This window comes from Photorhabdus australis DSM 17609 (assembly GCF_000711895.1).
Classification (GTDB): domain Bacteria; phylum Pseudomonadota; class Gammaproteobacteria; order Enterobacterales; family Enterobacteriaceae; genus Photorhabdus; species Photorhabdus australis.
The window spans coordinates 57,672-108,241 of sequence record NZ_JONO01000012.1; the positions used below are offsets into that span (position 1 = coordinate 57,672).

The 50,570-nt window shown below is 39.9% G+C and carries 50 protein-coding genes and 2 pseudogenes (1 of these 52 only partly in view); 20 read left to right on the forward strand and 32 right to left on the reverse strand.

Annotated features, from left to right (window positions below; genetic code table 11):
- Positions 1-227: the final stretch of a TPM domain-containing protein gene (locus BO26_RS06265; protein WP_036770019.1), read on the forward strand. It extends 760 nt beyond the left edge of the window; 227 of the gene's 987 nt are visible here — the last part of the coding sequence; its start codon lies off the left edge, out of view; it ends in the stop codon at positions 225-227.
- A gap of 202 nt (positions 228-429) precedes the next feature.
- Here BO26_RS06265 and BO26_RS06270 read toward each other — a convergent pair.
- From BO26_RS06270 to BO26_RS06280, 3 genes and pseudogenes are all read right to left on the reverse strand, one after another.
- Positions 430-803 (reverse strand): annotated as a pseudogene (locus BO26_RS06270) (type II toxin-antitoxin system death-on-curing family toxin).
- Positions 800-1,021 (reverse strand): type II toxin-antitoxin system Phd/YefM family antitoxin, encoded by a 222-nt coding sequence (locus tag BO26_RS06275; protein ID WP_036770021.1) that lies wholly within the window; start codon positions 1,019-1,021, stop codon positions 800-802. Before BO26_RS06275 ends, BO26_RS06270 begins: the two are co-directional and overlap by 4 nt.
- A gap of 372 nt (positions 1,022-1,393) precedes the next feature.
- Positions 1,394-2,257, reverse strand: a complete 864-nt coding sequence (locus BO26_RS06280; protein WP_036770022.1) for a YicC/YloC family endoribonuclease — start codon at positions 2,255-2,257, stop codon at positions 1,394-1,396.
- A gap of 124 nt (positions 2,258-2,381) precedes the next feature.
- Here BO26_RS06280 and rph point away from each other — a divergent pair, with 124 nt between their 5' ends.
- Together rph and pyrE are read left to right on the forward strand one after the other, a co-directional pair.
- Positions 2,382-3,095 carry a ribonuclease PH gene (gene rph, locus BO26_RS06285; protein ID WP_036770025.1) on the forward strand — a complete coding sequence of 238 codons (714 nt, stop codon included), beginning with the start codon at positions 2,382-2,384 and terminating at the stop codon, positions 3,093-3,095.
- An 87-nt stretch (positions 3,096-3,182) separates the two neighbouring features.
- Positions 3,183-3,824 (forward strand): orotate phosphoribosyltransferase, encoded by a 642-nt coding sequence (pyrE, locus tag BO26_RS06290; RefSeq protein WP_036770027.1) that lies wholly within the window; start codon positions 3,183-3,185, stop codon positions 3,822-3,824.
- 59 nt (positions 3,825-3,883) lie between these two features.
- Here pyrE and slmA read toward each other — a convergent pair whose 3' ends face one another.
- The 3 genes from slmA to coaBC all read right to left on the reverse strand — a co-directional run bounded on the left by slmA (position 3,884) and on the right by coaBC (position 6,373).
- A complete protein-coding gene (gene slmA, locus BO26_RS06295) occupies positions 3,884-4,483 on the reverse strand; it encodes a nucleoid occlusion factor SlmA (RefSeq protein ID WP_036770030.1) in 600 nt (199 codons plus the stop codon).
- Between the two features lie 236 nt (positions 4,484-4,719).
- Complete coding sequence (dut, locus tag BO26_RS06300; RefSeq protein ID WP_036770031.1) at positions 4,720-5,178, reverse strand: dUTP diphosphatase; 459 nt, start codon at positions 5,176-5,178, stop codon at positions 4,720-4,722.
- Positions 5,156-6,373 carry a bifunctional phosphopantothenoylcysteine decarboxylase/phosphopantothenate--cysteine ligase CoaBC gene (coaBC, locus tag BO26_RS06305; protein WP_036770033.1) on the reverse strand — a complete coding sequence of 406 codons (1,218 nt, stop codon included), beginning with the start codon at positions 6,371-6,373 and terminating at the stop codon, positions 5,156-5,158. The genes dut and coaBC overlap by 23 nt, the downstream gene beginning before the upstream one ends.
- Before the next feature lie 195 nt (positions 6,374-6,568).
- Between coaBC and radC the strand changes: the two genes are divergently transcribed.
- From radC to BO26_RS06340, 7 genes are all read left to right on the forward strand, one after another.
- A complete protein-coding gene (radC, locus tag BO26_RS06310; RefSeq protein ID WP_036770036.1) occupies positions 6,569-7,261 on the forward strand; it encodes a RadC family protein in 693 nt (230 codons plus the stop codon).
- A gap of 240 nt (positions 7,262-7,501) precedes the next feature.
- On the forward strand, positions 7,502-7,738 hold the full coding sequence (gene rpmB, locus BO26_RS06315; protein ID WP_004265123.1) for a 50S ribosomal protein L28: 237 nt from the start codon (positions 7,502-7,504) through the stop codon (positions 7,736-7,738).
- Positions 7,739-7,749: 11 nt separating this feature from the next.
- Positions 7,750-7,917: a 50S ribosomal protein L33 gene (gene rpmG / locus BO26_RS06320; RefSeq protein WP_010847629.1), complete on the forward strand. Its 168-nt coding sequence runs from the start codon at positions 7,750-7,752 to the stop codon at positions 7,915-7,917.
- A gap of 174 nt (positions 7,918-8,091) precedes the next feature.
- The gene (locus BO26_RS06325; protein ID WP_036770038.1) at positions 8,092-9,213 is read left to right on the forward strand and encodes a glycosyltransferase family 4 protein; all 1,122 of its coding nucleotides are present in this window, start codon (positions 8,092-8,094) and stop codon (positions 9,211-9,213) included.
- Between the two features lie 187 nt (positions 9,214-9,400).
- The gene (locus tag BO26_RS06330) at positions 9,401-10,411 is read left to right on the forward strand and encodes a glycosyltransferase family 9 protein (RefSeq protein ID WP_036770041.1); all 1,011 of its coding nucleotides are present in this window, start codon (positions 9,401-9,403) and stop codon (positions 10,409-10,411) included.
- Positions 10,408-11,511, forward strand: coding sequence for a glycosyltransferase family 4 protein (locus BO26_RS06335; protein ID WP_036770042.1), 1,104 nt, complete (start codon positions 10,408-10,410; stop codon positions 11,509-11,511). Before BO26_RS06330 ends, BO26_RS06335 begins: the two co-directional genes overlap by 4 nt.
- Positions 11,511-12,686: a glycosyltransferase family 4 protein gene (locus tag BO26_RS06340; protein WP_036770044.1), complete on the forward strand. Its 1,176-nt coding sequence runs from the start codon at positions 11,511-11,513 to the stop codon at positions 12,684-12,686. The genes BO26_RS06335 and BO26_RS06340 overlap by 1 nt, the downstream gene beginning before the upstream one ends.
- Before the next feature lie 56 nt (positions 12,687-12,742).
- On the opposite strand, the gene rfaL is transcribed toward BO26_RS06340, so the two are convergent.
- Positions 12,743-13,966 (reverse strand): O-antigen ligase RfaL, encoded by a 1,224-nt coding sequence (rfaL, locus tag BO26_RS06345; RefSeq protein ID WP_236637354.1) that lies wholly within the window; start codon positions 13,964-13,966, stop codon positions 12,743-12,745.
- 113 nt (positions 13,967-14,079) lie between these two features.
- Here rfaL and mutM point away from each other — a divergent pair, with 113 nt between their 5' ends.
- Positions 14,080-14,889 carry a bifunctional DNA-formamidopyrimidine glycosylase/DNA-(apurinic or apyrimidinic site) lyase gene (gene mutM / locus BO26_RS06350; RefSeq protein WP_036770045.1) on the forward strand — a complete coding sequence of 270 codons (810 nt, stop codon included), beginning with the start codon at positions 14,080-14,082 and terminating at the stop codon, positions 14,887-14,889.
- Between the two features lie 62 nt (positions 14,890-14,951).
- On the opposite strand, the gene coaD is transcribed toward mutM, so the two are convergent.
- The 6 genes from coaD to rfaQ form a co-directional block, all read right to left on the reverse strand.
- A complete protein-coding gene (coaD, locus tag BO26_RS06355; protein ID WP_036770048.1) occupies positions 14,952-15,443 on the reverse strand; it encodes a pantetheine-phosphate adenylyltransferase in 492 nt (163 codons plus the stop codon).
- A 6-nt stretch (positions 15,444-15,449) separates the two neighbouring features.
- Positions 15,450-16,217: a glycosyltransferase family 2 protein gene (locus BO26_RS06360; protein ID WP_036770050.1), complete on the reverse strand. Its 768-nt coding sequence runs from the start codon at positions 16,215-16,217 to the stop codon at positions 15,450-15,452.
- Positions 16,218-17,495: a lipid IV(A) 3-deoxy-D-manno-octulosonic acid transferase gene (gene waaA, locus BO26_RS06365; RefSeq protein ID WP_036770052.1), complete on the reverse strand. Its 1,278-nt coding sequence runs from the start codon at positions 17,493-17,495 to the stop codon at positions 16,218-16,220.
- A 109-nt stretch (positions 17,496-17,604) separates the two neighbouring features.
- Entirely contained in the window at positions 17,605-18,717 is a 1,113-nt protein-coding gene (locus tag BO26_RS06370; RefSeq protein ID WP_036770053.1) for a glycosyltransferase, read from the reverse strand.
- A complete protein-coding gene (locus BO26_RS06375; RefSeq protein WP_036770054.1) occupies positions 18,717-19,844 on the reverse strand; it encodes a glycosyltransferase family 4 protein in 1,128 nt (375 codons plus the stop codon). The genes BO26_RS06370 and BO26_RS06375 overlap by 1 nt, the downstream gene beginning before the upstream one ends.
- Positions 19,841-20,905, reverse strand: coding sequence for a putative lipopolysaccharide heptosyltransferase III (rfaQ, locus tag BO26_RS06380; protein ID WP_036770055.1), 1,065 nt, complete (start codon positions 20,903-20,905; stop codon positions 19,841-19,843). Before rfaQ ends, BO26_RS06375 begins: the two co-directional genes overlap by 4 nt.
- Positions 20,906-21,122: 217 nt before the next feature.
- Here rfaQ and BO26_RS06385 point away from each other — a divergent pair, with 217 nt between their 5' ends.
- Positions 21,123-22,091, forward strand: coding sequence for a polysaccharide deacetylase family protein (locus BO26_RS06385; RefSeq protein WP_036770056.1), 969 nt, complete (start codon positions 21,123-21,125; stop codon positions 22,089-22,091).
- A 633-nt stretch (positions 22,092-22,724) separates the two neighbouring features.
- On the opposite strand, the gene rfaC is transcribed toward BO26_RS06385, so the two are convergent.
- From rfaC to rfaD, 3 genes are read right to left on the reverse strand one after another with little or no spacing between them, the layout of a single operon-like run.
- Positions 22,725-23,690: a lipopolysaccharide heptosyltransferase RfaC gene (rfaC, locus tag BO26_RS06395; RefSeq protein WP_036770062.1), complete on the reverse strand. Its 966-nt coding sequence runs from the start codon at positions 23,688-23,690 to the stop codon at positions 22,725-22,727.
- Positions 23,690-24,742 carry an ADP-heptose--LPS heptosyltransferase RfaF gene (gene rfaF, locus BO26_RS06400; RefSeq protein ID WP_036770066.1) on the reverse strand — a complete coding sequence of 351 codons (1,053 nt, stop codon included), beginning with the start codon at positions 24,740-24,742 and terminating at the stop codon, positions 23,690-23,692. Before rfaF ends, rfaC begins: the two co-directional genes overlap by 1 nt.
- 10 nt (positions 24,743-24,752) lie before the next feature.
- On the reverse strand, positions 24,753-25,691 hold the full coding sequence (gene rfaD, locus BO26_RS06405; RefSeq protein ID WP_036770068.1) for an ADP-glyceromanno-heptose 6-epimerase: 939 nt from the start codon (positions 25,689-25,691) through the stop codon (positions 24,753-24,755).
- 233 nt (positions 25,692-25,924) lie between these two features.
- Between rfaD and kbl the strand changes: the two genes are divergently transcribed.
- A complete protein-coding gene (gene kbl, locus BO26_RS06410; protein ID WP_036770070.1) occupies positions 25,925-27,121 on the forward strand; it encodes a glycine C-acetyltransferase in 1,197 nt (398 codons plus the stop codon).
- 9 nt (positions 27,122-27,130) lie between these two features.
- On the forward strand, positions 27,131-28,156 hold the full coding sequence (gene tdh, locus BO26_RS06415) for an L-threonine 3-dehydrogenase (RefSeq protein ID WP_036770073.1): 1,026 nt from the start codon (positions 27,131-27,133) through the stop codon (positions 28,154-28,156).
- 70 nt (positions 28,157-28,226) lie between these two features.
- On the opposite strand, the gene BO26_RS06420 is transcribed toward tdh, so the two are convergent.
- Both BO26_RS06420 and envC read right to left on the reverse strand, forming a co-directional pair.
- Positions 28,227-29,135, reverse strand: coding sequence for a divergent polysaccharide deacetylase family protein (locus BO26_RS06420; RefSeq protein WP_036770137.1), 909 nt, complete (start codon positions 29,133-29,135; stop codon positions 28,227-28,229).
- 5 nt (positions 29,136-29,140) lie between these two features.
- Entirely contained in the window at positions 29,141-30,448 is a 1,308-nt protein-coding gene (gene envC / locus BO26_RS06425) for a murein hydrolase activator EnvC (protein WP_036770075.1), read from the reverse strand.
- A gap of 363 nt (positions 30,449-30,811) precedes the next feature.
- Here envC and BO26_RS06435 point away from each other — a divergent pair, with 363 nt between their 5' ends.
- From BO26_RS06435 to cysE, 4 genes are all read left to right on the forward strand, one after another.
- Positions 30,812-31,249 carry a rhodanese-like domain-containing protein gene (locus BO26_RS06435; protein WP_036770081.1) on the forward strand — a complete coding sequence of 146 codons (438 nt, stop codon included), beginning with the start codon at positions 30,812-30,814 and terminating at the stop codon, positions 31,247-31,249.
- A gap of 72 nt (positions 31,250-31,321) precedes the next feature.
- Positions 31,322-31,798 (forward strand): protein-export chaperone SecB, encoded by a 477-nt coding sequence (gene secB, locus BO26_RS06440; protein WP_036770084.1) that lies wholly within the window; start codon positions 31,322-31,324, stop codon positions 31,796-31,798.
- Positions 31,798-32,820: an NAD(P)H-dependent glycerol-3-phosphate dehydrogenase gene (gene gpsA, locus BO26_RS06445; RefSeq protein ID WP_036770085.1), complete on the forward strand. Its 1,023-nt coding sequence runs from the start codon at positions 31,798-31,800 to the stop codon at positions 32,818-32,820. Before secB ends, gpsA begins: the two co-directional genes overlap by 1 nt.
- Before the next feature lie 50 nt (positions 32,821-32,870).
- Positions 32,871-33,692, forward strand: a complete 822-nt coding sequence (gene cysE / locus BO26_RS06450; RefSeq protein WP_036770086.1) for a serine O-acetyltransferase — start codon at positions 32,871-32,873, stop codon at positions 33,690-33,692.
- Positions 33,693-33,802: 110 nt separating this feature from the next.
- Here cysE and trmL read toward each other — a convergent pair whose 3' ends face one another.
- Positions 33,803-34,291 carry a tRNA (uridine(34)/cytosine(34)/5-carboxymethylaminomethyluridine(34)-2'-O)-methyltransferase TrmL gene (trmL, locus tag BO26_RS06455; RefSeq protein ID WP_036770087.1) on the reverse strand — a complete coding sequence of 163 codons (489 nt, stop codon included), beginning with the start codon at positions 34,289-34,291 and terminating at the stop codon, positions 33,803-33,805.
- A 178-nt stretch (positions 34,292-34,469) separates the two neighbouring features.
- Between trmL and BO26_RS06460 the strand changes: the two genes are divergently transcribed.
- Both BO26_RS06460 and BO26_RS06465 read left to right on the forward strand, forming a co-directional pair.
- On the forward strand, positions 34,470-34,727 hold the full coding sequence (locus BO26_RS06460; protein ID WP_036770088.1) for a type II toxin-antitoxin system RelB/DinJ family antitoxin: 258 nt from the start codon (positions 34,470-34,472) through the stop codon (positions 34,725-34,727).
- A gap of 3 nt (positions 34,728-34,730) precedes the next feature.
- Positions 34,731-34,904 carry a type II toxin-antitoxin system YafQ family toxin gene (locus BO26_RS06465; RefSeq protein WP_236637355.1) on the forward strand — a complete coding sequence of 58 codons (174 nt, stop codon included), beginning with the start codon at positions 34,731-34,733 and terminating at the stop codon, positions 34,902-34,904.
- Between the two features lie 146 nt (positions 34,905-35,050).
- Here BO26_RS06465 and galE read toward each other — a convergent pair whose 3' ends face one another.
- From galE to BO26_RS06530, 13 genes and pseudogenes are all read right to left on the reverse strand, one after another.
- Positions 35,051-36,070: a UDP-glucose 4-epimerase GalE gene (gene galE, locus BO26_RS06470; protein ID WP_036770090.1), complete on the reverse strand. Its 1,020-nt coding sequence runs from the start codon at positions 36,068-36,070 to the stop codon at positions 35,051-35,053.
- A gap of 71 nt (positions 36,071-36,141) precedes the next feature.
- Positions 36,142-38,103: a polysaccharide biosynthesis protein gene (locus BO26_RS06475; protein WP_036770093.1), complete on the reverse strand. Its 1,962-nt coding sequence runs from the start codon at positions 38,101-38,103 to the stop codon at positions 36,142-36,144.
- 88 nt (positions 38,104-38,191) lie between these two features.
- Positions 38,192-38,755 carry a sugar transferase gene (locus tag BO26_RS06480; RefSeq protein ID WP_236637356.1) on the reverse strand — a complete coding sequence of 188 codons (564 nt, stop codon included), beginning with the start codon at positions 38,753-38,755 and terminating at the stop codon, positions 38,192-38,194.
- A gap of 19 nt (positions 38,756-38,774) precedes the next feature.
- Positions 38,775-39,707, reverse strand: coding sequence for a UDP-glucose 4-epimerase family protein (locus tag BO26_RS06485; RefSeq protein WP_036770100.1), 933 nt, complete (start codon positions 39,705-39,707; stop codon positions 38,775-38,777).
- Positions 39,707-40,828, reverse strand: coding sequence for a glycosyltransferase family 4 protein (locus tag BO26_RS06490; protein ID WP_036770103.1), 1,122 nt, complete (start codon positions 40,826-40,828; stop codon positions 39,707-39,709). The genes BO26_RS06485 and BO26_RS06490 overlap by 1 nt, the downstream gene beginning before the upstream one ends.
- A gap of 73 nt (positions 40,829-40,901) precedes the next feature.
- Complete coding sequence (locus tag BO26_RS06495) at positions 40,902-41,939, reverse strand: SDR family oxidoreductase (RefSeq protein ID WP_036770106.1); 1,038 nt, start codon at positions 41,937-41,939, stop codon at positions 40,902-40,904.
- Between the two features lie 3 nt (positions 41,940-41,942).
- Positions 41,943-43,220 (reverse strand): nucleotide sugar dehydrogenase, encoded by a 1,278-nt coding sequence (locus tag BO26_RS06500; RefSeq protein ID WP_036770109.1) that lies wholly within the window; start codon positions 43,218-43,220, stop codon positions 41,943-41,945.
- Between the two features lie 91 nt (positions 43,221-43,311).
- Positions 43,312-45,243, reverse strand: coding sequence for an asparagine synthase (glutamine-hydrolyzing) (gene asnB, locus BO26_RS06505; protein ID WP_036770112.1), 1,932 nt, complete (start codon positions 45,241-45,243; stop codon positions 43,312-43,314).
- A gap of 2 nt (positions 45,244-45,245) precedes the next feature.
- Positions 45,246-46,403, reverse strand: coding sequence for a glycosyltransferase family 4 protein (locus BO26_RS06510; RefSeq protein ID WP_036770117.1), 1,158 nt, complete (start codon positions 46,401-46,403; stop codon positions 45,246-45,248).
- Positions 46,400-47,644, reverse strand: coding sequence for an oligosaccharide repeat unit polymerase (gene wzy / locus BO26_RS24600; RefSeq protein ID WP_036770119.1), 1,245 nt, complete (start codon positions 47,642-47,644; stop codon positions 46,400-46,402). The genes BO26_RS06510 and wzy overlap by 4 nt, the downstream gene beginning before the upstream one ends.
- A gap of 98 nt (positions 47,645-47,742) precedes the next feature.
- A complete protein-coding gene (locus tag BO26_RS06520; RefSeq protein ID WP_036770121.1) occupies positions 47,743-48,261 on the reverse strand; it encodes a serine O-acetyltransferase in 519 nt (172 codons plus the stop codon).
- A 12-nt stretch (positions 48,262-48,273) separates the two neighbouring features.
- A complete protein-coding gene (locus BO26_RS06525) occupies positions 48,274-49,152 on the reverse strand; it encodes a glycosyltransferase family 2 protein (protein WP_036770124.1) in 879 nt (292 codons plus the stop codon).
- 539 nt (positions 49,153-49,691) lie between these two features.
- A pseudogene (locus BO26_RS06530) lies at positions 49,692-50,336 on the reverse strand (IS630 family transposase); the annotation flags it as partial.
- Between the last annotated feature and the right edge of the window lie 234 nt (positions 50,337-50,570).

Sequence of the window (50,570 nt, forward strand, 5' to 3'; positions counted from 1 at the left end):
TCGCTGCGGCATTTACCGGTAGACAGCTAGTCGGGATCGCTAAGATATCGAATAGTGGGTCTCGTAATAGCAGAAGAAAAAGAAGAAGAAAGTCTGATGGTGTTAGTGTAAGCAGCAGTTCTGGTAGTGATTTCTACGACGGTGGTAGTTCAAGCAGTAGTTCTGGTAATGATTTTAGCGGTGGTGGTGGTTCCAGTGGAGGTGGGGGAGCATCTGACCGTTGGTAGAGTCAAGGCTATGCTATTAAAAAAGCTCGCGATTATACGAGCTTTCTGGTTTTCTGTAATTTGTGACGAATCTTTTCATTGAGTATCAGGCTTAAACCCGCATGAATACTGGTCTTGTGTTATTCAGTATTTTCTAGAGGGACACCCTTGTGTACCCATCTGAACGAGGTGTTCCTTACATTCTCAAAAAAATGGGCCGTTATCATGGATTACAGCTTGGGTGAGAATAGTCCACCAGTTTGCGTAGGTGCTGCGCCAACTGGTCAACGGTTTTCTCACCCGTAGCTGCATCTACCGTTAAATTTTCCAACGTATTGTCGTTATCACGGATTTTGATACCGTTGCGGTAGAGAAAAGTCATGGTAACAAAAAAAGCAGTGCGTTTATTACCATCATTGAAGATATGACCGCGAGCAATAGCAACCCAGTAGGTGGCTGCAAGTTCAAAAATGTCTGTTATGCCTTCGTAGTGTGTTCGGTTTTGCACTCGATAGATGAGTGTCCAGCAACGCCGGGAAGCCGCTGCAATATACGGTCATGAAAAGCGATAATTTCCTGTCCGCTGACCCATATCATCGGTTTGTCAGAGCTTCTACCGTATGCCCATGACGCTGCATAATCGAGTCGAACTCTGCATCCAGTTTGGCATTCTGGTATGCCTCGAATTCTGTTTTACTGATAACGACTGCTGAGCTGCCGTCTCGACGAGTAATTTCAACTGGTTCGCCGTGGGTAGCAGCATCCAACACTTCTGAAATATTGGCTCGCGCTTGGGTTGAGGTGTATGTACGCATAATATATCTCCAAAGATGTACATAAATTGTACATCTTTTGGGTGTTTATTCAACAGCAGGGATCTCAGTACGGATTATCTTTAAGTGCGGCTTTTTATATCTTCATACAACGCCACCAATTGCACGCTAAGCTACGCAGATATCTAGATGGGGTCTTTGGATCACGCCATCACAAGTATCTTCCCATTCTAATTTTGATGTTCCTGACTTTGGTATCGCCATCTGATTTATTGACGAGCTTGTCATACCATCTAAGGTGTACCCACTAATCATGCGCTACTGTGATTCGTTCTGCAATGCTTTGATAGTAAAAAAGCCAGATATAACAATATATATCTGGCTTTATGGTTTTCTCTGAAGTGCTAAGAAACCCTATTCAATATTTTGAATTTGTTCCCTCATCTGCTCAATCAGCACCTTTAATTCGATAGCGGAATTAGTGATATCGGCATTGATGGATTTGGAGGCAAGCGTGTTAGATTCGCGGTTGAATTCCTGCATCATAAAATCCAGACGGCGGCCAACGGCCTCTTTTTTCTTCAGGATGTTGCGAGTTTCTTTGACGTGAGCGTCCAGGCGATCCAATTCTTCTGCTACATCAAGGCGTTGAGCAAGCAGCACTAACTCCTGTTCAAGACGATTATTTTCAAGCTGTACCTGGGCTTCTTCCAGTTTGGTATGCAGGCGTTCCCGTTGCCATTGCATAATTTCAGGCATCTGCTGGCGAATTTTGCGGACTTCTTCGGTAACAGCATCCAGACGTTGTTCAATCATCGTCTTAAGTGCGGTGCCTTCGGTTTCACGGCTTTGAATAAAAGCATCCAGTGTTGTGTCCAATTCTTTCAACAATTGGGTACTGATAGCATCCAGATCTTGCTCTTCCGCTGCCATAACACCTGGCCAGCGCAGAATATCAACGGGATTAATTTCACCTTCATTACTCTGTTGCTTGATCCAATTTGCTGCATTCACCAATTGTTTTGCCAGGGTTTCATTTAAGATGAGTTCTCCCTGAGCGCGTGAGTCCAGTTCAAAACGTAGGTTGCACTCAACTTTTCCGCGAGTCAGGCGGGAACGAATACGCTCACGGATCACCGGTTCTAAACTTCTGAATTGTTCTGGCAGGCGGATATAAGTCTCTAAATAACGCTGATTAACGGAGCGCAGTTCCCAAGCTGCATTTCCCCATTCACTTTTGATATCTCGCCGTGCGAAAGCAGTCATACTACGAATCATGATTCGTTCCCATTTAAACAAAAGATTGGGGATTATAACGCTCGTCGTAGATGTAGGATAGGCATTAGACCCGTTAGGCCGTATAATGCGCCCCCAATAATGATTTAACAACGGAGATAACACCATGCGCCCAGCAGGAAGAGCGGCAGAGCAAGTGCGTCCTATCACTATAACTCGTCATTACACTAAACACGCGGAAGGCTCGGTTCTGGTGGAGTTTGGGGATACCAAGGTGTTATGTAATGCATCCGTTGAAGAGGGTGTTCCCCGTTTCTTGAAAGGTCAAGGACAAGGTTGGATTACGGCTGAGTATGGTATGTTACCGCGCTCTACCCATAGCCGGAATGCTCGTGAAGCCGCGAGAGGCAAACAAGGCGGGCGTACCATGGAAATCCAGCGTCTGATTGCCCGTTCACTGCGTGCTGCGGTTGATCTGAAAAAATTGGGTGAATATACCATTACTCTGGATTGTGATGTCATTCAGGCTGATGGCGGTACCCGTACTGCTTCTATTACTGGTGCTTGTGTAGCGCTAGTTGATGCGCTGAATAAAATGGTTGACGCGGGCAAATTGAAAGAGAATCCGCTGAAATCAATGGTTGCTGCGGTTTCTGTTGGTATTGTGGATAACGAAGGTCGTTGTGATTTGGAATATGTGGAAGATTCAGCGGCTGAAACTGATATGAATGTTGTGATGATGGAAGATGGTCGGATGATTGAAGTGCAAGGCACAGCAGAAGGCGAGCCATTCAGTCATGATGAATTGTTGTCCTTATTATCCCTTGCTAAAGGGGGACTAGAGACCATTTTTGCAGCGCAGAGAACCGCGTTAAAATAGTTCAGTTGCTCGGGGCGACGTAATAGTCGCCTTTTTTGTGCCTGTTATATGGCGATAATCAGAACTAAGTAGAGAGGAGAGACACCAATGAAAGCCTATCAGCGCGAATTTATCGAGCTTGCGCTAAAAAAACAGGTATTAAAGTTTGGGGAATTTACCCTGAAATCAGGACGAAAAAGCCCGTATTTCTTTAATGCCGGGTTGTTTAATACTGGGCGTGATTTGGCGTTAATCGGGCGTTTTTATGCGGCAGCATTATTGGATAGTGGTATTCAATGTGATTTGTTATTCGGACCTGCTTACAAAGGTATCCCAATCGCAACAACAACGGCGGTTGCACTGGCAGAGCACTATGATATTGATATGCCATATTGTTTTAACCGCAAGGAAGTGAAAAATCATGGTGAAGGTGGAGTTTTAGTCGGTAGTCCACTTAAAGGCAATGTCATACTGGTTGATGATGTTATTACGGCAGGTACTGCTATCCGTGAATCTATGGAGATTATTAAGCAGCATAGTGCGACTCTTGCTGGTGTGATGATTTGTCTTGATCGTCAGGAACGTGGGAATGGTGAAATTTCGGCAATTCAGGAAGTTGAAAGAGATTACAACTGTAAAGTGTCTTCTATTATTACCTTGAATGATTTGATTAATTATTTAGGTGGTCAGCCAGAAATGAAACAGCATTTGGATGCAGTGGAAGCATATCGTGAGCAGTATGGTGTTTGACAGTCAGCTTTAAAAAAAAGCCCTCGCCCAATAACGGGCGGGGTGAGTAGTAGAATAAATCATTGTAACTGAGCCCGTAATAATGGCCAGCGCGCTTCAAACTCCTGTGTTGGACGATAGTGGAATTCTGAGCGGACAAAGCGTGATAGCATACCTTCACAAAATGCCAGTAATTGGGCGGCTAACAGCGACTCATCATAACTGAAACCTTGCCCATCACGTAATTTTTTCTCTTTCAAAACTTGACGGAGCTGTACTTCAATTCGTTCAAACAACTGATTTATACGCTCTTGCAGTCGGTTTTGTTCAAACATTAGAGCATGGCCTGTCATGATACGAGTCAGCCCCGGGTTTTTTTCTGAGAAACCTAGAATCAACGCTAATATCAGGCGAATACGAGCAATGGTATCTTTTTCGTCTTGCAGAATTAGGTTAATCCGTGAAATTAATGAGTCTTCAATAAACTCAATCAGACTGTCAAACATCCGGGTTTTACTGGGAAAATGCCGGTAGAGCGCGGCTTCGGAAACACCCACATTGGCGGCCAGTTTAGCGGTAGTTATCCGATGGCTACCATCACTGGACTGTAACATATGCGCTAAAGCCTGCAAGATTTCCTCGCGCCTGTTTTTCTTCTTCGTATTTTCGTTTTCTGCCATGTTGGATAGGACTCCCTGCTAAGAGCAGCAAAACAAATCAACAACCCTTTGCTCAATGATATTTGAGCAAAGGATATGATAATGGATGAACGGTATTATACCCTTCATCCTTCAAATTGCTGCTTTGTTGGCTGCTTTCACTTACCCCAGTCACATAGTTATCTATGTGACTGGGGATGCGTTCATTTGCCGCCGCGCTGCAAATTGAAATCTATGGGTATAGGTTTTACAGAGAGTTATTGGCGACCGGAATGGCCAAAACCACCGCAGCCTCTTTCACTGGCTGCAAAATCTTCTACCAAATTGAATTCAGCCTGAACGACAGGCACGAAAACCATTTGAGCGATACGTTCGCCCGGTTCGACAGTAAAAGCTTTATCACCACGGTTCCAGACCGAAACCATAAGTTGGCCTTGATAATCGGAATCAATCAAGCCAACCAGATTACCCAAAACGACGCCATGCTTATGCCCAAGGCCCGAACGAGGCAGAATAACGGCCGCCAGTTGTTCATCGCCAATATGAATGGCAAGGCCGGTCGGAAGAAGTTCAGTCTGTCCAGGTACCAGTTCTACTGCTTTATCAAGGCAAGCCCGCAAATCTAAACCGGCGGAACCTGGGGTGGCGTAAGTTGGCAGAGGAAATTCCTTCCCGATACGTGGGTCAAGGATTTTAACGTCGATTTTTTTCATCATAGCGTCTGACTATCTCGTCTAATAAATGGTGGCTGAGTAATAATTTATTACTATGGGGTAAGCGGACGCCCCCCTCATGCCAGAACAAATGTAATGCATTAGTATCGCTGTTAAAGCCGTGGCCAGTAAGGGATACATCATTCGCACAAATCAGATCCAAATGTTTTTGGTTCAGTTTTTTTCGTGCGTATTCTTCCACATTCTGGGTTTCAGCTGCAAATCCAACAACAAAAGGACGGTTTTTGGGCATTGCCGCTACATTAGCAACAATATCCGGGTTTTTGATCAGGGTGAAAGTGATCTCATCACCCTGTTTTTTAATTTTTTCAGCGGCAATTTGTTTAGCGCGGTAATCTGCAACGGCGGCACAACCAATAAAAATGTTCTGTGAACTGGCTACTATCAGTGCTTGTTCATTCATTTCTAAGGCACTGGTTACGTCTATTCGCTTAACACCCGGTGGTGTCGGTAAATTAACCGGGCCTGTAATAAGGGTAACTTCTGCGCCACGTGTTGCAGCTGCTTGGGCAATAGCAAATCCCATTTTGCCGGAGCTATGATTGCTGATAAAGCGGACTGGATCCAGTGCTTCACGAGTTGGTCCGGCGGTAATAGCAAGTTTTAGCTGGGCTAAATCTTGGTTTGCTTGAAAATGTTGTTCGGCCAGTTCGACAATCGCCATTGGGTCCAGCATTCTACCAGGGCCAACGTCACCACAAGCCTGGCTGCCACTGTCTGGGCCCCACAGGAGCCCCCCCCGTTCTTCAAGAATCTTGAGATTATGTTGTGTTGCTTGAGCACGAAACATTTGCTGATTCATCGCAGGAACTACCGCAATGGGGGCAGTGGTAGCCAGACAAACAGTTGTCAACAGATCATTAGCCATACCCGCCACCAAGCGAGCGAGTAAATCCGCAGTAGCAGGGGCAAGGATAATGAGATCCGCCCATTTGCCAAGTTCAATGTGCCCCATAGCGGCTTCTGCTGCTGGGTCTAATAGATCATCGGAAACGGGGTAACTGGAAACTGCCTGCAATGTCAGTGGGGTAATAAATGCTTCTGCTGCCGGCGTCATCACTACACGGACCTGCGCACCGCGATCACGCAAACGGCGTATTAACTCGGGAGTTTTGTAAGCGGCGATCCCTCCGCTGATACCGAGCACAATCTGTTTGCCGGAAAGTCCTGCCATCATGATTGTCCGAATATAAGTTGAAAGGGTTTTGGATTTTATCACAAGAGATTGCAGAGTTGAGGATAGTCTGAGTTTTGATAGTAAAAAAGAATAAGTTTGCGAGCGGCTACGCAGCTCTTGAAGATGACATTCGCTCCTATTTTTGAGACATGGAATACTGTTTATATCAGATGAACAAAGCTGGGAGATGAATATATGGCAGTTGATGTGGCTGAAAATACAGAAGAAATATATTCGAATTTAGCTCCCAGAGAAAAATTGCTGGCCTATGGCTCGGTTTCTCTGACAGATGCTGAGTTACTGGCTATTTTTCTGCGTACCGGAACTCGAGGTCTTCCTGTTTTACGGATGGCTGAATTTCTGCTGAAAGAGTTTGGGTCTTTATACCATTTACTCTCTGCTGATTATGACACTTTTTGTTCTCATAAAGGTATGGGATTAGCTAAATACGCGCAACTGCAAGCTATTGCAGAACTGGCAAAGCGTTTTTTCTCCAGCCAGTTCATACATGAAGATATTATGAGTAGCCCAAGTGTAACCCGAGAATATTTGCAGAACTTGTTATCAGGGCGTGACAGGGAAATATTTGTTGTGTTGTTTCTCAATAATCAAAACAAAGTTATCTGCCATGAGGAGATGTTTAAAGGCACAATCAATAAAGTTGAAGTTCATCCTCGTGAAATTGTCAGATCGGCGATAAAGGTGAATGCTTCATCCATTATCTTGGCACATAATCATCCATCAGGTCATGCAGAGCCAAGCTTGGCAGATAAGATTGTCACGGATAAAGTCATTGATGCCTGTAATCTGGTTGGTATACAGGTGCTGGATCATCTTGTTATTGGTCGACAATGTTGTGTCTCATTTGCTGAGAGGGGATGGATTTAGTCTAACTTTTTCAAGATCCTTGCGGATCTTTAGTTGTGCGGGACTTGAGCGTCAGCGATTGAGGGCGTATACTACGCCACCTTTGAGGATCTTTGGTTTGGCGAGAAGAGCCTATCTCAGCACATTTTCTGAGTAAACGTGAGTCTTTTCAGTAGAATATGCTGAGATGGGCTCCTAAGCCTGACGAGGCGGCCATACCCAATACAAAGCTCGAGCTGATTTGATTTTTGGAGAATAGACATGTCCCGAGTCTGCCAAGTTACTGGCAAACGCCCAATGAGTGGTAACAACCGCTCTCACGCATTAAATGCGACTAAGCGTCGTTTTCTGCCTAACCTGCATTCCCACCGTTTCTGGGTTGAGTCCGAGAAGCGCTTTGTAACTCTGCGTGTATCTGCTAAAGGTATGCGTGTGATTGATAAGAAGGGTATCGATGCAGTTCTGGCTGAGCTTCGTACCCGCGGTGAGAAGTACTAAGGAGCTGAAAAATGGCTAAAGGTATTCGCGATAAAATCAAGCTGGTTTCTTCAGCTGGTACTGGTCACTTCTATACCACTACGAAGAACAAGCGCACCATGCCTGAGAAGCTGGAAATGAAAAAATTTGATCCAGTTGTTCGTCAGCATGTCATGTACAAAGAAGCTAAGATTAAATAATTTTGGTTGATTTGATAAAAACCCGGCTTAGGCCGGGTTTTTTGTTGTTTGAAGAATTTTAAAACAGATATTCTCTCCTTTTTCTCAGCATTTCATATATATCCTGTTATTCGTAGACGTAAGATGTTGTTTCGCTATACTAACGCCTTCCGGCAGGCTGGATATAGAACAGAAATGACTAAAGAAAAACTCAATATTTTACATACGGAATCTTCTTGCGGTTGGGGAGGTCAGGAAATTCGTATTCTGACAGAATCCCAAGGGATGATAAAACGTGGACATAAGGTGGTTATTGTCTGTTGTCCTAATTCTAATATCTACCGCGAAGCAAAATCTTATGGTGTTCCAGTTGTCGCTTTGCCTATTGAGAAAAAACGTTTATTTTGCTTTCTTGCTATGCGTAATTGGTTAAAGAAAGAAGGCCGTCAGTTTGACATTATTAATACACATAGTTCGACAGATTCATGGTTGGTTGCTGTGGCTTGTGCAACGTTAAGGCATATGCCGCCAATGGTTAGAACCAGGCATGTTTCTACCAATGTATCCAATTCAATAACAACCCGTTGGTTGTATCTCAAAGCGTGCCGGCATATTGCGACTACAGGTGAAAAACTACGTCAACATTTGCATGTCAGTAATCGTTATCCATTACAGCATATGACATCAGTGCCTACCGGAATCAATCTAGATCGTTTCCGACCGGAAGATAAGAAAGTTTGCCGTCAGCGGATTGGTATAAAGGATAAACCGACATTAGGTGTTGTTGCGACCATGAGGACTTGGAAAGGGCATCGCTATCTGTTAGAAAGCTGGAAAGTTCTGCACCAGAAATATCCTGACTGGCAGCTTTTGTTTGTTGGTGATGGTCCACAACGTAAATCACTGGAACCTTTAGTGAAGCAAGAAGGTTTATCAGATAGTGTCATTTTTTTAGGTAATCGTCAGGATGTTCCTGATTGTTTGAATGCGATGGATTTATTTGCATTACCTTCTTTTGGTAATGAAGGTGTGCCACAAGGAATTATGCAAGCAATGGCGTGTGGGATACCGGTTGTATCGACCTCCGTTGGTGCAATTACTGAAGCAGTAATTGACAGTGAAACCGGTTATATTGTGGAACCCAGAAATGCAGAGCTATTGACAGAAAGTTTAGAGTTGTTGATTCGTAATAATGAACTGCGTTTGCAATTCAGTCATTCTTCATTAGAGCGAGCCGTTGCTTTATTTGGAATGGATAATATGTTGGATAAAATGGAAAAGATCTTTTTTCACAGCATTAAAGGGAAGAATTGTTAACATAATTTAATGATTTTTTAGGCGTTATTCTTTGGTTTATAGTTTTGAATGACGCTTAACTGATTGATATTAATTTATTTTTAAATCTATTGTTAATTTAATTTACCCTATCTCTATCAAGAGCATATAACATAGATTTTTGTGTATTTTGTTGAATTTTATAGCAGATTAATCAGATAATTGTCTTATGCAAATCGAAAATATTCTGGTCATTGTTATAGCACGTTTCGGTGACACTTTACTGGTGACGCCGGTTATTCGTGCGTTAAAACAGAAATGGCCTGGTGTGAATATTGATGTTATGGCGCATAAAAGAACTAAGCAGATCTTGGAAAACATAAGTGATATCAATAAATTAATTGCTTTTTCGAAAAGTAAGGCAAAATGGTGTCGCTGGTTTATCCGTAGACATTATGATATAGCTTTAGTATATGGCGACGACAAACCTTTATTGCAATATGCGAAGCGTAAATCACGCTTAACAGTTTCATTTTCAGATAAGTTTTCATTGCAACCTGATTGGCTGGAGGTAAAAAAGCCAGAGCAGTTAATGCCAGCTCAGCAGGAACGAGCCATGCTTGCCAAGGCAATAGGAGTTGAAGTGAGTAACTGGCAGTTAAATTACTGTGTCAGTAAAGAGGAATTGTGTTTTGCCAACAATTTTATGCAACAGCAGCATTTGGATAATGTATTGTTGATTGGTTTTCAGTTACAAAGTTTCCCGGCAAAAGCCTATCGTGACTGGCCAGTTGAACATTTTTATAAATTGGCTCAATACATTTATAACCATTATCCACATTCGCATATTGTGTTATTAGGCAGTACTGACGGTGAAATTGCTGCACAATCACTGGCAGAAAGACTAGGTATTGAAAAATGTACTTCACTGGCTGGTAAACTGACTATGCGGCAGAATGCAGCAGTGATGAGTAAACTTAATTTGTACATTGGTGTTGATACAGGGCCGACACATTTAGCTGGTGCGTTAGGTATTCCAATGGTTGCTATGTATCACAGTTTTCATCCTGGCCGCTTTTTAGCGCCTCAACAGCACCCACATCTAGAGGTTATTGAGCATCCGGTTGACTATATGCAAGCTACACGTGAAGACTTGATGTCTGTTATATCTGTTGAGCAAGTCTGGCAGGCAACTCAAAAGTTACTAGAAACTCAGTCATTAGGGATAACAGCAAGATGAAAATAGGTTTAGTTGATGTCACTGTGACGATGTCTTACGGTGGTATTCAGACGGCAGTTTGGGAGCTAGCGAAAGCGCTGACTGATGTAGGCCATGAAATTCATATTTTTGGTGGGGAGGGTGATGTTCAGCCAGATCTCGGTGATAGAGCTATACATATCCATACTTTTCCATTCACTCCTAGAGAAAAGGTGATTAATATTGGCCGACGTTTTCAGCGTATTGTTGAACGTTATTCATTTGCCCGCCATGCCCGCCATGCTGTCATTGCTGAAGATTTTGACTGGATTATTCTAACTAAGCCGTTTGATTTTTTTTGGCCACGAATGATGCCAAAAGAGAGTCGTACTAAGTTTTGCTATATGAGTGGTGGAACCAGCTTCTTCAAGGGGGACAGGAGGCTGAGTAAGAAAATTTCAGCTTGGGTGGCATGTAGCCATTTTAATGCCTGGCAGATTCAGCACCATTTTAAACAATTTCCGCAGGTTATTTACAACGGTGTTGATACTAATAAGTTCAAGCTGATTGACTCTTCTGTCAGAACGCGTCTTGGGATCAGTGATAAAACATTTTTGCTAACTTTTGCTGGGCGTCTGGTTGGCTGGAAAGGTATGCATGTGGCCATTGATGCAATGTCTCAGCTACAGGGTAAAGATGTTAAGTTGTTGATTATCGGTGCGGGTGAAGATTTGCAACGTTTGAAGAAACGGGTTGCAGCACTGAGACTGGAAGAACAAGTGATCTTCCATCCGCCAGTAGGGCATGATCAATTGCCTGAATATTATTCTGCTGGTGACGCGGGGATTTTTCCTAGTGTTGGTGATGAAGCGTTTGGGATCACGATTGCGGAAGCGATGGCGTGTGGCAGACCTGTTATTGCCAGTTATATCGGAGGCATACCTGAAGTTGTCGGTAATGAAAATAATTCAGGTATTTTGGTCACACCAGGGGATGCTTCAGCCATTGTCGATGCGGTTAATGTTTTATTGTCTCAGCCAGACAGAGGGCAAAAAATGGGAAGGAAGGCTCGTCAGCGGATTGAAATAATGTATACCTGGGAGCATTCAGCAAATCGTTTACTAAAAGCAATAGATAAATAATGAAGATTGCCTATATCGACCCCTATCCGGTTCCTGATTATCGGGTGGCATCATTACAAATCCTACAGAATGTTGACGCATTTGCCCGTCAGGGTGCTGATGTGTATCTGGTTACACCAGAGGGTACAAATACTGCTGAGGAGATACTTGGGCGCACATTACCATCATCAGCTAAACTGATGCCTTTACGCGATATCCGGCGTAAGTGGTACTTTCCGCTCAATACGCAAAAGATGTTCTATTTTCAAGTTTCCTGTTGGTTGAAAAAGAACAATGTAGATGCGGTTTTTACCCGTAATTTGAAAATGGCAAAATATCTATTATGTGAACATCCAGAAGTTCCTTTATTTTTCGAAAGTCATGAAATTTTTGCTCAGTCATTTAAAGAATCACATGATTTGAGTAAAAATAAAAATCAGTGTAAATATCAGAAACTGAAAGAAACCGAGCGCTTTGTTTATAGTCAGTCCAGGGTTATTTTTGTGCTGACGTCGTTACTGAGTGATGATATTATCAGTGAATATAATGTCAGCACACCAATTGTTGTTGCACCGGATGGTGTAGATATGTTGGCTGTGGGGTCGATATCATCAGATAAACGAGTATCAACTGACCATGCATTACCAACCCAGCTCCTTTATCTGGGAAGCTTGCATCGTTGGAAGGGGGTTCCAACGGCGATTGAAGCGATGGTTTATCTTGAAAATGCAGTGCTGAATATTGCGGGTGGTGAGCCAGAACAAATTCAACAATTACAGCGGATTGCTCAGCAGCTTGGTGTTTGTAACAGAGTTAATTTTTGGGGATTCATTCAACCTCAATTACGTTTTCAGATGATTGCAGATAATGATATTTGCCTGTTGCCATTAACTAAGACTAGTATTGGCAGTCGTTATACCTCACCACTAAAATTATTCGAGTATATGGCGATGGGTAAACCTGTGGTTATTTCTGACTTTCCTTCTATTCGTGATGTGGTTGATGAAAATGCAGTTAGTTTTGCTGACAGTGAGAATGCGGAAAGTTTTGCTCAGCAGATTCGGTTATTGAGAGCTAATCCGGAAAAGATTAAAGCACAGACCAGTTATGCAAAAATGTTAGTAACAGGACACTTTAATTGGGATCAGCGAGCCAAGCTTATTATGCAGACAATATCAAAGGATATTTCTGCATAATAATCGGTGTTATGGTAGTTATATGAAGTCACTCATGAGATGACCGCGGTATCTGATTATTCACTTTTCTTTTTATACAGTGCAATCATCAAACCCAATAAAATACCTATCTCATTAATATAGGTATTTTCAAAAGCCCCGCGGACAATAAACAATCCGATAAATCCAGTTAATAGAATAATGCCTGCCTGCTTTATTATGCCATTGTTACGGCTAATAATATGGCTACCAGTATACAGTGCGGAGATGGTCATCAGTAAAGTTGTGATTAGGCCGATTATTCCACCTGCAAACCAGAGTGCCAGAAAGATATTGTGGGGGCCGATAGATGCACGAAATATCCAGTCTGGATAATCAGCAACTCGCTCATTGTAAACCTTATGGTAGACTTTGTTGCCATAACCGTAGCCCTTAATTGGGTTTTCCATAATTAAAGTCAGAGCGGAACCTTGTACACCATTAGTATATCGATGGCTGCTATCAGTTTGAGTCAGCTTCCAAAATAGTAATTTAGTATTTTCATTAGTTATTGTCGCAGTGTGAGAAAGGATAACTGAAAAGCTAAGGATTAAACTCGCCATTATAGTTAGTTTCCATTCCCGATTAATAATGATGATAAAGACAGTTATAACAGTAACAGCTACCCAAGCACCACGGGCTAAGGTACCTAATAACAAAAACAAACTGATAGCCGAAGCAACAGCCAGTATCAACCAACTCGTCAAGGTATGTTTTTTCCACAATGCCCAGGTACAAAGTAGGATGGGGAAATAGAAAATAAAACCATAAGAAAATTCCCGGTGGTCGAAATTGATCAAAGGTATTTCACTCTTACTATAGTTGATAATGTATTTACCAATATCAGTCAGGCATATTGCCAACATTCCAATGACAAATGAGTATAGAATCATCTTGGCAATGCTTTCTTTATTCTCTTTGTACAATACAACAGGGAAAGTAAAACTGAACAGTAATAGCCCATTCAAAATGGGCTTATTCATCTCTTGAAAGCTCAATGTGGGATCGACTGAAATTGCCACTGAATAGAACATTGCTAAGGTGAATAACAGAATAGACAGAAACAATGAATTGCGCATAGAGCGTATCACTTGACGAAAATCCGTTACCAGGTAGGTCAATGTTGTAATGCCAATCAGAACAAGAACCAGATTTTTATATCTTGTTATATCAGGCAGATAAACAAGGACTATATAAATTCCAATGATGGATAAGTTCCATAAGGATTTTTTGTTGCAATTTTTAATATCAAACATATTCATCAATCTGTTTTCATTCCTGTTGAGTTTGGTTGGAAATGATACACAAAAATATTATCTTAATCTGCTGAGATGCAATAGAGTTTAAACATATACATAATACAGGAGTTATCATCATGCCAGAACTACCAGAGGTAGAAACCAGCCGGAGAGGAATAGAACCACATCTGGTAGGAAACGTAATTCAGTATGCGGTGGTCAGAAATGGGCGGCTGCGTTGGCCAGTTGCGGAAGAAATTATGACGCTGAGTGACCGGCTTGTACTCAGTGTTCAACGACGGGCTAAATATTTGCTGATTGAGCTAGCGGAGGGTTGGATTGTTATCCATTTGGGTATGTCGGGCAGCTTGCGGATCCTGTTAGAGGAGCGCCCTGCGGAAAAACATGATCATGTGGATTTAGTCATGGCTGATGGTAAGGTCTTGCGTTATACCGATCCCAGACGATTTGGTGCATGGCTATGGAGTAATGACCTCAATCGGTGTTCAGTATTGACTCATTTGGGACCTGAGCCACTTTCTGATGATTTTAATGGCGCTTATCTCTACGCCCGATCTAGTAATAAAAAAACATCAATTAAGCCTTGGCTAATGGATAACAAGTTAGTTGTAGGCGTCGGTAATATCTATGCGAACGAAGCGTTGTTTACTGCTCATATTCAACCTGAGCGCTTGGCACATACGTTGACTGAGCGTGAAGCGTATTTATTGGTAAAAACCATTAAAAAGGTTCTGCAACGATCTATTGAACAAGGTGGGACGACGCTTAGGGATTTCCTACAATCTGACGGTAAACCGGGCTATTTTGCTCAGGAATTATTTGTTTATGGCAGGGCCGGTGAGCCATGTCGGATTTGTGGTGAGAAAATAGAAAGTACTAAGCTTGGGCAGCGTAGCACTTTCTTTTGCCGTCATTGTCAGCATTAATTTATGCAGATGTTCGGGTGAAGTGTAGGGATAGGGAATATCCCTGCTAACCCGGGTAATGTTCAGGAACTTATTTTGCCTAATTTCTTTAGCATTGCTTGCGCAACAGGTTCTGGCAGGAATGATGAGATATCGCCGTCGTGACGAGCGACATCTTTAATCAAGGACGAAGATATAAACGAGAGATTTTGTGATGGCAATAAAAAGACACTCTCTAATTCAGGCATAAAGTGGCGGTTCATATTTGCAAGTTGCCATTCATACTCAAAATCAGACACCGAACGAAGACCACGGATAAGAATATTGGCCTGTTGCTTCTTTGCGAAATTGGCCATCAATTCACAAAAACCCACTACTTCCACATTATCCAGGTGCGAGGTTACTTCTTTCGCCATGGCAACGCGTTCATCCAGAGTAAACACCGGATTTTTCCTGGTACTGTTAGCAATAGCAAAAAGAACGTGGTCAAACATACCCGCAGCACGGGTAACAATATCGATATGTCCGTAGGTAACAGGATCAAATGTGCCGGGATAAATAGCTTTGGTTTTCATTAATTTTTACCCTTGTTGCTGTCTCTTTTCCCACAACGCGACATACTTATTAAACGTATATTGAGCGTTAACGATAGCCAGTATTAGTCCCTGTTTACCATCAAGAAAGCCAGCCCGCAACAGCCAGGTTTTAACGAAAGCACCAAAGGTATGGCTGAAAATCGAAAAATAACTGCATTGTTTACCTTGTTCGTGGCGTTGTTTGGCCCATGCTTTAGCATAATTTAGCTGTTTTCTCTGAAATTCCATCAGATCACGACAAGTAAGATGAAGTAAATCCCCTTTCAAAATAACAACAGGAACTCCATGGGTTTCAAGCGATTCATGAACCTGATTATCATTGTATTGATAACGATCACGGGCATAAAGACGGAGGACTCTATCGGGATACCAGCCACTGTGTTTCATAAAGCGGCCAAGAAATAAATTTCGGCGGGCGCAGCTGTAGACTTTATTGTTATCAGCGTGGTTCAGAACTTGCTTTATAGATGCTCTCAGTTCTGGCGTTACACGTTCGTCAGTATCGATCATAAAAATATAATCACCAGAAGCATATTGCTGAGCTAGCTGGCGCTGGCGACCAAATCCCGGCCAGTTTGTATTAGAAAATATTTTTGCGCCCATCGCCTGTGCTATCTGGCAGGTGTCATCTGAACTGCCAGAATCAAGCACGATGATTTCATCAGCCCAACTGACTGAGTCCAGACAATCTCTAATCAGATCCGCTGAATTCTGGGTAATCATTACAACGGAAAGACGTTTTCTCTTACTCATTCAGTGGCTCCGTGGGGGGAGGTAGGGTTCCAGCAATTTAAGCAGACGCTGAAGAGTACCCTGATTCTCATGCAATACTTCTGCGGCGTGGCGGCCATAGTACAAGCGATAATCTTCATCAGTCAGTAAGCTGTTGATTTCGGTGAATAGAGATTGGCTGTCAGTAACGGTAATCAGGCCATTAGCTTGATCCAATTTGGCGCAGATAGCTTTAAAGTTAAAAGTATGGGGACCCATTAACACTGGAATGGCATGGGCTGCTGCTTCCAACGGGTTATGTCCACCACGCTCAACCAGGCTGCCACCAACAAAAGCCAGATCTGCAATACCATAGAGTAGCATCAGTTCACCCATTGTATCGCCAATAACAACCTGGATATTGGCTTCGGGGATTTTTCCAGAACTGCGCAGAATATAACTTAACCCGACTTTCTTTGTTAGCTCTTCAGCTTTAGCAAAACGTTCAGGATGGCGTGGTACGAGAATCAGTAGCAAATTTGGGAATTGTTTCAATAAATTGCAATGAGCATCCAGTATATAGCTCTCTTCTCCATCGTGGGTGCTCGTGGCTATCCAGACAGGACGACGAGCAGCCCACTGGCGCCGTAATGTCACCGCCTTAGCTGCCAATTCAGGTGTGACTGAAATATCAAATTTCAAACTGCCGGTGATAGCCAATTGAGAGCGTCTCAAACCTAATTCAATGAAACGTTCACCATCTTCCTGATTCTGGGCTGCAATCAAGGTAATTTTGTGCAAAATTGTTTTTACGAAATGGCCTATTTTTTGGTATCCCGCAGCAGAACGAGCAGATAAACGGGCATTAGCAATCACCAGAGGAATATTACGTCGATGAAGTTGGAAAATGAGGTTAGGCCAAAGCTCTGTTTCCATAATGATCACTAACTTTGGATTAACTTGATTGAGAAAACGCTCCATGGAGCCAGGAAGATCGTAAGGTAAATAAACGTGATTAACATCATTTCCCAAAGCAGAAAGAACTCTCTCTGAGCCGGTAGGAGTCATCGTAGTCACTGTAATCGGTAAAAAAGGGTAGTGGTGACGCAACGCTCTAACCAAAGGGATTGCCGCTAACGTCTCACCGACGGAAACTGAATGAAGCAGGATGCCCCCAGCGGCAACTTTACCAGCACAGAAACCGTAACGTTCACCCCAGCGTTTACGGTAAGCAGGGGCCTTGCGGCTGCGAAGTAATAAACGCAACCAAATCAGAGGTTGGATGAGGTAGAGAAGTACCTGATATAAACGCAATAACATTCTATCAAATTCATTTATATAAATTAGCGCCAATAGTATCACACTGCTTCAAGGAAAGTGTGAAAATGCATATCTGTATAAGATAGAGACGGTTGATGTCTTAGATGTCTTAAAAGTTGCGTTTATCTATCAGTGACACATATTGTCGCAGTATATGGTCACTATCAAACTTCTTATACATATCTTCAGTAATTACAGGGGGGTGATTATAGATCAATTGCATTTTTTCAGCTAACGAGTCAGACGTGAGCTGAGATAAATATTGTGTTAATTCACCCGTCATAATTTCAATGGCACCACCGGGACATTTAGTGCTGACAATCGGTGTGTGACAGATTAATGCTTCAATCAGAACTGTTGGTAAACCTTCACTATCTGAACTGATAACGACGGCTTTTGCTTCACGAATAATAGGCAGAGGATTAGCGTGAAAGCCAGCTAAGATAACTTTATTGGTAAGATTAAGTTCACTGATTTTCTGTTTAATCTCTGATTCAGCTTGTTCTTCACCTTGGCCAACGATCAGTAACTTACAGGGAAGTTTTGCTTTAGCAAAAGCTTCCAGAAGGCGGTCATGGCGTTTAACCACATGAAAACGACCAACGTGTAGCAAATACTCTATTCCGTGGTAAGGATTGTCTTGATTTGCTTTTTCTTTGATTTCTTTAAAATCAAATGGATTGTAAATAGTCAGGACTTCTGCTGGTTGCAGAGAAATATTTGTTTTTAAATCATCACCTACTGCATCAGAGACACAAACAAGCTTCCTGTTTTTATAGGTTTTTTTAATTTTTTCTTTTTTTATCCAGTAAGCAAGTCCGTTCTTATTACCAAGGTAAGATTGAGAAAAGATACCGTGGATACAATGCCAAACATTACAATCAGCTAAAACTTTTGATTTAACGACGATTCTGTCAGTTTTGTGCAGATTAGAGATTACAAGGGCGGGTTTATTTTTTTCCTGGAAAAGTTTCTGTAAAACTTTATCCATAGATTTAGCTCTGCGATTAAGCTCATTGAGTCTTCTTAAGGGACCTTGATAATGATCCGCATCGAAAAGGTAGTTAATCCCGTCAGGGATGGTATAAGCCAGTCTGGTATCAAGTGAAAGGATGGAGATTTGATAACCAGATTGATGTAATCCATTGGCGAGCCTGAGTGTGACGTTTTCTGCGCCCCCACCCGGTAATCCATCGATAATAAAAAGGATATGTTCTGTCACTATGTCAATACTCGTTGATAAAGATGAATAAGTTGCTGTGATAAATGTTCGGGTGTCGAATTTAGAATTCGGTTTCTTGCTTCGGATGCCATTTTTGTGCCTAAAATGTTATCAGGTATACATTGAATCGCTTCTGTTAGTTGACTAATGTCAAGGGCATCACAAACAAAACCATTTTTTTCTTGAATGACAAATTCGGAACCACCACACATCGTACTGGTAATAACCGGTAAACTGCATGCCATTGCTTCAAGGATGACATTTGGAAATGGATCGTACAATGTCGGCAGTAATAAAGCGTCTGCCATCTGGTAAAAAGGAAGAGTTTGTTTCTGTAATCCCATAAAGCGGATACGCTCGTTGCAACCTAAGGAATTTGCCAGAGTTAAATATTTTTTTTGCTCTTTATCTTTGCCGATAACTAACAAATAATCCCCCGTTCTTGCAATAGCTTTAATTGCGGCAGCTAATCCTTTCCGTTCGAACCCAGAACCAACATAAATTAAACACTTAGTATTTCGTGGAATGTGATACTTTTTCCGCAGTTGTAACCGAATTTGCTCGTTTGCGGGGTAAAATTTTTTGTGATCGATGGCGTTATAGATGACAGAAATCTTATCTTCGGTAAGGTTAAAATCCTCCATCAATTCTTTTTTGATCATTTCAGCATTACAAATGACTTTTTTGAGTTCAGGGGCTGAATACATCTCTTTTTCTGCATCCATAACATAACGATGATAGCGATCGTTCAGTAACCACTTTGCTCGCCATTTGGGTAAAATTTTTGCTCGTTGCAATAACCAGCGGCGATGAACCCCATCACCTGCGCGATAAATATCACAGCCGGCAATCCTTTCATGGCTTTGGACTAAATCAAATTTTTCTTGTTGCCAAATAGTACGAGCTGCCTTGGCAAAGCCTCTTTCTCGGCTAATGCGGCCTAATTTAATAGGATTGCATAAGTGAAGATGCCAATTTGGGTTCGTTTCTCCTTGCCAGGATCGGGTTATAACATTCAGCTCTAATTGCTGATGACTTAAAGCTTCCAGCGCCCTTGAAACGAAACGTTCGGCTCCTCCATCGGGACGATATTTCTGACGAATGATAGCCAGGCGCAAATGTTTCATAAGAGGTGCCTCCTTGCCGAGGAAATAACAGCTTCTGTTGGGATTAAGTCCAGGTACCGTTCGTTGGTATTGGTCTCAATATCATCTGGGTCGGGCAGTCTACCATAATTTCCAGCCCAAATAACCTCACCAATCGCTTGCCATGGCCGCCAAAGTGCTAGTTTGGATGGGCCGAAGAGAGCAATGCAGGGAGTGTTTAAAGCGGCAGCCATATGTATGGGAACAGAATCAACGCCGATCAGTAACTGGGCATGGTCAATGAGTGCTGCTAATTTTGGTAAAGTTAATTGTCCAGCTAGAGATATTATGTTTTTATCTGGGCAATACGATAAGATGTTATTTATCATTGTTATCTCTTGTTCATCTGGGCCTGATGTTAAGATAACTTGTCTGCCGTCATTTTTTAACGATGTTATTAATTTTGCCATTTTTTTTTCATCCCAGCATTTAAAAAACCAGCGGGATGTCGGTTGAATAACAATATATTTTTGCCCAATAGCATGTTGAGCCAAAATTTCTTTTACCCAGATTAAGTCTTTTTCACTGTAATTCATCTTCACATTAATCATAAATGAGGACAAATTCAAAGGATTCAGAATGGAAAGATTCTGTTCTACAGTATGCATTGAATGGTGTTGATCTGTATTAATAACTTTAGTATAGCAGAGATACCATTTCCTGCTCTGCCGTTTGGGATAATCGAAACCTAAACGAATGGGGGCGCCGGTGAATAAAGTGATAAATGCACTTCGCCATTGGTCTGTCAGATTCAATACTAAATCATAGTGGCGTATTCGTAGTTTTTTAAGTAACTGCCATTCATAAGTGAGACGTGATTTTGTTCCCAAATTTCTCCATTTTCGGTCAATGGAAAAAATATGGGAAATGTCGGGAGAATTTACTAACATTGGTTTAGTTTCTTGATAAAGTAAAATATCAATTTCGGCTTCTGGATAATGATATTTTAATGTGCTAATTACTGGCGTGATTAATAGCATATCTCCATGATGTCGGAGTTTTATCACTAGAATTCGTTGAAAATTGCCAATTTTATTTGCCATTATATTTATTCTGCAAATTATCAATATAATGATTTTAATAGAGGGATATGGGGGGCGCTACTTTCTATTCCTGTTTAAGTAAAATAATGCGATCTAGTTCCAGAATTAAAATGAAGCATACATAAAAATTACCACTTAATGATAAGTTAATTGCTCTATGTCACTGACCTGCGTACTATAAAGCCACAAGTTTGGTTATGTTTTAGGCATGTGTCTGATGATTTTACCAGCATTTATTATCACTATTGATACTGAAGGTGATGACTTGTGGAGGAACCACAGTCAGATTTCGACAGAGAATACGCGTTATTTACCGAGATTTCAGGGCTTATGTGAACGTTTTGGTTTTAAACCGGTTTGGCTAACGAATTATGAGATGGCAATGGATGATTTATACATCGACTTTGCTAAAGATGTAATTGCCAGGGGGCAGGGGGAAATTGGGATGCATTTACATGCCTGGAATAGTCCACCGGTTGTCCCTCTCACAGACGATGATATGCGTTATAAACCTTATCTGATTGAGTTCCCGAAAGAGCAAATCAGGGCAAAGGTTGATCTGATGACTAACCTATTGGAAGACAAACTACAAACTAAAATGTTAAGTCATCGAGCGGGACGTTGGGCATTCGATGAATATTATGCTGAATTGTTAGTGGAATATGGTTATCAAGTTGATTGTTCTGTAACACCCAAAGTTAATTGGAGCTTCACAAAAGGCAATCCTAATGGCAATGGGGGAACTGATTATCGTCACTTTCCGACTCATGCCTATTTTATGGATTTACAGGATATTGCTAAGCAAGGAGATTCTTCTTTGCTAGAGGTACCAATGAGTATTCAATATAAGCATCCACCGTTGATGAATTTCCTTAAACAGAAATATGATAGTTTACGTGGGAAACAGCGTTCTCCATCTGTTAACTGGTTGAGACCAAAAGGTGGCAATTTAGATCAAATGAAAAAAGTTGTTCAGCAAACATTGGCAGAAGGTAGTGATTATATTGAGTTTATGTTGCATTCCTCTGAGTTTATGCCAGGTGGTAGCCCGATATTTAAAGATGAGGAACAAATTGAGCGTCTTTATCAGGACTTAGAAGATTTGTTTAACTATCTTAAACCCAAAGTTCAAGGTATGACATTGGCTGAATATTATCAGTCAAAGAGACAGGGAAGAAATAGGTGAAAATTCATTTACTATTTATTATGTTCTTATAATTTATGCTTTGGCATATTTAAACAAAGGTGTGCATTTTACCTGGGCTATCCGTTTAAATGTGTTATTATTTTCACGGCTATAATATTAGAAAATTTTATGTTTAACGCTCCTGCAATCAGATGATTGTAGGAACATTATTACGATCTGATATTAAATTAATATCAAATGCCCAAAAACATCGGCAGCAGGTTATCCATCTGTTATTAAGATCTTTTGTTGGGAAATCTAAGATAAAAATATATTCCTTCTTTCCTGAAGTATTTTCAGTTTCTTATCTATTTTTACTCAGTGGATGGGTATTAGAGAAAACAGAATTGATGATGGTTATATACCCTATGGATTTCAAGATGCATCGCGACGGCAAGGGAGCGAATCCCCGGGAGCATAGATAACTATGTGACCGGGGTGAGTGAGCGCAGCCAACAAAGAGGCAACTTGAAAGATGACGGGTATAATTACATATTGTCGTTTATTAAAAGAGTTGCACTAATAGCCAGATGGATTATTAGTGCAATATAAAATTCTTAAATAATTCTAACCGTTTGCTGAACAAGCAATTATGCAAAATTGTTTACAAGGTTATATTTAGACCCGTAGTAATTAGCCAATATTTTTCTGGAGATGAGTTAACACTGTCAATGGCGTAATGCTTTTGATATCTCTATCCTCTGCTTTCAAAGACATCTGCTCCTTGCCATAGCCGCCAATTAGCCCCGGATCTGTTGGGCCAAACAGCGTAATATTGGGGCGATCTAGTGCAGCTGTGAGGTGGCTCAGACCGGTATCAACAGAGACAACGGCTTTCGCACCTGCCAGTTGTTGGGCTACCTGGGCTAAAGTCAGTTTTGGTAGTACCTCTACATGTGGGAAACCTTCTGCCAGCCTCAGTGCGCGTTGGTGTTCATGTTTAGCTCCCCAGGGGAGTTTAATTCGCATACCTGTTGGTTGAATTTCAGCAATAAGTTGACGCCAGTAGCTTTCCGGCCAGTGCTTTTCGTCGCGGGTAGTAGCATGGAGAAAAACCAGATAATCGTCTTGATTTTCTGGATTCTGCTTTAAAAAATGGCGGGAAATGCCATAATCACCTTGTTTTGTCGGTTTGCTATAACCAAGACTGACAGCAAACAATTCCCGAATACGCTCTACAGCGTGTTGCTGCTTACTGACTGAATGACGGAAATCATAAAAGAAACTTGCCAACGGCTCTCGGATGCTTTTACGGTCGTAACCGTGTTTGGGGCCATGAGTTAAGCGAGTTACTAGAAATGCGCTTTTCAATAACCCTTGAGCATCAATAATGGCATCATATTGATTTAATTTTAGTGTTTCTTTGAATAAACGGTGTTCTGTGCGGGTCTCTTTACTAAACCAGCTTTTACGCCAGCGGCGAATAGCAACCGGAATAATGTTATCAACAGCACTGTGCCAATTTGGGATTTGTGCAAAGCCTTCTTCTACTACCCAATCAAAACGGATATCTGGCAGATTTTTTTCTGCATCAGTAAGTGCTGGGAGAGAGTGGAGTACGTCTCCCATGGAAGAAGTTTTAACCAGTAAAACCCGCATTAATCCTGACTCTCCGCTTGTAATAATTTTTCCAGAGAAGCCATCACCTGTTCTGGCTGGATATCAATAAGACTCTGATGATAGCCATGTGCACTGTCACCTTTTCTGATCTTGTGATAACCAGTAATAAGGCGGATAACTTCTGCTTTGTCAGATAATGGCGGAGTAAAATCTGGGCTGCTTGGCCCGTAGAGTGCAACGAGAGGGCGATTAAGTGCTGCGGCAACGTGCATCAAACCAGAATCGTTAGTCACAACCGCATCACAAGCAGCAATAATATTGACTGCTTGTTCAAGAGATGTTTGTCCGGCAAGATTGATACAGTATTCACTCGCTTCTTCCGTCAGTGATTTGCAAATATCTTCTCCACCTTCGTGATCCTTAGTCGAGCCAAAAAGCAGAATTTGGTATCCCTTTTGCGTAATAAGCTGTTGAGCCAACGTAGCGTAATGATAGTGAGGCCAACGTTTCGCCGGGCCAAATTCTGCACCGGGGCAGAAACCGATAATCGGTCGGTGATCAGAAATGTTGAATGCTGCGGTAGATTCAGCAATATCTTCATCAGTGACATTCAACTGAGGGCGCAGTAATGGTTGCGTGAGATCTTTTGCGCTGCTTATCTGCTTTGCATCATAGGCTAATGCGACATAGCGATGAACCATCAACGGAAAAGCTTCTTTATTGAGTATACGAATATCATTGAGCAAGCCATATCTCATTTCACCGCGCCAGCCGGTGCGCAGAGGAATATTGGCGAAGAAAGGAACTAACGCAGATTTAAAAGAGTTTGGTAGCACATAAGCGCGATCATATTTATGTTCACGTAGTGCGACACCAAGTCGACGACGTTCACCTAATGCCAGTGCACCATGGCCTAATGGCATCGCTAATGCCTGATCGACCTCCGGCATTTTTGCCAGCAGTGGGCGGCACCAGGCTGGAGCCATAACATCAATTTCTGCATTAGGGTACGAAGCCTTTAATGTTCGGTAAAGGCTTTGTGACATCATCATGTCCCCCACCCAAGAAGGGCCGATCACTAATATTTTCATAGCGAATAGATTATTTATCCGGATTGAGCCAATGCATATATTCCGTCACTCCTTCGGCGACTGTTTTGAATGGCTTATCATAACCAGCTGCACGGAATTTAGTGAGATCTGCTTGAGTGAAGCGTTGATAACGACCTTTCAAATGTTCAGGGAAATCAATATGCTCAACAGTCAGTGATTTATCTTTATGGAATTCAACAACTGCGTCTGCAATTGCCTGGAAAGATTCAGCACGGCCTGTTCCACAGTTATAAATACCCGAAACGCCGTTTTTCCAGAACCAAAGATTAACCGCCGCGGCATCACCAACATAAATAAAATCACGCTGAAAGCCTTCACTGCCGGCGAATAATTTTGGGTTTTGTCCCTGATTGATTTGATTATTCAAATGAAAAGCGACACTTGCCATGCTACCTTTGTGCCCTTCACGTGGTCCGTATACATTGAAATAACGGAAACCACAAATTTGTGAACCAGCTTGAGGCAGGATCTCCCGGACATATTGGTCGAATAGAAATTTAGAGTAACCATAAACATTGAGTGGTTTCTCATATTGACGCTCTTCGATAAAATTATCAGTGCGGCCGCCATAGGTTGCTGCTGAGGAGGCGTACAGGAAAGGGGTGCCGCGTTCAAGGCAATAGTGCAGTAATTCTTTGGAATATTGATAGTTATTATCCATCATATATTTGCCGTCCCACTCGGTTGTGGATGAGCAAGCGCCTTCATGGAAAATAGCGTCAATATCACCGAAATCATCACCGGCCAGAATACTGGCAATAAATTCTTCCTTGTCCATGTAATCAGCAATATCCAGGTCAGCCAAATTAGCGAACTTAGTACCATCTTTTAGATTATCTACGACCAGAATATTTTTAAATCCTTCGTCATTCAGTGCCTTGACAATATTGCTGCCAATAAATCCAGCACCGCCAGTAACAACTATCATCGGACTTACCTCAATCAATAGGGTTATACGAAGCAAACGGCTCCTATAATAACATCTAACACTTTTGAGGGCAGCAGCTTAAACAGGGGGATATACTGAAATAATATGGTAATTCAGTTTGCATGACGTGACGGGTACAGCAAAGTTAATATTATCTGCCTGGTAATGTCGTCAGTAGCCTGATCAATCAGTAAAATATGTCACTACCCTTTTATTTAATCAGGAGAGAATAAATGTCAGCATCATTTTACCAGCAAATTAATGAACACTTAGAACAAGCTCATTCTGAAGGGCTATTCAAAAATGAACGTATCATCACATCTGCACAGAATGCTGACATTGCTGTCGCTGATGGTAGCCACGTTATTAACTTCTGTGCAAATAACTACTTAGGCTTGGCTAATCACCCTGATCTCATTGCTGCTGCTAAAGCGGGAATGGATAGCCACGGTTTTGGCATGGCATCTGTTCGCTTTATTTGCGGAACTCAGGATACTCATAAAGAGCTGGAGCAAAAACTGGCAGAATTCTTGGGCATGGAAGATGCTATTCTTTATTCTTCTTGTTTTGATGCTAACGGCGGTTTATTTGAAACGCTATTTGGGCCGGAAGATGCCATTATCTCTGATGCGTTGAACCACGCTTCTATTATTGATGGTGTCCGTTTATGCAAAGCGAAGCGTTATCGCTATGCTAATAATGACATGCAAGAGCTGAGAGCACAGCTGGAGAAAGCAAAAGCGGATAATGCCCGCCATATTGTGATTGCAACAGATGGCGTGTTTTCGATGGATGGTGTAATTGCTGACTTGAAATCTATTTGTGATCTGGCTGATGAATTTGGTGCAATGGTCATGGTGGATGATTCTCATGCTGTTGGTTTTGTTGGTGCACATGGTCGCGGTACTCACGAGTATTGTGACGTAATGGATCGTATTGACATCATTACTGGCACATTAGGTAAAGCGTTGGGTGGTGCTTCCGGTGGCTATACTGCAGCCCGTAAAGAAGTTGTTGAATGGTTGCGCCAGCGTTCACGCCCATATCTGTTCTCTAACTCACTGGCGCCAGCAATTGTCGCGGCATCTATTAAAGTACTGGATATGCTAAAAGAGGGTGATGCGTTACGTGATCGTCTGTGGAAGAACGCAAATCTGTTCCGTGAAAAAATGACAGCGGCAGGTTTCACTTTGGCAGGTGCTGACCACGCGATTATCCCTGTCATGTTAGGTGATGCAAAATTGGCGCAGGAATTTGCCGCAGAATTACTGAAAGAAGGCATTTATGTTACAGGTTTCTTCTATCCGGTAGTCCCTAAAAATCAGGCCCGTATCCGCACTCAAATGTCAGCGGCACATACGGAAGAGCAAATTGAACGTGCAGTTGCAGCGTTCACGCGAATTGGTAAGCAATTAAAAGTAATTGCGTAAGGTATCTCTATGAAAGCATTGTCAAAGTTAAAGGCAGAAGAAGGTATCTGGATGACCGATGTGCCCGCGCCAGAGCTGGGGCATAATGATGTGATGATAAGAATCCGTAAAACTGCGATTTGTGGTACGGATGTACACATCTATAACTGGGATGACTGGTCGCAAAAAACAATTCCTGTACCAATGGTTGTCGGTCATGAATATGTTGGTGAAGTTGTTGCAATTGGTCAGGAAGTGAAAGGTTTTAAAATTGGTGATCGTGTATCTGGTGAAGGGCACATCACTTGTGGTCATTGCCGTAACTGTCGTGGTGGTCGAACTCACCTATGCCGTAATACGGTTGGTGTAGGGGTAAATCGTCCAGGCTGTTTTGCCCAATATCTGGTTATTCCTGCATTTAATGCATTCAAAATCCCGGATAACATCTCTGATGAATTAGCTTCTATTTTTGACCCATTTGGCAATGCTGTTCATACCGCGCTTTCGTTTGATCTGGTGGGCGAAGATGTGTTGGTTTCCGGTGCAGGGCCAATTGGTATTATGGCGGCGGCAGTGTGTAAGCATGTTGGGGCGCGACATGTTGTTATTACAGACGTTAACGAATATCGCCTTGAATTGGCACGTAAAATGGGTGTTACTCGTGCGGTGAATGTTAGTAAAGAAAATCTGACAGATGTCATGGCAGAGTTGGGTATGACCGAAGGTTTTGATGTTGGTTTGGAAATGTCTGGTGCGCCCGCAGCATTTCGTACCTTATTGAATACCATGAATCACGGTGGTCGAGTCGCCCTGTTGGGTATTCCACCATCAGATATGGCAATTGACTGGAATCAGGTGATTTTCAAAGGCTTGTTTATTAAAGGCATTTATGGCCGTGAAATGTTTGAAACCTGGTACAAAATGGCAGCATTGATTCAATCTGGCTTGGATCTGACGCCCATTATCACTCACCGATTCTCTATTGATGACTTCCAAAAAGGCTTTGACACTATGCGTTCAGGCCAATCTGGTAAAGTTATTCTGAACTGGGATTAATCAGTAAGTTACCGCTAAGATTGACAGGCGCCTTCAGTTCTTGAGCGCCTGTTTTTTATTAAGTGAGTTTCTATTTTGCTTTATCCTGAGATTTATCTTCGGTCAATTTCTGAATATATTGGTTCACCGTATTCACAATATGGTTATCAACCAGAGTATCGCCAATGATTGCCAGATAGTCTTTGCTGGTAACGGTATCTGATGCCTCTTTTATTTCACACTGCTTGCCCCATTTATGCTGATTACCACCAGCAGGTGTGCCACTTAACAACATGCTTGGGCTGACTAGTTCAATATCAGCGGGAAGTGTTGGCAGCATTTTTTGTAATGCACGAATGGTTGTTGGGTGAGGATGGCCGATAGCAATAGCGGAGCCATTCTTACGGGCAATGGAAATTGCCCGATTTAACTGGTAGCGGGTTTCCGCCTCTGATTGTACATCGTCTAGAAAAACATTACGGCGGATAACACGGACAGGCGTACCTTTTGCCGCCTTTGTAGCTTGTGTGTTCCCAATTGTAACACTATCGAGAAAATAGAGGTGAGAGCGGGACAGTGAATGCATAACTTTCTGCATTCCCGGCAAGCTTGAAGTCATGGCGCTGCCCATATGGTTATTCATTCCTACAGCATAGGGGACCTTCTGTATTGCGCGCTGGATGATACGGTCAATTTCTTCACTGCTCATTGTTGGCTGGAGTGTATCTGGCTCTAACAATTGTTTACTGAGCGGTGCCATTGGCAGATGAATTAAAACTTCTCGTCTTTGTTTATATGCTTTTTCTGCCATTTCCCTGCCATATGGGGAATCTGGCAGAATGGCGATAGAAATCGCAACAGGCATCTGCAATATTTTGCTTTCATTATGAGGACGGTAGCCAAAGTCATCAATAACAATGGCCAGACGAGAGGCATTGGCTTGTAGACTGAAAAACAGCAGAGCAATAGCAGCGAATTTTGTGAACCAGAGTTGTCTCACCTGAATTATCTCCCAAGCCATGGTTGTGGGTTTACGGCTCTCCCCTGACGGCGGATTTCGAAATAAAGCGCGGGTTGATTTTGGCCGCCACTGTTACCAACCAGTGCGATGGGTTGCCCAGCACGAACTTGTTGACCAACGCTGACCAAGGCACTTTGATTATAGCCATAGAGACTCATATCGCCTTTACCGTGCTCTATAACGACAACTAGTCCGTAGCCTTGCAGCCAGTCAGCTAGTAGTACCCGTCCATCGGATATCGCTTTGACTTCAGTACCTTCTGTGGCAGAAATCACCATACCTTTCCAGCGTAATTCACCTTGCAGAGCTTCTCCAAACCCATGTATCACTCGACCGTGGACAGGCCAGATTGCCTGACCAGCGGGACGTCCAAGGCCCCCGGTACGTGCCATTAATGCGCGTTCATCTTCAGTGGGTTTATAGCTAGAACCTTTCTGTTGTGCTTGTTTTTGTTTCGCTGCAATTTGAGCACGGACGCGAGCGGCTTCTCTGGCTTCCCGTTCAGCACGTGCTTTCGCTTCTCGCTCTGCTTTAGCAATTTTATCTCTCAGACGGGTTTCATTTTGTTTTAACTCAGTAAGGTATTGCTGGTCTTTCTTCAGGGAAGACTCCAGCTCCGTCAGGGTTTTTTGTCGGGCGTTGCGGGCAACTTCCATCTGCTGCTTTTGTTGCTGTTGTTCGGCCAGAATTTGTTTGTGCTCTTCTTGTTTTTGCTGTTCAAGTTTTTTCTGTTCAGTTAAATCAACGGTGGTTTGTTCAAGCTTAACAATAGTGTCCTGGCGGGCTTGATTAAGATAACTATAGTAAGCGAGGATGCGCTCACCACGTTTGCCTTCCTCACCTTTGAACATCAGTTCAAGCCCTTGATGTTGTCCCTGACGAAATGCAGCATCTAACTGGCGTGCTAGCATATCTTGTTGCACTTTTTGCTGTTTTCTCAGTTTCTTGATATTGGCATTGAGAGCAGTAATTTCTTTATCTAGCTTACTGAGGTGAGTTTGGGTGCTGTGTAGAGAGAGTCCCACTTTAGAGATTGTATTTTCCTGATCTTTCAGTTGATTTAACAATGTGCTGCGTTGTTGTTGCTGTTGTTGCACACTCTTCTCTTTTTCTGCGATGTTTTGCTGAAGTTCTTTAAGCTGGTTTTTATTGTCGGTAATCTGGTTGGCAAAGGCATTAAAGCTGAAAACAGCAGACAAGAAAGCACAGAATAATAAGACATGGATTTTATTCCGCCATAGGTTCTGATTGAGCCGATAATTACGGCTATATATTTCTTTATTGTCAGCCATTTCTATAGATATGCCTTGTTGCGATATACGCCATATTATTCCATGATGAACAATTACTTACCATATGCTGTGCTGGTTTTTTACACTTCCTGATAATTCTGCCTTAACATTGAAATTGGATAATAATAAACATATTAGCTACTTTAGCCTACTTATTGTCGAAATTCCTGTATGTATTCAGTGTGGCAGAGAATATTCTGGGTATGAACTTAAAGCCTGCCATTTTCAGGATATTTTTATTTTTCTCGAAACTCTCCGCAAAATTTCATTGAGCTTGCGCTATTTGGCTGTAATTGACGCAGCACAAAGGTATACTCTGGAACCTTAGATATTTGTTATTAACCAACGGGAGTTTTTGTCCCCATGCTGCAAGAAATCATGCAATTTATTAACCAGCATATGCTTATCAGCCTCATTTGGATTGCGTTGCTGGTTGCCGTTATTGTGACTACGGCGAGAGGTTTCTTCTCGAAAGCCAAAGAGATAACCCGTGCACAAGCTATTAATTTGATCAATAAAGAAGAAGCTATCGTTGTGGATTTGCGTTCCCGTGAAGATTTCCGCAAAGGGCATATCATTGGTTCAATAAATCTGACGCCATCTGAAATTAAAGACAACAATCTGGCTGAGTTGGAAAAACATAAAGGGCAGCCTGTAATTGTTGTTTCAGCTAATGGTACTGAATCTCGTACTCCAGCAGAAAGTCTTATTCGTGCTGGCTTTGAGCATGTATGTTCTTTGAAAGAGGGATTGGCTGGTTGGACAGGTGAAAACTTGCCATTGGCGCGTGGTAAAAAGTAATTATTTGGGTGTGGGTGGTTGCACTCACATAGAAAATTTAATAAGGACATCTAAAGAAAGGTAGCAATTATTATGTCAGACCAAAACAACACAGAAATGACTTTCCAGATCCAACGTATCTATACCAAAGATATCTCTTTTGAAGCACCAAACGCGCCACAGGTGTTTCAGCAGGAATGGCAGCCGGAAGTAAAACTGGACTTGGATACGACTTCCAGTGAATTGGTTCAGGGAGTTTATGAAGTTGTTCTGCGAGTCACTGTGACGGCAACTCTGGGTGAAGAGACAGCATTCTTATGTGAAATACAGCAAGGTGGCATTTTCTCTATCGAAGGTATCGAAGGAACCCAGCTGGCTCATTGTCTGGGTGCATATTGTCCAAATATCCTGTTCCCATATGCCCGTGAATGCATCACCAGCCTGGTGAGTCGTGGTACTTTCCCACAACTGAATTTGGCTCCGGTAAACTTTGATGCTTTGTTCATGAATTACCTGCAACAGCAGGCAGAACAATCTCAGGATGGTGAGCAGGCTCAACAGGAAGCCTAATGAATAACACTGCTTCTATGACAGTTATCGGTGCCGGTTCATACGGCACCGCATTAGCCATTACGTTAGCTCGTAATGGTCATGATGTTGTGCTCTGGGGGCATAATCCAGCGCATATTCAAGCTTTGCAGCAGGCACGTTGCAATCAGGAATTTCTGCCGGATGTGACTTTTCCTGATAGTTTATTGCTTGAAGCAAACCTGACAAAAGCACTGGCGGCAAGCCGTAACATTCTTGTTGTCGTTCCTAGCCATGTGTTTGGTGAAGTGTTAAAGCAGGTAAAACCCCATTTGCGGCCTGATTCTCGTATTGTCTGGGCAAGTAAAGGCTTAGAAGCTGATACTGGCCGATTATTGCAGGATGTGGCTCGTGAGATATTAGGTAATAAAATACCGTTGGCGGTGCTTTCGGGTCCAACATTTGCCAAAGAACTTGCGGCGGGTTTACCTACTGCGATTGCTATCTCTGCGACTGAACCTGCTTTTGGTGATGAACTTCAACAATTACTCCATTGTGGCAAAAGCTTCCGTGTTTATAAAAACCTCGATTTTATTGGTGTTCAGCTTGGTGGTGCGGTAAAAAACGTCATTGCTATTGGCGCCGGAATATCTGACGGTATGGGGTTTGGTGCTAATGCTCGTACTGCATTGATTACCCGTGGATTAGCAGAAATGAGTCGCCTTGGTATAGCGCTTGGCGCGGATCCTTCCACCTTTATGGGCATGGCGGGATTGGGTGATTTGGTTTTAACTTGTACTGATAACCAATCACGTAACCGTCGTTTTGGCATGATGTTGGGGCAAGGAGTGAATGTTGAAGAGGCCCAGAGCCAGATTGGTCAGGTTGTTGAAGGTTATCGCAATACTAAAGAAGTGCGTGAGTTAGCTAATCGCGCGGGAGTAGAAATGCCGATCGCAGAGCAAATCTATCAGATACTGTATTGCAATAAAAATGTGATAGAAGCTGCTCAAGCATTGTTAGGAAGAGCCAGAAAGGATGAGAGCGATGATATACGCTCTTAAATCATAATAAAAAATCTAATGAAATAGGTTCTATTGTGAGAGTGAAGATTATGTCACTAGAAGAATTGGACGAAGTTTGGAAGAGCATAAAAACAGAGGCGAGAGCACTGGCTGAATGTGAACCGATGTTGGCCAGTTTTTTTCATGCGACGTTACTCAAGCATGAAAATCTTGGTAGTGCCTTAAGTTATATGCTGGCCAATAAACTGGCTACACCGATTATGCCGGCTATTGCTGTCAGAGAAATTGTAGAAGAAGCCTATGGTTCAGATAAGCAGATGATTGTCTCTGCTGCTCGTGACATCATAGCGGTACGTTTACGTGATCCTGCGGTAGATAAATACTCGACGCCTCTGCTTTATCTTAAGGGGTTTCATGCTTTGCAAGCCTATCGTATTGCTCATTGGATATGGGGGGAGGGGCGCAAAGCATTAGCGATTTACCTGCAAAACCAGATTTCAATGTCTTTTGGCGTTGATATTCACCCAGCGGCAAAGATTGGCTGTGGCATCATGCTTGACCATGCTACTGGTATTGTGATTGGTGAAACAGCTGTAGTGGAGAATGATGTTTCTATCCTGCAATCTGTAACCCTTGGAGGTACAGGTAAATCAGGTGGTGATCGTCACCCTAAGGTCAGGGAAGGGGTGATGATTGGTGCCGGTTCAAAAATACTTGGCAATATCGAAATTGGTCGTGGGGCAAAAATTGGCGCTGGTTCGGTTGTCCTTCGTTCTGTTCCGCCACACACAACAGTTGCCGGGGTACCTGCCCGTATTGTCGGTAAACCTGAAAGCGAAAAGCCATCATTGGATATGAACCAGCATTTTAATGGTATCAATAATGGCTTTGAGTATGGTGATGGGATTTGATTTTTTGAATCACTGCGTTGAGAAATATACTGTTTATAAAGCTGAATACTCAAAAATGCCGTGGTCTTTTAATTGATTAAATGCACGGCATTAACTTTAGTCAATGACAATTACTCTTTCAATAAAGCACCTGAATACCCCAATTGCCGCCAGGCTTCAAAAACCACAACAGCAACTGAATTAGAAAGATTCATACTTCGGCTGTCTGCCAGCATTGGAATACGGATCTTTTGTTGTGGTGGCATATTGTCCAGAACGTAAGGTGGTAGCCCTCTGGTTTCCGGCCCAAACAGCAAATAATCCCCATTTTGATAACTTACCGCACTGTGTGCTGGTGTTCCTTTTGTTGTGAGTGCAAACAGGCGAGCAGAAGATTCAGCTGTTAACCCTTCGCTCTCCAAAAAGGAGTGATAATCATGATGTTGCTTGATATTGGCAAACTCATGATAATCCAGCCCGGCTCGGCGTAGCCTTTTATCATCCCAGGTAAAACCCAGAGGCTGAATCAGATGCAACTGAAAGCCGGTGTTAGCACAAAGACGAATAATATTACCGGTATTAGGTGGGATTTCAGGTTCAAATAAAACGATGTTTAGCATATGCCCCCCAGAAACAAGGGGCACAGATTAGCAGAAATTGAGTAGGGATGCAGAGGGGATTTCATCTCTGGTTTATCTGTTGGAACATCTTTCAGAAATTACTCATCACTTGGACACATTCATTTGCTTGTGGCTACAATATGGCTATTATGTAGACAAACATTGATGGAGGTTTCTTATGGCTGATACCGTTGTACGTGCCCGTGTTAATCCTAAATCCAAAGCGGCGGCGATGGCTAATGCGAAAGCGATGGGGCTGAATCTTTCCACTATAATTCGTATGGTGGTTAATCGTCTGGCTGTTGAGCCAGAATTGCCTGCTAAGTTGTTGCAGCTTAATCAGGAGACATTACAGGCTATTCGAGATCTGGAAAATGGCGTAGGTGTTCACCGAGTTGATACGATAGATGAACTAAAGCGTGATCTTGGATGGTAAATAATGCTAAAGATTGTTTACCAGAGTCGTTTTAAAAAAGATGCAAAACGTTATGCTAATAATAAAAAAGCTCAATCTGTTATCTTGAAAGCTATTGAGCTTTTACACACTGGTGAGCTTTTACTAGAGCGTTACCGTGAACATTTCATTAGCAGGCCAATATATTGGCTACCTTGAATGTCACGGAGCGCCAGATATTTTGCTGATTTATCAGCGTACAAAGACTGAATTAAAACATATTGGGTGGGTAGTCACTCAGATTTATTCTGAATCTTAATCCTTATTAACTTATTAAGGAACCAGACAGTATAGAGATATACATCTCAATTAGAACGAAAACCATTGGGATTATTCTTCTGCCAATTCCAGCTATCACACATCATATCGTCAATATTGCGTGTTGCTTGCCAGCCGAGAATTTCATGGGCTTTGGATGGATCAGACCAACACTCAGCAATATCTCCAGGGCGCCTATTTGTAATTTTGTGGGGAATCTTCTTACCTGAGGCTTTCTCAAAAGCATGAAGCAATTCAAGTACAGAATAACCGGTCCCGGTTCCTAAATTGAAAACTTCATAGGATGGTTGTGTATCCAGATAGTCAATAGCAGCAATATGGCCTTCAGCCAAATCCATCACATGAATATAATCACGAACACCGGTGCCGTCTTTGGTTGGGTAATCGTTGCCATAGACTGATAAACATTCCAGACGACCAATAGCAACCTGAGTGATATAAGGCAGCAGATTATTGGGAATACCGTTAGGATCTTCGCCAATCATACCTGATGGATGTGCACCAACAGGATTGAAATATCTTAGACTGGTGATTTTGAAACTTGGCTCGGCAGCGGCAAAATCTTTTAGAATTTGCTCGACCATCAGTTTAGACGTGCCATAAGGATTAGTTGTACCGCCTACTTTGGCATTTTCAGTTAGAGGTACAAACTCAGGATCGCCATAAACTGTTGCAGATGAGCTGAAAATCAGTTGATGTACGCCATTGGCACGCATAGCCTGCAACAGAACCAGGGTACCAGTAACATTATTCTGATAATACTCAAGTGGCTTTCTGGTGGATTCACCAACTGCTTTTAATCCAGCAAAATGGATGACAGTGTCTATTTTATTTTCTTGGAAAATTTTATTTAATAAATTTAGGTCAAGAACATCACCTTGGTAGAACTTTACTGATTTGCCTGTGAGTTTTTCAACTCGGCGAAGAGATTCTGGTGATGAATTACAGAGATTATCAATAACAACAACATCGGCTCCTTTTTCCAAAAGCGCTAATACTGTATGGGAACCAATGTAGCCGGCTCCACCGGTGATTAAAGTAATCATTTAAATCCTTTAATAAATTTTATTACATAAATAATTGATGTATTTATTATGAGAGTTAATTATTTTAATGATCAAGGAAAGGGTGTATGTAATTCAGATATAAAAAATTCAATATTATGTTTTCCGGCTTGGATTACATCAAAATCGAGTTTTGTTTGGGCTTTCCAAACTAAATCACATATCCCATCTGTTGGTGAGAATGCGGCTGGCGCTTTTAATAGCAATCGGCGAATTTTCTCGTGATCAGAACTGTGGCATGCATCTGCTAACTCGACTAAAAGCTCACGTAATATCGGCCATGGTAACATGCTTTCTTGAGCAGTCATGATACGCGGGTGAGCAGTGTTATTTACTGCATCGCCAATGAGTAATTCTTCAAATAACTTTTCACCTGGGCGAAGTCCTACAACTTCTACTTCTATATCTCCTTCTGGGTTCTGCTTGTTTTTCAATGTTAGGCCACTTAATCTGATCATACGGTGAGCTAAATCAAGGATCTTAACAGGATTGCCCATATCAAGAACAAAGACATCTCCTCCAGTACCCATGGCCCCAGCTTGAATGACTAATTGGGAAGCCTCTGGAATTGTCATAAAGTAACGAATAATATCGGGATGAGTCACAGTGATGGGGCCACCATTCAGAATTTGCTTTCGAAACAGTGGAACGACAGAACCTGATGATCCCAATACATTGCCAAAACGAACCATACAAAAACGGGTTTGATTTTGTGCTTCAGCTAAAGCTTGCAAAATCAATTCTGCCAAGCGCTTAGTAGCTCCCATAGTATTGGTAGAACGAACTGCTTTATCCGTTGAAATGAGAACAAAGGTTTCAACACCCGCTTTTATAGCCGCTTGAGCGCTATAAAGAGTACCAAATATATTGTTACGTATTCCTTCGACTACGTTATATTCAACTAAAGGAACATGCTTATAAGCAGCCGCATGATAGACAGTTTGAATTTGAAAGCTAGCCATTGCAGTACTTAAACGACACTGATGCTGAACTGAACCTAGAAGAGGTATGATCTCAGTTTTAATATTTTCACGATGGCATTGTTCATTAAGTTCTTTGTCAATTGCGTAAAGGTTATATTCAGATAATTCAAATAATACTAACTTAGCAGGTTTACAGCGTAATATTTGACGACATAGTTCAGAACCAATAGAGCCTCCAGCTCCTGTCACCATGACATACTTATTCGTTATATTTGCATTCATTAATTCAGGTATTGGTTCTACAGGATCACGTCCTAATAGATCTTCTATAGAAACCTCTTTTAATTCATCAATAAATGCATTCCCTTTTACTAAGTCAGTCATACCTGGAATAGAGAGAACTTCACATGGAAAATGTTCTAAGCGGTGGATGACATTTTGACGTGTTGACCTGGGGGCACTAGGTATTGCTAATAATATTTTCTTAATGTTAAAACGAAGAATTAATTCATCAATATTCTCAGGGGGATAGACACTAATTCCTTGAATCATTGTCTTATGTAGGGTTATATCATCGTCAACAAATGCGACAGGAAAATACTCTTGCCCTTGATTTAGTGCTAATTGTAATTGTCGGCCTGATGAACCGGCGCCATAGATCAATACAGGAATTCTGTTGTTTTTATTTCTATTAACCAACATTTGGAAAAATAATCTAATGCCACCGACTAACAGTATAGCAAATGCGAAATAAATTATAGGTACAGTACGTGGTAGAAAAATGCTAAAAAAGAAAGCCGATATTACTAATAATATAGTAGATACTGAAATTCCTAAGGCTACTGTCCATAAAACTTTAAAACCTACATAGCGCAATACTGCTCGATATAATCCTAATTTTATAAAAACTAATATAGTCACCGGAGTGAGTATTGCTAATAGTCCCCATTGAGGTAAATTAGAAATGGGAATTTGTGTATCAAGACGAACCCAATATCCGCCCCAAAAAGCAATACTCAATAGTCCTATGTCCACTAAAATAGAGATAGTTCGTTTGAGCTTTCGAGGAAGCGCAAGAAAATAAATTAACATTATATTTTATGCCTACTAATTTGCATGGTTGAGGTTGATATTGCTGTTTTGAATAGTTGTAACATTAAAAGACATGAGAAAAAAACTATTAATATTTAACCCTATCGCCAGAACCTTTACCAGTAACTGTCTGGATAATGTATTTGAAATAATCAGTTAATGTGAGTGAATTAATCATATTAGCATCCATTTCAGCTAATAATTTTGGTGTAGACATATCTATGGTGTTTACTTGTGCTAAACCTGTAATTCCTGGCTTCACATTAAATACATTACGAAGTTCTCTTTCAGCGATTAGTTCTTCTTGATTAAAGAGACAGGGTCGAGGTCCGACAAGGCTCATTTCCCCTTTCAACACATTCCATAATTGTGGTAGCTCGTCTAACTTACTTTTACGTAAGAAACTACCAAATTTAGTAATAGAAGAAGAATTGGCTAAGTGACTTGCAACAGGGGCTGTATCTATTTTCATAGTACGTAACTTGACCAAAGTAAACGGTTTTTGAAATCGTCCCACACGTGTTTGCCGGAATAAAGGTGAACCTGTATCAAATAATCCGATAATAGTTAAGATAAATAAGATCGGGGAAGTTATAATCAACCCTATCAAGGAAAATATAATATCAAATATACGAATTATCAAAGTAGTCATGGGTAATAATTGATCCAATTTATTTATTAAATTCCACACTAGCAATTTTGGCTAATTCTTCATCCATTGTAACCGGTGGTGTCCAACCTAAAACCTGCTTAGTATGAGTAATATCCACGTGTAAAGAGCTACATAATCTGTCAGCAATAGGTTTCTTACGAAGCAAACCGGCAACGAAACGAATCCAATTCATTGGTACTGGGATTAATCTTGATGGTTTATCCAGAGCATTGGCCATTTTTTTTAGAAGCTCAGTAGTGGAAATATCTTGATCATCGCTGACCATAAAAGTTTGATTTGCTGCTTGTGGGTGATCGACACAGGTCACGATTAAATCAACTAGGTTATCTAGTGCTACTAAACTACGCTGATTATGAATAGCGCCTAGTGGCAGGGGTAAGCCTTTGTTCACTACCGTCATTAATGACCTAAAATTAGCTTTAACGCCAGGGCCATAGACTAAAGGTGGACGAATGATTACTAGTTCCATTCCCGTAAGATTTGCTAATTTTTTTAGTTCTTCTTCTGCTTCAGCTTTAGACTGCCCGTAAGCGTCACTTGGTGCTGGTATATCATTATATCGGAATGGGGTGCTGGGGGTTGTTTCTTCACCGTTTACTTTGATAGAACTAATAAAAATAAAACGCTTAACTCCAGCTGCTATTGCTTGGCGTGCTAAATTTAGAGTTCCTTCAACATTGACTTCTCTGAATGCAGCTAATGGATTCAGTACTGAATCATTCATGATATGGACTCGAGCGGCTGCATGGATAATAACTTTAACACCTTCCAGTGCTAGAGAATAGTCAGTATCGCAGTCAATAGTGCCACTGAAAAAATCAGAGGATTGGTTTGTTGGGCGAGTACGACCAAGAGTTTTAACTAATTTTCCTGATAATTTATCAAGAATGGCTCTACCAACGAACCCTGTGCTACCAGTCAGAAGAATCATTATAAAGATCCTTTTCCATCATATATCTCGAGATGTTTACTAATAACTAAAGATATATCAAATACACGTTCAGCTAATTTACGCCCTTCATTTGCCATATTATTTCTTTTTTCACTATTAGATATCAGATCTTGAATAGCTTCAGATAAGGCAAATGAATCTTTAACAGGTACAAGTAAACCAGTTACATTGTTTATAATTGCATCTCGACAACCTGGTACATCGGTTGTTATTACAGCTCTACCACAAGCTGCAGCTTCAATAAGACTTTTCGGGAGACCTTCTCGGTAGGATGGTAATACAATTATGTTTGCTTTTGACATGATATTATCAATATCGTGTCTATATCCCCAATATTCAACAATTCCTTGTTTGACCCAATGATCTATTTCTTCTTTTTTTACTGATTTTGGGTTTTCGTCAGTATTCCCAACGAGGACCATACGGATTTGAATACTTTCTGACTTCAAAATTTTTGCAGCATTGACAAACTCCATAACACCTTTATCATAAAGTAATCGAGCGACTAGCATTACAACAGGAATATCATTAGGTTCTGGAATTACATGGTAGTTATCAACTTTTACTCCTGAACCTCTAATTATTAAACTATTATCTTTTTTTAATATATTTAGACTACAGAATAAGTCCCGGTCATTTTTATTTTGGAATATAACGTTTGTTTTGTTATTATGTAAAGCTAACTTATAAAATTTAATGACTAAAAACCGTATTATCTTCGATTTAATTGTATTATCAATAAATATATAACCTAAACCTGATATAGACGCTACCCTTTTATTGATTCCTAAAATTAAACTAGCAATGCCTGCATATATAACTGGTTTAGATGTTACCATATGAATAATATCAGGTTTAATATTCTTGATAACTTGAAAAATTGTTTTAAATGTTTTTAGTTCATTAAACCATGATGTACCACTTCGGGATAATGGGAGTGGATGAACATTAATACCCAGTCCTATTAAGTAATGATATTGATTTGTAATACCACAGGCTAAATGAATATCATAGCCTTGATTCATTGCAGACAAAGCTATAGGAAGTCGATGTGAAATAAAAAACCAATCGACATTAACAACAAAAAGTAATTTTTTCATCCTAAATTACACCTTAGATATAAAAATAGGAGAACTTAACCTTGTATTTTAAGTCCCCCTTATAGTATATATACTAATTGTTCTTATATTCTTTCAAATACCATTGAGTAGCTAGTTTTATTCCTTGCCGTATTGTATGTGTTGGTTTATAGCCAAGAAGATTTGACGCTTTATTAATATCTGCTAATGAATGTTTTACATCTCCTTTTCGAAAGTCACGATGTATAGCAGGTAATATATTATCATTATTAAAATTATTGGCGACCAGTTCACTTTTAATCATCTCAAAAAGTTCATTGAGAGTTGTCTGTTGGCTAATTGCAACATTGTAGACTTGATTTATTGCATTATGATTTATGGTTGTGGCAGCTAATATATTGGCTTGAACAGCATTTGCGACAAAACAAAAATCACGGCTAGTTTTTCCATCCCCATTTATATAGATTTGTTCGCCTGCAAGCATTGTGGCTGTCCATTTTGGAATTACTGCAGCATAAGCTCCATTGGGATCCTGCCGTGGGCCAAATACATTGAAGTAGCGTAAGCCTATGCTTTGTAAATTATAAGTCCTTGCGAAAACACTAGCATATAATTCATTGGCATATTTTGTAACTGCATAAGGAGAGAGAGGGTTTCCAATGCGCTCTTCTATTTTTGGAAGTTCAGGATGATCGCCATAAGTAGAGCTGCTAGCGGCATAAACAAAACGTTTAGCTCCTGCATCACGGGCGGCTACTAGCATGTTTAAAAAACCACTAATGTTGGTAGCATTGCTTGTAATTGGATCATCTATTGAACGAGGTACAGATCCTAGGGCTGCCTGGTGAAGAATATAATCAACACCGACACTAGCCTTTTGACAATCATCTAGGTTTCGTATATCTCCCTCAATAAAATGAAATTTTTGCCATTGTTCTGGCGTAATAAGGTTTTTAACAAGCTCAAGGTTATGTTTATGGCCAGTAGCAAAGTTATCTAACCCAATAACGTTCTGATTTAATTTGAGTAAAGTTTCTAATAAATTACTTCCTATAAACCCAGCAACACCTGTAATAAGCCAAGTTGCTGGTTTTTGTTGTAATTGAATCTTTAATTGTTCATATAAAATCATTTGTTATAGTCTCCATAAATGTGCGCCTCTGGCTTTTATCTCTTCAACCGGCCAGGTACTTTTTACATCTGCAAATATACCTCCTTTAGTTAGTTTTGATAGCAAAGTATTCAGACCCATTTTGCGATAATCGTTATGATTGACGGTAGCTACCATTGCATGTACTTCTGGCAGGTCATCCCATTTTGTTAATGAAACATTATATTCATGCTGTGCTTCAGAGTTATCAGCTAATGGGTCATGAACCAATACATTGACACCATAGGCTTCTAGCTCATGAATAACATCAATTACTTTACTGTTGCGTAAATCTGGACAGTTTTCTTTAAATGTTAATCCTAAAATTGCAACGTTGCTTCCTTTAATTGGAATACTGGCAGCTATTAGGTTTTTAACAACTTGTTCTGCAATATATTTACCCATTCCATCATTGATTCTTCTACCTGCTAAAATAACTTGGGGATGGTAACCTAGCATTTCTGCTTTATTTGTTAAATAATATGGATCAACACCAATACAATGACCGCCAACCAATCCAGGTCTAAAAGGTAAGAAGTTCCATTTAGTTCCGGCTGCTTCTAGTACTTCTAATGTATCAATTCCAACGAATTCAAATATCATTGCAAGTTCATTCATCAAAGCGATATTGAGATCCCGTTGAGTGTTTTCAATCACTTTAGCAGCTTCAGCAACTTTGATTGAACTTGCAGGATATACTCCTGCAGTTATAACTGCTGCATAGGTATTTTTTACGACTTCTAAAGTTTCTGGAGTATCTCCTGAAACTACTTTGATTATTTTCGTAACTGTATGTTCTTTATCACCTGGATTAATGCGCTCTGGGCTATACCCGATATAGAAATCTTTCTTCCATTTTAGGTTTGAAAATTTTTCGAGCACTGGAATACAAATCTCTTCTGTAGCGCCAGGATAGACAGTTGACTCATAAACAACTACTGCTCCTTTTTTCATATATTTCCCTACTGTTTCTGAAGATTTTATCAGCGGGGTGAAATCTGGGCGGTGTGCTTCATCTACAGGAGTAGGAACAGCAACGATAATGAAATCAGCCTCTTTGAGAGAGGATGGATCTGTATAGTAATTTATTCGAGTTGCTGCTTTTAATTCTTCTGTAGAAACTTCCCCGGTAGGATCATAATGATTCTTATATGCAGAAACTTTGTTTTCAGAAAGATCAAATCCAATAGTATCAAATTGTTTACCAAACGCGACAGCAAGAGGTAGGCCAACATAACCTAAGCCAACAACAGCGATTTTCATCCTTAATGTTCCTCAAAATATGTAAAATAGTTACCTGTAATTAAAAACAGGTTTTTTTGAATCTATTATATCTAATATGTTGAATAACACTTCAATTAGAAGTGTTATAATCTTGATACCATTGCTGGAACATTAGTATTGCCCAAAGGACATTACTCCAATTCCTAATTCCGTCAGTATGTTCTTTCCAAAGATTCTGAATTTGAATAGGGTCAAAGAAACCTTCTTGTTTTATTCTTTTTTCATCTAAAAGGTCATTTGCCCATTCATATAATGGTCCTCTAAGCCAGTCACGGACTGGAATGCTAAAGCCTTTTTTAGGGCGTTCAATGAGGGAGGGTGGAACATATTTATATAGAATTTGTCTCAATGGCCATTTACTGGAATTGCCTCTTTCTTTATAGGAAATTGGTAACGAGTAAGCGAATTCAACAACATGATGATCAAGCATTGGGACACGAGTTTCCAAAGAGACTCCCATCGCTGCACGATCAACTTTGACTAAAATATCATCTGGTAAATAAGAATATGAGTCTATTACCATCATTTTCTCTTGATTATTTAACGAGTCAAAGCTGGATACCAAAGGGCTTTTGTCATCAGTAGACGCATTCAATACTAACTTATCAGTGCTGTTATAATGAGATAGTAAGTAATTCTTATAAAAATCTTCGAAATTACTTATTTCTAATAACTCAGCTCCTTTATGTATTTTGTCGCCTAGGTATACTTTTTTACCAGATGTAAGTACTAAACCCAGTTTATTAATTAAATTTGGTGAAATATAATTAATGAAGTTTTTCCCTATTTTACGTAAAGACATAGGAAGAGAATTAATCTTATTCCATGCGCTGAGGGTATTATTATATCGGCTATATCCATAGAAAAGCTCATCACCGGCATCACCAGATAATGCTACAGTGACATGCTGTTTTGCCATTTTCGCAACTAATAACATAGGAATTTGGCTAGAATCAGCAAATGGTTCAGAGTATATTTTTGAGATATTTGGTACTATATTTAATATATCCTGTGCAGTGACATATAATTCTGTATGATTAGTGCCTAAGTGTTCTGCTACTGCTTTTGCATATTCAGCTTCATTGTAGTTTTTCTCATTAAATCCGATTGTAAACGTTTGTATGGGGCGTTTTGAATGACTCTGCATCAGAGAAACGATAGTAGAAGAGTCAACGCCACCGGAAAGAAATGCACCTAATGGAACATCAGCCAACATTTGTTGTGAGATAGCCTTGGATAATAAAGATTCTAATTGTTCAACTGCTTCAGAATGGGTGCCTATAAAAGGATTTTCAATACTACTCAAAATAACCTTTTCTTTGGACCAGTAGACATTTTCTACTCCTTCTTTTGGAATAGAATTGGAAAAAGTTTTAAATGTACCTGGAGTGAGCTTAAAGATGTTTTCGAAAATGCTATTAGGAGCTTCAATATAACCTTTCTTTAGATAACCAGTTAGGACTTGCCTGTTTATTTCAGGTATAAATTCAGGGTGATGTTTAAATGATATCAGATCTGAACCAAATAAAAGTGAGTTGCCTTGCCAACCATAGTAAAGAGGCTTTTCTCCAATTCGGTCACGTGCCAAAGTTAGTGTATGTGTAGTATTATCCCAGAGAGCAAAGGAAAACATACCAGTAGATCTTTGTAATGTTTTTTCTAATCCCCAATTCTCAATGGCGCAAAGTAAAGTTTCAGTATCAGAATTTCCTTTCCAGGTTATATTTTTCAAATCTTTTCTAAGATTAAGGTGATTATATATTTCACCATTAAAAGAAATAGTAAAACGTTTGGAATGAGAATGCATGGGCTGGTGCCCTGTTTTGGTTAGATCAATTATAGCTAATCGACGATGAGAAAACGCAATACCAGTATTTATATTAAACCATATACCATTATCATCAGGACCACGGTGAGATATTGCATCTCCCATCTTTTGAAGAATAGCCGATGGATCTGAATGAAGTCCCTTTGGGCAATAAAATCCTGCAAATCCACACATAGTTAATTACCATTATTAATGATTTGGTTTTGATAAAAGTTTTTATAATTATCCCAAGCTTTTTCGATAGAAAAGTTATTCTTAATACGTAGATGGGCTAAATTAGCTAGTTTTTTTAACTCGTTTTCATTCATATTTATTAATTTTATGATGGCTTTTGCTATATACTCAGGTTGAAATGGTGGAACGATACTACCTGTATCACCAACAATAACTCTTGCTTCACCGACATCTGTCACTAAAGGTACAACCCCACAGCTCATTGATTCAGCAACAACATTAGGAAAACCTTCACTTTCTGACGGCATGCATAAGATATCGAATGCAGGCATTATATCCCATATATTCCTGATTTCGGATTTTATTACTAAGTATTTCTTAAGAGATAAGTTATTAAGATATGGTTGTAACAACTCTGCCTTTTCAATATTGCGCCCAATCATAACTAACTTAAGGTTTTTTATTTTATCTTCTGGAGTATTTTCAATCAAATATTGAAGAGCTTGAAGAAGATAAATATGTCCTTTAATAGGAGAATATCGGGCCACCATACCAATTATAAAGTTTTCATTACTTAATTTTAGATCGTTTCGTGTATTATTTCTTTTTTCTTTATTGGGTGAAAATAGATCTGTATCTATGCCATTATGGAATACATATATATACTTACCAGCATAACCAGCTTTTATGTGAGATTCTTTAGCTGATTCTGCGCAACAAATAATAGGAATAGGGTATCTTTTAGATATTACTGCACAAACCTTAGAGGTGAAACCAGTGATTCCTCTTGGTATTGCTGTTCTGCGTATACTCCAGATAATTTGAGATGTAATTCCTAAGCTTTTTGCTACAAGAAAACCTAAGAGGTTAGCGTGATACATCCAGCATTGAATAATAGTATCTTTATTTACCAGAGTTTTTAGTAGCTTTCTTAGTTGAAAAATTCCTTTCAAAACCCCTTTTCTACTGAAATTTGTTGTATATACACTAACTCCATGAGATCTTAATTTTATCATCAAGGGTGTTTGATCATCTATTAGTGAAATAACAATATGTTCTATATCTTTAGCGTGGGAGTGTAATATCAATTTTTCTAATTGGGATTCTGCTCCACCTTGGTGCAAGGAAATGATCAGATGAATAATAGTCATGTTACTCATAATACTATAGTCGATAACTTTCTTATTATGGCGAGTAAGAGTAAGAATAGAAATAAGGCATAACAGTATGTAGTAAATGTTCCCCACCAAGGTGGCATAACATATATTAACCATGATAACCAAAGAATATTCTTAGCATCATATGTTAAATTTATTTTCTTTACTAAAAACATAGATAACCATAATAGAGACAATGTAAAAATGATGTAATATATGCTTAATACTGGGGATATAAAAAACCAAGCTGGATAGGATATATTAGTATTCCATTGTCTATCTGTTTTGAAATGAGAGAATATATCAGTGGTAGTGATATATGTCCCTATGTTATCACGTTTAAATCCGTATACTAAGTGATCATATATAATTCCATGTAATCCATCGGCCCAAAAAGAACGGAATTGATCACTTTCCATTGCGTGTTCTATATATCCTGAATATCTAATTATTTCAGATAACATGCTAATGAGTTGGATCCGACCAATTAAATTATAAAATCCCTCATATACGATAGTAAAGTAATTGTTTATTGTTAGCGATGATATAAAATCATGAAAAAAATAGATAGAGAGTATATCTTCTGTAGTAAGTCTAAAATTCATTTTTAGTATAAAAATGAAAGGGTATAGTAATATTATTAATAAAATTATGAATAGTGATTTTATAATGCTAAAATTTTTTTTCTTATAATAGTTAAGGCCTTCCATAAATATAATTATGAGCAAAGGGCCACTCCATCCTCTGATTATATTTGAAATCAACCATAAAAAAATATTTAGCCTAAAATATTTGCTTCCTCTGAAGTAGCCGTAATATATAAAAACTAACATGTCAATGGGAATAAATATCCAAAAAATTCTCCATATGTTTTTATTGTTTTCAATATTAACTTCAGATGAGTTATGTCCATTATAAATAGAATAAATTAAAAAGAAAACTTGTAAAACGAAAATTAGAAAGCCGATTTTATTTGATATATATTTGGAGTTATTAGGATGAGTCAGAAAAGGATAAAGTGGCTTGATTTTTATCTTAAGATATAATTCAAAAATAAAATAAAGTATTATAATATAAGATGTTATAATAGATAAACTGGATATAATTATTAAGCCACTATCATGTGATTTTTTACCATCAACATCCCCCATTAGTTTGTCAGAGGATAATATTATAATAGTCGAAACTATATTTATTAGTATATAGATAAATAGCCATAAAGTTCTGTAATTTTTATCTCTCATATTTGATTTTTATTATCCATTTAGATAAAGTGATCTATTTATAGGTTTTTTAATTATATTGAGTTAGTATTGGCTTAGTAGATAAAAATATTACTAATTTATTTGCACTTTGCGGGTATTCCAACGGCTGTTTCACCATCACCAATATCTGTTATAACTACAGCATTGGCTCCAATAGTAGATGAATTACCTACACATATTGGGCCTAGTATTTTTGCTCCTGTAGCTATAACGACATTATTTCCAATTTTAGGTTGATTATCTTTGCTGGGTAGAGTAATGTCCTTGTTCCCTAATGTAACCCCGTTGAATATCTTGCAGTTATTTCCTATTGTTACATCTGCACCTATAACAATATCATGTCCATGAGATATTATAAGTCCGTATCCAATTTTTGCTTTTAGGGATATATCACTCGCATAAATAATTCTGATTAAATACTCAATAAGAACTCTAAAGAATATCCCAAAGATAGGTACTTTTGCCAGGCTTTGCCCAAGTCTAATAAAAAAGACTAAATGTAGAGTATGACTACAGATAAGCCATTTTAATTTTATTAAAATGTTCTTATTATTCACAACAGTATCTAGGTCTTTATAAAAATATTTTAAGCTCATTGAATATATCCATTAAGGTAGTCTGAAATTTTTTATTATAGAATATTTTTTTATTAAAATAAATAATGCAATAAGTATTTTTCTTGAGAACAAATGCTTATAAAATATCTTCATGTTTTCTTTTCTCTTATTTTTTAATGCGGCTAAGAAAAGAGTTAATGCAGCTGCAACAATATGACTCTTTAAGTCAGGATATTTTTCTTTAAAATAGGAAAATGTTTTAGAAAGCATTATTTTTGTCTTATTACCATCTGAAGCAATACCAATTCCTGCTCTGTAAACACCTAAGATTTCATTTCCGACAAATGCAGCATAATTATCACCTACCTGTTCTACATTCAAAAAATAATCTGTAACGGGTATATCTACCTGTGGGTAAAAAAAGGTATTTCTCCTATACATTTTTGAGCTATTCATTCCAATAGTGATATATTGAAGTATATCCTTTCTATAATATTTTCCATTTATAATTTTTTTAGTAAATAAGTCATCAACAATTCTTTTATCTGAATAAGATACTTTCACTCTATGCCATGATATATTGCATTTTGGATTTTTTTCCATAAAGGCAACTTGTATTTTTAATTTATTAGGTAGCCAGTAATCATCTCCATCAATATGACAAACATATTTTCCTGTGGCAAGTGAATGGGTGCTTAGGAAATTTTCTAATGCACCCAAATTTTTATCTCTTTGTATTATTTTTATGGAAGAAAAATTATTTGCATACTTTTTTATAATATCTGGAGTTCTATCTGTAGAGCAGTCATCACTGATAATGATTTCAAAATCAAAGTCTGTTTCTTGTGAAACAATACTTTCTAGACATTTTGTAATGTATTTCTCTTGATTATAAGTGACAACACATACAGAAACTAATGGAACACTCATTCTTAAAAACCTTTAAAATTAACTATTGGCTACAAGACAAATATTACCCAATAATACAGAGCGAAAATGCGAATATATTTTAGGCGAGAGCTATGGGTGAATGTTCACATTTTGGATAGGCAGAAATAAATCAAGATTAAGCTATTGGGTGACCAATCAGGCTTTCAGCTGACCAGTAAAATAAACCAAATAATACGCCTAATCTTATGTAGAAATATCATATTACTTTACTCTCCATATAAATAAGGTTGGGGGTGGCTATTTTTTGAATTTTGACGGATAGGTTGTTATATTATAATAGTCGGCATGAAATGCGTATAATTCTCTAGTTTTCAGAGGAAATATCTTAGAAATAGCACTTTTTAGTATTAACACGCTATTCACTCGATTTTGTTATTTCAGCAAACTTTTCGATATATTATATTATAGACTTTACTCTGAGAGTCGGCCTGAAATCTGTTTCCTATAAAATAATATTTCCTAAACATTCTATAATGTATTTTTCTTGATTATAAGTGACAATGTATACCCAAGAAACTTCAAGATGCAGTTTTTAGCACCTGAAAATGGTCGTTAATTCTAGATGTCAGCGAGTCCGCTATATCCGGTAGCGTTGTGGTGAAAAATTTGAACACGTTGTCTCGAAATTCCTGTTTATTAGCGAAATAACGGTTATTTCGAACCTGTTCATTCATGACCTTCCATAATCGCTCTATCGGGTTTAAATTGGGGCTGTATGGCGGAAGGTAATGTAACTCAATATTGCTCACATAAGCCCACTCCTTCACCAGATGCGCTTTGTTGTAACCCGCCCCATCCACAATAAGATGAATTTTTTGATGATAGTCAGGATAAGACTTTCTTATTTCATTGAAAAAACGACAAATGCTGTCGTCATTGATGGTTTGATATTCCTGAAACACCGTACGACCAATGGCATTCAGGTTGAGCGCGCCCAGGATATTCAGGCGAGTTCGGCTTCCTGTTGTTTTGACTGTTTTTTTCTCGCCTTTTCGCATCCAGCCATAACTGAGTCTGGTGCCCTGAGTCGGGTGAACCGCGTCAAGAAAAAGGATGGGTTCGTCTTTCGCGGTAACTTTAAGATTTTCGTAATATTCAATAAATTGTCGCTGTTTTTCTGCATCGAATTTATGAGGGACACCACCCGGTTTTTTAAGCGAGGATAATGATCTCCATTTCGGATAAAATCAAGCATCTTCAATGATTACGGATATATACTCAAGACACTTCAAAGTGCATGTTTGAAAAACGATTATATTGTTGAATTTAAATGTTTTTACGTCTGACGACTCAAGCATTTTGAAGTTCATTCGGTATATACCCAAGAAACTTCAAGATGCAGTTTTTAGCACCTGAAAATGGTCATTAATTCTCGATGTCAGCGAGTCCGCTATATC

Coding starts and splice junctions, on each gene's coding strand:
- secB (WP_036770084.1), top strand. CDS start 31,322: ATGTCAGACCAAAACAACACAGAAATGACTTTCCAGATCCAACGTATC.
- trmL (WP_036770087.1), bottom strand. CDS start 34,291: ATGCTAAACATCGTTTTATTTGAACCTGAAATCCCACCTAATACCGGT.
- BO26_RS06325 (WP_036770038.1), top strand. CDS start 8,092: ATGACTAAAGAAAAACTCAATATTTTACATACGGAATCTTCTTGCGGT.
- coaBC (WP_036770033.1), bottom strand. CDS start 6,373: ATGATGGCAGGACTTTCCGGCAAACAGATTGTGCTCGGTATCAGCGGA.
- BO26_RS06330 (WP_036770041.1), top strand. CDS start 9,401: ATGCAAATCGAAAATATTCTGGTCATTGTTATAGCACGTTTCGGTGAC.
- BO26_RS06335 (WP_036770042.1), top strand. CDS start 10,408: ATGAAAATAGGTTTAGTTGATGTCACTGTGACGATGTCTTACGGTGGT.
- waaA (WP_036770052.1), bottom strand. CDS start 17,495: ATGTTATTGCGTTTATATCAGGTACTTCTCTACCTCATCCAACCTCTG.
- tdh (WP_036770073.1), top strand. CDS start 27,131: ATGAAAGCATTGTCAAAGTTAAAGGCAGAAGAAGGTATCTGGATGACC.
- BO26_RS06385 (WP_036770056.1), top strand. CDS start 21,123: ATGATTTTACCAGCATTTATTATCACTATTGATACTGAAGGTGATGAC.
- coaD (WP_036770048.1), bottom strand. CDS start 15,443: ATGAAAACCAAAGCTATTTATCCCGGCACATTTGATCCTGTTACCTAC.
- BO26_RS06525 (WP_036770124.1), bottom strand. CDS start 49,152: ATGAGTGTTCCATTAGTTTCTGTATGTGTTGTCACTTATAATCAAGAG.
- kbl (WP_036770070.1), top strand. CDS start 25,925: ATGTCAGCATCATTTTACCAGCAAATTAATGAACACTTAGAACAAGCT.
- BO26_RS06480 (WP_236637356.1), bottom strand. CDS start 38,755: ATGACTACTTTGATAATTCGTATATTTGATATTATATTTTCCTTGATA.
- BO26_RS06510 (WP_036770117.1), bottom strand. CDS start 46,403: ATGAGTAACATGACTATTATTCATCTGATCATTTCCTTGCACCAAGGT.
- BO26_RS06375 (WP_036770054.1), bottom strand. CDS start 19,844: ATGAAACATTTGCGCCTGGCTATCATTCGTCAGAAATATCGTCCCGAT.
- rfaD (WP_036770068.1), bottom strand. CDS start 25,691: ATGATAGTTGTTACTGGCGGTGCTGGATTTATTGGCAGCAATATTGTC.
- BO26_RS06490 (WP_036770103.1), bottom strand. CDS start 40,828: ATGAAAAAATTACTTTTTGTTGTTAATGTCGATTGGTTTTTTATTTCA.
- BO26_RS06465 (WP_236637355.1), top strand. CDS start 34,731: ATGCTAAAGATTGTTTACCAGAGTCGTTTTAAAAAAGATGCAAAACGT.
- BO26_RS06280 (WP_036770022.1), bottom strand. CDS start 2,257: ATGATTCGTAGTATGACTGCTTTCGCACGGCGAGATATCAAAAGTGAA.
- BO26_RS06460 (WP_036770088.1), top strand. CDS start 34,470: ATGGCTGATACCGTTGTACGTGCCCGTGTTAATCCTAAATCCAAAGCG.
- envC (WP_036770075.1), bottom strand. CDS start 30,448: ATGGCTGACAATAAAGAAATATATAGCCGTAATTATCGGCTCAATCAG.
- gpsA (WP_036770085.1), top strand. CDS start 31,798: ATGAATAACACTGCTTCTATGACAGTTATCGGTGCCGGTTCATACGGC.
- BO26_RS06500 (WP_036770109.1), bottom strand. CDS start 43,220: ATGAAAATCGCTGTTGTTGGCTTAGGTTATGTTGGCCTACCTCTTGCT.
- BO26_RS06435 (WP_036770081.1), top strand. CDS start 30,812: ATGCTGCAAGAAATCATGCAATTTATTAACCAGCATATGCTTATCAGC.
- dut (WP_036770031.1), bottom strand. CDS start 5,178: ATGATGAAAAAAATCGACGTTAAAATCCTTGACCCACGTATCGGGAAG.
- rfaL (WP_236637354.1), bottom strand. CDS start 13,966: ATGAATATGTTTGATATTAAAAATTGCAACAAAAAATCCTTATGGAAC.
- BO26_RS06340 (WP_036770044.1), top strand. CDS start 11,511: ATGAAGATTGCCTATATCGACCCCTATCCGGTTCCTGATTATCGGGTG.
- rpmG (WP_010847629.1), top strand. CDS start 7,750: ATGGCTAAAGGTATTCGCGATAAAATCAAGCTGGTTTCTTCAGCTGGT.
- BO26_RS06485 (WP_036770100.1), bottom strand. CDS start 39,707: ATGATTCTTCTGACTGGTAGCACAGGGTTCGTTGGTAGAGCCATTCTT.
- wzy (WP_036770119.1), bottom strand. CDS start 47,644: ATGAGAGATAAAAATTACAGAACTTTATGGCTATTTATCTATATACTA.
- pyrE (WP_036770027.1), top strand. CDS start 3,183: ATGAAAGCCTATCAGCGCGAATTTATCGAGCTTGCGCTAAAAAAACAG.
- BO26_RS06475 (WP_036770093.1), bottom strand. CDS start 38,103: ATGTTAATTTATTTTCTTGCGCTTCCTCGAAAGCTCAAACGAACTATC.
- slmA (WP_036770030.1), bottom strand. CDS start 4,483: ATGGCAGAAAACGAAAATACGAAGAAGAAAAACAGGCGCGAGGAAATC.
- mutM (WP_036770045.1), top strand. CDS start 14,080: ATGCCAGAACTACCAGAGGTAGAAACCAGCCGGAGAGGAATAGAACCA.
- galE (WP_036770090.1), bottom strand. CDS start 36,070: ATGATTACTTTAATCACCGGTGGAGCCGGCTACATTGGTTCCCATACA.
- rpmB (WP_004265123.1), top strand. CDS start 7,502: ATGTCCCGAGTCTGCCAAGTTACTGGCAAACGCCCAATGAGTGGTAAC.
- BO26_RS06275 (WP_036770021.1), bottom strand. CDS start 1,021: ATGCGTACATACACCTCAACCCAAGCGCGAGCCAATATTTCAGAAGTG.
- rfaQ (WP_036770055.1), bottom strand. CDS start 20,905: ATGGCAAATAAAATTGGCAATTTTCAACGAATTCTAGTGATAAAACTC.
- BO26_RS06360 (WP_036770050.1), bottom strand. CDS start 16,217: ATGAGTAAGAGAAAACGTCTTTCCGTTGTAATGATTACCCAGAATTCA.
- rfaC (WP_036770062.1), bottom strand. CDS start 23,690: ATGCGGGTTTTACTGGTTAAAACTTCTTCCATGGGAGACGTACTCCAC.
- radC (WP_036770036.1), top strand. CDS start 6,569: ATGGCAGTTGATGTGGCTGAAAATACAGAAGAAATATATTCGAATTTA.
- asnB (WP_036770112.1), bottom strand. CDS start 45,243: ATGTGTGGATTTGCAGGATTTTATTGCCCAAAGGGACTTCATTCAGAT.
- cysE (WP_036770086.1), top strand. CDS start 32,871: ATGTCACTAGAAGAATTGGACGAAGTTTGGAAGAGCATAAAAACAGAG.
- rfaF (WP_036770066.1), bottom strand. CDS start 24,742: ATGAAAATATTAGTGATCGGCCCTTCTTGGGTGGGGGACATGATGATG.
- rph (WP_036770025.1), top strand. CDS start 2,382: ATGCGCCCAGCAGGAAGAGCGGCAGAGCAAGTGCGTCCTATCACTATA.
- BO26_RS06520 (WP_036770121.1), bottom strand. CDS start 48,261: ATGAGCTTAAAATATTTTTATAAAGACCTAGATACTGTTGTGAATAAT.
- BO26_RS06495 (WP_036770106.1), bottom strand. CDS start 41,939: ATGATTTTATATGAACAATTAAAGATTCAATTACAACAAAAACCAGCA.